The sequence below is a fragment of the Fertoeibacter niger genome (assembly GCF_009380135.2).
GTDB classification, from domain to species: domain Bacteria; phylum Pseudomonadota; class Alphaproteobacteria; order Rhodobacterales; family Rhodobacteraceae; genus Fertoeibacter; species Fertoeibacter niger.
Window position 1 is genome coordinate 113836 of sequence record NZ_WHUT02000005.1, and the last position, 53842, is coordinate 167677.

General features: G+C 66.4%; 61 protein-coding genes and 1 other RNA gene (2 of these 62 running past the window's edge). 36 read left to right on the forward strand and 26 right to left on the reverse strand.

Annotated elements, in window-relative coordinates; all coding sequences use genetic code 11:
• Positions 1-135, forward strand: partial view of an HAD family hydrolase gene (locus GEU84_RS10035; protein ID WP_152826023.1) — the final stretch only. It extends 498 nt beyond the left edge of the window; 135 of the gene's 633 nt are visible here — the last part of the coding sequence; its start codon lies beyond the left edge, outside the window; the stop codon is at positions 133-135.
• 22 nt (positions 136-157) lie between these two features.
• Here GEU84_RS10035 and GEU84_RS10040 read toward each other — a convergent pair whose 3' ends face one another.
• The gene (locus tag GEU84_RS10040; RefSeq protein WP_174539757.1) at positions 158-1528 is read right to left on the reverse strand and encodes an aminopeptidase P family N-terminal domain-containing protein; all 1371 of its coding nucleotides are present in this window, start codon (positions 1526-1528) and stop codon (positions 158-160) included.
• Positions 1529-1638: 110 nt separating this feature from the next.
• Between GEU84_RS10040 and ffs the strand changes: the two genes are divergently transcribed.
• Positions 1639-1736: signal recognition particle sRNA small type (gene ffs / locus GEU84_RS10045), an RNA gene on the forward strand.
• 101 nt (positions 1737-1837) lie between these two features.
• Here the strand turns inward: ffs and recR are convergent.
• The 3 genes from recR to GEU84_RS10060 are packed head-to-tail and all read right to left on the reverse strand — an operon-like array spanning position 1838 to position 4521.
• The gene (recR, locus tag GEU84_RS10050; RefSeq protein WP_152826027.1) at positions 1838-2437 is read right to left on the reverse strand and encodes a recombination mediator RecR; all 600 of its coding nucleotides are present in this window, start codon (positions 2435-2437) and stop codon (positions 1838-1840) included.
• Positions 2437-2781, reverse strand: coding sequence for a YbaB/EbfC family nucleoid-associated protein (locus tag GEU84_RS10055; protein WP_152826029.1), 345 nt, complete (start codon positions 2779-2781; stop codon positions 2437-2439). The genes recR and GEU84_RS10055 overlap by 1 nt, the downstream gene beginning before the upstream one ends.
• Before the next feature lie 12 nt (positions 2782-2793).
• Positions 2794-4521, reverse strand: coding sequence for a DNA polymerase III subunit gamma/tau (locus GEU84_RS10060; RefSeq protein WP_152826031.1), 1728 nt, complete (start codon positions 4519-4521; stop codon positions 2794-2796).
• Positions 4522-4792: 271 nt separating this feature from the next.
• Here GEU84_RS10060 and GEU84_RS10065 point away from each other — a divergent pair, with 271 nt between their 5' ends.
• Positions 4793-5944, forward strand: a complete 1152-nt coding sequence (locus GEU84_RS10065; RefSeq protein WP_152826033.1) for a WD40/YVTN/BNR-like repeat-containing protein — start codon at positions 4793-4795, stop codon at positions 5942-5944.
• Between the two features lie 55 nt (positions 5945-5999).
• Here GEU84_RS10065 and GEU84_RS10070 read toward each other — a convergent pair whose 3' ends face one another.
• On the reverse strand, positions 6000-6749 hold the full coding sequence (locus GEU84_RS10070; RefSeq protein WP_152826035.1) for a DUF1013 domain-containing protein: 750 nt from the start codon (positions 6747-6749) through the stop codon (positions 6000-6002).
• A 158-nt stretch (positions 6750-6907) separates the two neighbouring features.
• On the opposite strand from GEU84_RS10070, the gene GEU84_RS10075 reads away from it, so the two are divergent.
• Entirely contained in the window at positions 6908-7552 is a 645-nt protein-coding gene (locus GEU84_RS10075; protein ID WP_152826037.1) for a ribonuclease T2 family protein, read from the forward strand.
• Positions 7553-7556: 4 nt separating this feature from the next.
• On the opposite strand, the gene GEU84_RS10080 is transcribed toward GEU84_RS10075, so the two are convergent.
• Positions 7557-8558, reverse strand: coding sequence for an NAD(P)H-quinone oxidoreductase (locus GEU84_RS10080; RefSeq protein WP_152826438.1), 1002 nt, complete (start codon positions 8556-8558; stop codon positions 7557-7559).
• Between the two features lie 9 nt (positions 8559-8567).
• The gene (locus GEU84_RS10085; protein WP_152826039.1) at positions 8568-9254 is read right to left on the reverse strand and encodes a COQ9 family protein; all 687 of its coding nucleotides are present in this window, start codon (positions 9252-9254) and stop codon (positions 8568-8570) included.
• Between the two features lie 121 nt (positions 9255-9375).
• Here GEU84_RS10085 and rpsU point away from each other — a divergent pair, with 121 nt between their 5' ends.
• On the forward strand, positions 9376-9582 hold the full coding sequence (rpsU, locus tag GEU84_RS10090; protein ID WP_107325789.1) for a 30S ribosomal protein S21: 207 nt from the start codon (positions 9376-9378) through the stop codon (positions 9580-9582).
• A gap of 143 nt (positions 9583-9725) precedes the next feature.
• On the opposite strand, the gene GEU84_RS10095 is transcribed toward rpsU, so the two are convergent.
• Positions 9726-10184, reverse strand: a complete 459-nt coding sequence (locus GEU84_RS10095) for an Lrp/AsnC family transcriptional regulator (protein WP_152826041.1) — start codon at positions 10182-10184, stop codon at positions 9726-9728.
• Positions 10185-10322: 138 nt separating this feature from the next.
• Here GEU84_RS10095 and ald point away from each other — a divergent pair, with 138 nt between their 5' ends.
• Positions 10323-11441, forward strand: coding sequence for an alanine dehydrogenase (ald, locus tag GEU84_RS10100; RefSeq protein WP_152826043.1), 1119 nt, complete (start codon positions 10323-10325; stop codon positions 11439-11441).
• A 16-nt stretch (positions 11442-11457) separates the two neighbouring features.
• On the opposite strand, the gene GEU84_RS10105 is transcribed toward ald, so the two are convergent.
• On the reverse strand, positions 11458-12291 hold the full coding sequence (locus GEU84_RS10105) for an N-acetylmuramidase domain-containing protein (RefSeq protein WP_152826045.1): 834 nt from the start codon (positions 12289-12291) through the stop codon (positions 11458-11460).
• Positions 12292-12415: 124 nt separating this feature from the next.
• Entirely contained in the window at positions 12416-12853 is a 438-nt protein-coding gene (gene mscL / locus GEU84_RS10110) for a large conductance mechanosensitive channel protein MscL (protein ID WP_152826047.1), read from the reverse strand.
• 145 nt (positions 12854-12998) lie between these two features.
• Between mscL and GEU84_RS10115 the strand changes: the two genes are divergently transcribed.
• Positions 12999-13694 carry a glutathione S-transferase N-terminal domain-containing protein gene (locus GEU84_RS10115; protein ID WP_152826049.1) on the forward strand — a complete coding sequence of 232 codons (696 nt, stop codon included), beginning with the start codon at positions 12999-13001 and terminating at the stop codon, positions 13692-13694.
• 138 nt (positions 13695-13832) lie between these two features.
• Here GEU84_RS10115 and GEU84_RS10120 read toward each other — a convergent pair whose 3' ends face one another.
• On the reverse strand, positions 13833-14780 hold the full coding sequence (locus GEU84_RS10120) for an L-threonylcarbamoyladenylate synthase (RefSeq protein WP_152826051.1): 948 nt from the start codon (positions 14778-14780) through the stop codon (positions 13833-13835).
• 129 nt (positions 14781-14909) lie between these two features.
• Between GEU84_RS10120 and GEU84_RS10125 the strand changes: the two genes are divergently transcribed.
• The 5 genes from GEU84_RS10125 to GEU84_RS10145 all read left to right on the forward strand — a co-directional run bounded on the left by GEU84_RS10125 (position 14910) and on the right by GEU84_RS10145 (position 19030).
• Positions 14910-16610, forward strand: a complete 1701-nt coding sequence (locus GEU84_RS10125) for an acyl-CoA dehydrogenase (protein ID WP_152826053.1) — start codon at positions 14910-14912, stop codon at positions 16608-16610.
• Positions 16607-17638: an MBL fold metallo-hydrolase gene (locus GEU84_RS10130; RefSeq protein ID WP_338144777.1), complete on the forward strand. Its 1032-nt coding sequence runs from the start codon at positions 16607-16609 to the stop codon at positions 17636-17638. The genes GEU84_RS10125 and GEU84_RS10130 overlap by 4 nt, the downstream gene beginning before the upstream one ends.
• Before the next feature lie 11 nt (positions 17639-17649).
• Positions 17650-18144, forward strand: coding sequence for a DUF6173 family protein (locus tag GEU84_RS10135; RefSeq protein WP_152826055.1), 495 nt, complete (start codon positions 17650-17652; stop codon positions 18142-18144).
• Positions 18145-18232: 88 nt separating this feature from the next.
• Complete coding sequence (locus GEU84_RS10140; protein WP_152826058.1) at positions 18233-18388, forward strand: aa3-type cytochrome c oxidase subunit IV; 156 nt, start codon at positions 18233-18235, stop codon at positions 18386-18388.
• A 27-nt stretch (positions 18389-18415) separates the two neighbouring features.
• Positions 18416-19030 carry a hypothetical protein gene (locus GEU84_RS10145; protein WP_152826061.1) on the forward strand — a complete coding sequence of 205 codons (615 nt, stop codon included), beginning with the start codon at positions 18416-18418 and terminating at the stop codon, positions 19028-19030.
• A gap of 5 nt (positions 19031-19035) precedes the next feature.
• Here GEU84_RS10145 and GEU84_RS10150 read toward each other — a convergent pair whose 3' ends face one another.
• Both GEU84_RS10150 and GEU84_RS10155 read right to left on the reverse strand, forming a co-directional pair.
• Positions 19036-19362 (reverse strand): AzlD domain-containing protein, encoded by a 327-nt coding sequence (locus GEU84_RS10150; protein WP_152826062.1) that lies wholly within the window; start codon positions 19360-19362, stop codon positions 19036-19038.
• Positions 19359-20066 carry an AzlC family ABC transporter permease gene (locus GEU84_RS10155; RefSeq protein WP_152826064.1) on the reverse strand — a complete coding sequence of 236 codons (708 nt, stop codon included), beginning with the start codon at positions 20064-20066 and terminating at the stop codon, positions 19359-19361. The genes GEU84_RS10150 and GEU84_RS10155 overlap by 4 nt, the downstream gene beginning before the upstream one ends.
• A gap of 166 nt (positions 20067-20232) precedes the next feature.
• Here GEU84_RS10155 and mobA point away from each other — a divergent pair, with 166 nt between their 5' ends.
• The 3 genes from mobA to GEU84_RS10170 are packed head-to-tail and all read left to right on the forward strand — an operon-like array spanning position 20233 to position 22793.
• Positions 20233-20820, forward strand: coding sequence for a molybdenum cofactor guanylyltransferase MobA (mobA, locus tag GEU84_RS10160; RefSeq protein WP_152826066.1), 588 nt, complete (start codon positions 20233-20235; stop codon positions 20818-20820).
• Between the two features lie 3 nt (positions 20821-20823).
• Complete coding sequence (gene mobB, locus GEU84_RS10165; protein WP_152826068.1) at positions 20824-22212, forward strand: molybdopterin-guanine dinucleotide biosynthesis protein B; 1389 nt, start codon at positions 20824-20826, stop codon at positions 22210-22212.
• Positions 22209-22793 (forward strand): GNAT family N-acetyltransferase, encoded by a 585-nt coding sequence (locus GEU84_RS10170; RefSeq protein ID WP_152826070.1) that lies wholly within the window; start codon positions 22209-22211, stop codon positions 22791-22793. Before mobB ends, GEU84_RS10170 begins: the two co-directional genes overlap by 4 nt.
• Positions 22794-22976: 183 nt before the next feature.
• Here GEU84_RS10170 and GEU84_RS10175 read toward each other — a convergent pair whose 3' ends face one another.
• Positions 22977-23981, reverse strand: coding sequence for a hypothetical protein (locus GEU84_RS10175; protein ID WP_152826072.1), 1005 nt, complete (start codon positions 23979-23981; stop codon positions 22977-22979).
• A gap of 47 nt (positions 23982-24028) precedes the next feature.
• Positions 24029-24499: a transcription elongation factor GreA gene (gene greA / locus GEU84_RS10180; RefSeq protein ID WP_152826074.1), complete on the reverse strand. Its 471-nt coding sequence runs from the start codon at positions 24497-24499 to the stop codon at positions 24029-24031.
• A 274-nt stretch (positions 24500-24773) separates the two neighbouring features.
• Between greA and GEU84_RS10185 the strand changes: the two genes are divergently transcribed.
• From GEU84_RS10185 to GEU84_RS10195, 3 genes are all read left to right on the forward strand, one after another.
• Positions 24774-26429 (forward strand): electron transfer flavoprotein-ubiquinone oxidoreductase, encoded by a 1656-nt coding sequence (locus GEU84_RS10185; protein ID WP_152826075.1) that lies wholly within the window; start codon positions 24774-24776, stop codon positions 26427-26429.
• Between the two features lie 126 nt (positions 26430-26555).
• Positions 26556-28286, forward strand: coding sequence for a tetratricopeptide repeat protein (locus GEU84_RS10190; protein ID WP_152826442.1), 1731 nt, complete (start codon positions 26556-26558; stop codon positions 28284-28286).
• A 10-nt stretch (positions 28287-28296) separates the two neighbouring features.
• Complete coding sequence (locus tag GEU84_RS10195) at positions 28297-29145, forward strand: 4-(cytidine 5'-diphospho)-2-C-methyl-D-erythritol kinase (protein WP_152826077.1); 849 nt, start codon at positions 28297-28299, stop codon at positions 29143-29145.
• Between the two features lie 88 nt (positions 29146-29233).
• On the opposite strand, the gene GEU84_RS10200 is transcribed toward GEU84_RS10195, so the two are convergent.
• Positions 29234-30235, reverse strand: a complete 1002-nt coding sequence (locus tag GEU84_RS10200; RefSeq protein WP_152826080.1) for a polyprenyl synthetase family protein — start codon at positions 30233-30235, stop codon at positions 29234-29236.
• A 55-nt stretch (positions 30236-30290) separates the two neighbouring features.
• Between GEU84_RS10200 and GEU84_RS10205 the strand changes: the two genes are divergently transcribed.
• The 3 genes from GEU84_RS10205 (at position 30291) to GEU84_RS10215 (ending at position 31536) form a co-directional block, all read left to right on the forward strand.
• Positions 30291-30506 carry a putative signal transducing protein gene (locus GEU84_RS10205; RefSeq protein WP_152826081.1) on the forward strand — a complete coding sequence of 72 codons (216 nt, stop codon included), beginning with the start codon at positions 30291-30293 and terminating at the stop codon, positions 30504-30506.
• On the forward strand, positions 30507-31265 hold the full coding sequence (locus tag GEU84_RS10210; RefSeq protein WP_174539758.1) for a methyltransferase: 759 nt from the start codon (positions 30507-30509) through the stop codon (positions 31263-31265). It abuts the gene before it with no gap.
• 103 nt (positions 31266-31368) lie between these two features.
• Complete coding sequence (locus GEU84_RS10215; RefSeq protein WP_152826083.1) at positions 31369-31536, forward strand: YdcH family protein; 168 nt, start codon at positions 31369-31371, stop codon at positions 31534-31536.
• Here GEU84_RS10215 and yddG read toward each other — a convergent pair.
• From yddG to GEU84_RS10235, 4 genes are all read right to left on the reverse strand, one after another.
• Complete coding sequence (gene yddG / locus GEU84_RS10220) at positions 31514-32398, reverse strand: aromatic amino acid exporter YddG (RefSeq protein ID WP_152826085.1); 885 nt, start codon at positions 32396-32398, stop codon at positions 31514-31516. The two genes, GEU84_RS10215 and yddG, sit on opposite strands and share 23 nt — an antisense overlap.
• 140 nt (positions 32399-32538) lie before the next feature.
• Complete coding sequence (gene phbB / locus GEU84_RS10225) at positions 32539-33264, reverse strand: acetoacetyl-CoA reductase (RefSeq protein ID WP_152826087.1); 726 nt, start codon at positions 33262-33264, stop codon at positions 32539-32541.
• A 96-nt stretch (positions 33265-33360) separates the two neighbouring features.
• Positions 33361-34536, reverse strand: a complete 1176-nt coding sequence (locus GEU84_RS10230) for an acetyl-CoA C-acetyltransferase (RefSeq protein ID WP_152826089.1) — start codon at positions 34534-34536, stop codon at positions 33361-33363.
• A gap of 119 nt (positions 34537-34655) precedes the next feature.
• Entirely contained in the window at positions 34656-35495 is an 840-nt protein-coding gene (locus GEU84_RS10235) for an EAL domain-containing protein (RefSeq protein ID WP_152826092.1), read from the reverse strand.
• 128 nt (positions 35496-35623) lie between these two features.
• On the opposite strand from GEU84_RS10235, the gene GEU84_RS10240 reads away from it, so the two are divergent.
• Positions 35624-36217, forward strand: coding sequence for a DNA-3-methyladenine glycosylase I (locus GEU84_RS10240; RefSeq protein ID WP_420899280.1), 594 nt, complete (start codon positions 35624-35626; stop codon positions 36215-36217).
• Here GEU84_RS10240 and GEU84_RS10245 read toward each other — a convergent pair whose 3' ends face one another.
• On the reverse strand, positions 36218-36778 hold the full coding sequence (locus tag GEU84_RS10245) for a TlpA family protein disulfide reductase (RefSeq protein WP_152826094.1): 561 nt from the start codon (positions 36776-36778) through the stop codon (positions 36218-36220). It abuts the gene before it with no gap.
• Positions 36779-36800: 22 nt separating this feature from the next.
• Between GEU84_RS10245 and argH the strand changes: the two genes are divergently transcribed.
• The 6 genes from argH (at position 36801) to GEU84_RS10270 (ending at position 43439) form a co-directional block, all read left to right on the forward strand.
• Positions 36801-38249, forward strand: coding sequence for an argininosuccinate lyase (argH, locus tag GEU84_RS10250; RefSeq protein WP_152826096.1), 1449 nt, complete (start codon positions 36801-36803; stop codon positions 38247-38249).
• A gap of 81 nt (positions 38250-38330) precedes the next feature.
• A complete protein-coding gene (locus GEU84_RS21350; protein ID WP_277604922.1) occupies positions 38331-38456 on the forward strand; it encodes a hypothetical protein in 126 nt (41 codons plus the stop codon).
• Positions 38456-38773, forward strand: a complete 318-nt coding sequence (locus GEU84_RS10255) for a DUF2834 domain-containing protein (protein ID WP_152826099.1) — start codon at positions 38456-38458, stop codon at positions 38771-38773. Before GEU84_RS21350 ends, GEU84_RS10255 begins: the two co-directional genes overlap by 1 nt.
• A 67-nt stretch (positions 38774-38840) precedes the next feature.
• Complete coding sequence (locus tag GEU84_RS10260; RefSeq protein ID WP_152826101.1) at positions 38841-39605, forward strand: class II aldolase/adducin family protein; 765 nt, start codon at positions 38841-38843, stop codon at positions 39603-39605.
• Between the two features lie 73 nt (positions 39606-39678).
• Positions 39679-40944: a diaminopimelate decarboxylase gene (gene lysA / locus GEU84_RS10265; protein ID WP_152826103.1), complete on the forward strand. Its 1266-nt coding sequence runs from the start codon at positions 39679-39681 to the stop codon at positions 40942-40944.
• A gap of 26 nt (positions 40945-40970) precedes the next feature.
• Positions 40971-43439, forward strand: a complete 2469-nt coding sequence (locus GEU84_RS10270; RefSeq protein ID WP_152826105.1) for a TIGR02302 family protein — start codon at positions 40971-40973, stop codon at positions 43437-43439.
• 86 nt (positions 43440-43525) lie between these two features.
• On the opposite strand, the gene GEU84_RS10275 is transcribed toward GEU84_RS10270, so the two are convergent.
• Positions 43526-44317 (reverse strand): zinc-ribbon domain-containing protein, encoded by a 792-nt coding sequence (locus tag GEU84_RS10275; RefSeq protein WP_152826107.1) that lies wholly within the window; start codon positions 44315-44317, stop codon positions 43526-43528.
• 172 nt (positions 44318-44489) lie between these two features.
• On the opposite strand from GEU84_RS10275, the gene GEU84_RS10280 reads away from it, so the two are divergent.
• The 5 genes from GEU84_RS10280 to GEU84_RS10300 are packed head-to-tail and all read left to right on the forward strand — an operon-like array spanning position 44490 to position 47761.
• Positions 44490-45161, forward strand: a complete 672-nt coding sequence (locus GEU84_RS10280) for an ATP-binding cassette domain-containing protein (protein ID WP_174539783.1) — start codon at positions 44490-44492, stop codon at positions 45159-45161.
• The gene (locus GEU84_RS10285) at positions 45158-46057 is read left to right on the forward strand and encodes an FtsX-like permease family protein (protein WP_174539759.1); all 900 of its coding nucleotides are present in this window, start codon (positions 45158-45160) and stop codon (positions 46055-46057) included. The genes GEU84_RS10280 and GEU84_RS10285 overlap by 4 nt, the downstream gene beginning before the upstream one ends.
• Entirely contained in the window at positions 46057-46815 is a 759-nt protein-coding gene (locus GEU84_RS10290; RefSeq protein ID WP_152826109.1) for a lysophospholipid acyltransferase family protein, read from the forward strand. The genes GEU84_RS10285 and GEU84_RS10290 overlap by 1 nt, the downstream gene beginning before the upstream one ends.
• On the forward strand, positions 46805-47152 hold the full coding sequence (locus GEU84_RS10295) for a TfoX/Sxy family protein (RefSeq protein ID WP_152826110.1): 348 nt from the start codon (positions 46805-46807) through the stop codon (positions 47150-47152). Before GEU84_RS10290 ends, GEU84_RS10295 begins: the two co-directional genes overlap by 11 nt.
• 3 nt (positions 47153-47155) lie before the next feature.
• Positions 47156-47761, forward strand: a complete 606-nt coding sequence (locus GEU84_RS10300) for a pyridoxamine 5'-phosphate oxidase family protein (RefSeq protein ID WP_152826112.1) — start codon at positions 47156-47158, stop codon at positions 47759-47761.
• Between the two features lies 1 nt (position 47762).
• Here the strand turns inward: GEU84_RS10300 and GEU84_RS10305 are convergent, their stop codons facing one another.
• The 3 genes from GEU84_RS10305 to GEU84_RS10315 all read right to left on the reverse strand — a co-directional run bounded on the left by GEU84_RS10305 (position 47763) and on the right by GEU84_RS10315 (position 50221).
• Entirely contained in the window at positions 47763-48791 is a 1029-nt protein-coding gene (locus GEU84_RS10305) for a Hint domain-containing protein (RefSeq protein ID WP_152826114.1), read from the reverse strand.
• A 150-nt stretch (positions 48792-48941) separates the two neighbouring features.
• Positions 48942-49265, reverse strand: a complete 324-nt coding sequence (locus GEU84_RS10310) for a DMT family transporter (protein ID WP_152826116.1) — start codon at positions 49263-49265, stop codon at positions 48942-48944.
• Entirely contained in the window at positions 49262-50221 is a 960-nt protein-coding gene (locus GEU84_RS10315; RefSeq protein ID WP_152826118.1) for an acetyl-CoA carboxylase carboxyltransferase subunit alpha, read from the reverse strand. The genes GEU84_RS10310 and GEU84_RS10315 overlap by 4 nt, the downstream gene beginning before the upstream one ends.
• A gap of 109 nt (positions 50222-50330) precedes the next feature.
• On the opposite strand from GEU84_RS10315, the gene GEU84_RS10320 reads away from it, so the two are divergent.
• Positions 50331-51164 (forward strand): AraC family transcriptional regulator, encoded by an 834-nt coding sequence (locus tag GEU84_RS10320; protein ID WP_152826120.1) that lies wholly within the window; start codon positions 50331-50333, stop codon positions 51162-51164.
• Positions 51165-51437: 273 nt separating this feature from the next.
• Here GEU84_RS10320 and GEU84_RS10325 read toward each other — a convergent pair whose 3' ends face one another.
• Positions 51438-52397 (reverse strand): L-malyl-CoA/beta-methylmalyl-CoA lyase, encoded by a 960-nt coding sequence (locus tag GEU84_RS10325; protein WP_152826122.1) that lies wholly within the window; start codon positions 52395-52397, stop codon positions 51438-51440.
• A 216-nt stretch (positions 52398-52613) separates the two neighbouring features.
• Here GEU84_RS10325 and dgcA point away from each other — a divergent pair, with 216 nt between their 5' ends.
• Positions 52614-53576, forward strand: coding sequence for an N-acetyl-D-Glu racemase DgcA (gene dgcA, locus GEU84_RS10330; RefSeq protein WP_152826124.1), 963 nt, complete (start codon positions 52614-52616; stop codon positions 53574-53576).
• A gap of 2 nt (positions 53577-53578) precedes the next feature.
• Positions 53579-53842, forward strand: the beginning of a protein-coding gene (locus GEU84_RS10335; RefSeq protein WP_152826126.1) for a D-amino-acid transaminase. 600 nt of this gene lie beyond the right edge of the window; only the first 264 of its 864 coding nucleotides appear in the window; it begins with the start codon at positions 53579-53581; its stop codon lies beyond the right edge, outside the window.

Consider the following 53842-nt stretch of genomic DNA (forward strand, 5'->3'; position numbering starts at 1 on the left):
ACCGAAGCCGCCCGTGCCGCCGGCATGGTGGTGGTGCAGGTGCCCGACGTGGGCCATGTGGGCGGGCAACACGCCAGCTATCTGGCACGCGACCTGCTGGCGGGTGCGCGGGCGGCGGGGTTGCGGTTGGCCTGACCGGCGACGTGCCAGCGCCGGTTTACAGCGCGATCACCCGGCGCGGGGCCAGCAGGAACGGGGCGACGATGCCGCAGGTGTCGGCCAGAGGCAGCAGGCTGTCGGGCACATCCAGCCCGATCACATCGCGCATGAACCCGGCCCGGGCTGCACAGCGCGCCGCCACCGCCGGGAACCGCGCCACAAGATCAGCCCGCAATTCAGCATCGGCGATGGCATAACCATCTTCCATCCGGGTCGATCCATAAACGGGGTGCGCCGGGATCACATCGCATTGCATCGCCATGCCCGTCCGTAGCGGCAGGTCAGACCCCGGATAGATCGGCGAGGACACCCATTCATCCAGCCCGATCAGATGCCCGGGGTTCAGCGTGACGTTGAAGCCGTCCAGCGGCAGCCGTTCGCGCATCCGCGCCCAGACCGCACCGCCCGCCACACCGGGCCGCATCAGGCCGAACCAGTCCGACAGCGCCGCCACATAGGGGCCCGCAAACGCCCCCAGATAATCGCGCGCGGCGGCGGGCAGGTCGGCCTCGGTTTCCGCCAGCCAGCCCGCACGGCAGATGTTCGCGCCCCAGTGGCAGATGTTGAAGGAAATGGCATTGCCCCGCCGCAGCACCTCACCCGTCGGGCCCGACAACCCCTGTTCGGCACGCGCGCCGGTGGCAAAGGTGGGATGGCAGCCCAGCGGCAGCCCGCCCACCTGCGCCGCGCGATAGGCATCAAAATCGACCATCCCGTCACGAAACGCAAAGACCATGCGCCGCAGCGCCGTGGCCGCCATGTGGTTGGCAAATTCCAGCCGGGCAATCTCATCGGCATCGACGGTGCAGCGCAGCCCGTGGCCGGGGTGCATCAGCAGGTCTGTGGCGTTTTCCACCCGGCTTGCGATGCGGCGCAGCGGATCGGCCAGAAAGGCGGGAATATCCACCGCCTCATCCGCCGCAACCTCTTCTGGGCCAAACATCTTCCACCCCACGGCCCCCATCGCGCAGCCCGCTGGCACCGCCCCGGTCAGCCAGTCGCCCAGCCGCCGCCCCTCGCGCGGTTGCGAGGGCAGCGACAGGGTGGCGCAATGGCCCACCGCAATGTCACCCGCCGCCACCAGCGGCGAGACGCCAGTGTAGGGCAGGCATTCATTGCCCGCCAGCAGCAGCGCGGCGGCGGGGGTGACGATCAGCACCGCCTCTTCGAAGCGCGGGTCAAAGCCGGTGATCCAGTGCAGGTTGGCCGCATGTTCCCGGTCGCCATAAACCACCAGACAGTCCAGCCCACGCCCAGCCATCGCCGCCCGCAACGCCGCCATCCGGCCCCGCATCGCGGCCAGATCAGGCTGCGCGGGCACCGCGGGCGTGCCGAAATCCGGCCAGTCAATCTCGATCAGTCGCGCCATGAACACCCCCCGCGTTTGCCGCAGGTTAGGCGATGACACCCCGCAGGGCCAAGACATTCCGCAGAACAGCCCCGCTTGCGAATCCCCGCCACCGCCCCTATATGACAGGGTGAGAGGTTGGCGCGGGCAGGTGCCTCGCCAACCCGGTCAGGTCCGGAAGGAAGCAGCCGTAACGAGCCCCACTTGGGTCGTTGTCAGCCTCTCACCCCAATTCCCCGGTCATGCCAGCACATTCAGCGCCCTTGGCGTTTCAGACCGATATGGGTAAGATAGGCTTGCGGCCCGGCATTCTCACCCCCGCAATCGCCCTCAAAACCGCCGCCGTGCCCGCAGGGCCGCGCCGATGGTGCCGTCATCCAGATAATCCAGTTCGCCGCCCACCGGCACGCCCTGCGCCAGCGAGGTGATGGCAACGCCCGCGCCTTCCAGCACCTCGGCGATGTAATGCGCTGTGGTCTGGCCATCGACCGTGGCGTTCAGCGCAAGGATCACCTCGCTGATGCCTTCGTCAGCCACGCGTTCCACCAGCAGCGGAATGCGCAGCTCCGCCGGGCCCACGGCATCCAGCGCAGAAAGCGTGCCGCCCAGCACGTGATAGCGGCCCTTGAACGCGCCGCCACGCTCCATCGCCCACAGGTCGGCCACATTTTCCACCACGCAGACCTCGCCCGTTGCGCGGCGCTCATCCCGGCAGATCGCGCACAGATCGGCGTCACCGATGTTGCCGCAACGCAGGCAATCGCGGGCAGTCAGTGCCACTTCGGCCATGACCTGCGCCAAGGGGGCCATCACCGCGCCGCGCTTTTTCAGCATCAGCAGCACCGCGCGGCGGGCCGAACGGGGGCCAAGCCCCGGCAGCCGCGCCATCAGGTCGATCAGCTGTTCGATGCGCTGCGGGGCGTCGGCCATCAGAACGGCAGCTTCATGCCCGGCGGCAGGCCCAGCCCCTCGGTCAGCTTGCCCATTTCCTGCTGGTGGCGGGCGGCGGCCTTGGTCTGCGCATCGCGGATCGCGGCCAGGATCAGGTCTTCGACCACCTCTTTTTCTGACGCGACAAGGATCGACGGATCAATATCAAGTCCGGTCAATTCGCCCGTCGCCATGGCCCGCGCCTTCACCAGCCCTGCCCCGGATTCGCCCACCACGACGATATTGGCCATGTCCTGCTGCACCTGGGCCATCTTTTCCTGCAACCCCTGCGCGGCCTTCATCATCTTGGCCATGTCGCCAAGCCCGCCCAAACCTTTCAGCATCGTGTTCCTTTCTCAATCATCCTCGAAGGGATCCCATTCATCATCCACCTCGGGCAGCGCCTCGATGGCGGCGGCGGCCGATGGCGTGCGGATTTCGGTGATTTTCGCGCCGGGAAAGGCGGCCAGCACCGCCTGCACCAGCGGGTTTTCCATTGCCCCGGCCTTGGCCGCGTGATCCGCCGCACCGCGGGTTTCCGCCAGCGTGGCCGCGCCGCCTGTCGAGACGATGGACACGCCCCATGCTGTGCCTGTCCAGCCCTGAAGCCGCTGTTTCAGGCGGGCGGCCAGGTCTTTCGGGGCGTCGGGTGTCGGCTGAAACTCGATCCGGCCGGGGGAATAGCGGGCAAGGCGCAGGCAGTTTTCCACCTCGACCAGCAGGGTCATGTCGCGCCTGTCGCGGATCAGCCCGATCACGCTGTCGAAACTGGCATAGCTGGTCAGCGCGCCCTCGGCCAACGCCAGCGCGGTGGCCCCGCCCCCCGTGACCGGGCCGCGCGCCATGGCAGGCGGGGCCTGCAAGCGCGTGGCCGGGGCCGATGTCATGCCGCCGCCGCCGGCCGGTGCCCCGCCCGTGGGCGCGGGCAGCGATTGCAGCTTGCGGATAAGGGTTTCGGGGTCGGGCAGGTCGGCCACATGGGTCAGCCGGATCACGGCCATTTCGGCGGCCATCATCGCATTGGGTGCAAGCGCCACTTCTTCCAGCGATTTCAAAAGCATCTGCCACATGCGCGTCAGCACCCGCATGGGCAGGCGCGCGGCCATCAACAGCCCGCGTTCGCGTTCATCCGGCGGGGTCGTGGGGTCTTCCGCCGCCTCGGGGGTGATCTTGATGACGGAAATCCAATGGGTGATTTCGGCCAGATCGCGCAGCACGGCCATCGGGTCGACGCCATCGGCATATTGGCCCGAGAGTTCCCCCAGCGCCCCGGCCGCATCGCCCTTCATGATCAGGTCAAAGAGGTCAAGCACCCGGCCACGGTCGGCCAGCCCCAGCATGGCGCGCACCTGTTCGGCGGTGGTTTCGCCCGCGCCGTTGGAAATCGCCTGATCCAAGAGGCTGGTCGCATCGCGGGCCGACCCTTCGGCGGCGCGGGTGATCATGGCCAGCGCGCCGTCGGTGATCTGGGCACCCTCGCCCGTGGCGATCTTGCGCAACAGGGCCAGCATGACCTCTGGCTCGATCCGTTTCAGGTCGAACCGCTGGCAGCGTGACAGCACAGTCACCGGCACCTTGCGGATCTCGGTGGTGGCAAAGATGAATTTCACATGGGCGGGCGGTTCTTCCAGCGTCTTGAGCAGCGCGTTGAACGCGTTGGTCGAGAGCATGTGAACTTCGTCGATGATGTAGATCTTGTAGCGGGCCGAGGCCGCGCGATAGTGAACGGAATCAATGATTTCGCGGATGTCGCCCACCCCGGTGCGACTGGCCGCGTCCATTTCCATCACATCCACATGCCGGCCTTCCGCGATGGCGCGGCAGGGGTCGCACTGGCCGCAAGGGTCGGTCGTGGGGCCGCCGGTGCCATCCGGGCCGATGCAGTTCAGCCCCTTGGCGATGATGCGCGCCGTGGTGGTCTTGCCGGTGCCGCGGATGCCGGTCATCACGAAGGCATGGGCGATGCGATCCGCCGCGAAGGCGTTTTTCAGGGTGCGCACCATCGCCTCTTGCCCCACCAGATCGGCGAAGGTTTCGGGCCGGTATTTGCGGGCCAGAACGCGGTAGGCTTGGTGGTCTGACATGGGGCCTCATGCGCGTGCCGGGATTCGTGCGGTGCCAAGAGTAGGCCGGGCGCGCGGCCGCGTCCACCCGTGCGGACCGCCAGACAGGGCTTTGAAAGCCCTGCACAGGGCATGCACGGGCGATGCACGGGCCATGCAGATGATCCGTGGCCCCCGCGCTGGCCGGAAAGACCTTGCCCCGACCGCGCGCGACCGGCGCAGGCGGCCTGCGTGATGCTGTGCGCTAGCGGGTTTTCATGGTAATCTGCGAAAAAACATGTGGAGGGACGCCATGCCATCACTGAGCCTTTTGCTGGGCACGACCAAGGGTGCCTTTATCGTTTCGGGCGGAGCGGACCGGCTGGGCTGGGCGGTCAGCGGGCCGTTCTGCGATGGCTGGCCGATCAACCATGTGATCGGCGATCCGGCCAGCGGCATGCTGTGGGCCGGGGGTGGGGGTGACTGGCACGGGGCGGGGGTCTGGCGGTCGGCGGATGGCGGCGCGACATGGCAGGTGACGCGGCTGAGCCCCGGCAAGATGGATGAATGGGCGGCCAATGACCCGGGCTTTGCCGCGATGATCGGCTGGACGGCGGAAGCCCTGCCCTTTGCCGACATATCGCAGGTCTGGTCCTTGGCGCTGGTGGAGGGCACGCTTTACGCGGGCACCAAACCGGCGGGGCTGCTGGCCAGCCGGGACGGCGGCCAAACCTGGGAAAGGGTCGAGGGGCTGACCAACCACCCGTCGGCCCCCAACTGGGATGGCGGGGCGGCGGGGCTGGTGCTGCATACGATCGTGGCCGATCCGGCGAATGCGCAGAAGATCTGGGTAGGGATTTCGGCGGCCGGCGTCTTTGCCACCGAGGATGGCGGCGCGACATGGGAACGCCGCAACCGCCTGTCGAATGCCGAGGCCTGCGCCGGGCATGACCACCCCGCCGGGCCGCGTGACGGCGAGACCGGGCATTGCGTGCACAACATGATGCGCGCACCGGGGCCGGAGGATGTGCTTTATCAGCAGAACCACCACGGGGTCTGGCGGTCGGCGGATGGCGGGCGCAGTTGGGATGACATCACGCCGGGCCTGCCCTCGACCTTCGGCTTTCCGATAAGGGTGCATCCGCGCGACCCGCAGCGGCTGTGGGTGCTGCCGCTGAATGGTGACAGCGTGGGCCGCTTTCCGCCCGATGCGGCGGCGGCGGTGTGGCGGTCCAGCGATGGCGGGGCGAGTTGGGAGGCGATGCGCAACGGGCTGCCGCAGGTGGGCTGTTTCTTTACCGTGCTGCGGCAGGCCATGGCGGGCGACGCGCGCGATCCGGCGGGGGTGTATTTCGGCACCAACAGCGGGTCGGTGTTCGGCAGTTTCGATGAGGGCGAGGAATGGCACGAGATCGCCCGGCATCTGCCGACGGTGCTGGCGGTCGAGGTGGTGGACCGGGGGTAGGCGCCAATGAAAAGGCCCCGGTTTCCCGGGGCCTGCGAATGCCTGCGCGGTGCGCTCAGCGGCGCACATCATCCTCGTCGTCTTCGTCCTCGTCGTCATCGCCATGCGGCAGGTTGAAGAACGAATCCGCATCCGAGAAATCGGCGGGTTTCTCTTCCTCTTCCTTGCGGGTGAACTGTTCCAGCCCCGAGGGCACGCGCGCCTCGTCGGACATGCCCAGCGATTGCTCGGTGCTGACCAGCTTGCGGCGCTCGTCATCCGACATCACGCCACCCTCGGCGGCTTTCTTGCGCACGGCGGCCTGCACGGCGGCGTCAAGCTCGGTCTGTTTGCACAGGCCCAAAGCCACCGGGTCGATGGGCGTGATCGAGCCGATGTTCCAGTGGGTGCGCGAGCGGATCGATTCGATGGTGGGTTTCGTGGTGCCCACCAGTTTGCCCACCTGACCGTCCGACAGTTCGGGGTGGAATTTCACCAGCCACAGGATCGCGGCGGGCCGGTCCTGGCGTTTTGACAGGGGCGTATAGCGCGGGCCACGGCGCTTTTCCTCGCCCACGGCGGCGGCGTTGAACTTCAGCTTCAGCTTGTAAAGCGGGTCTTTCTGGCCCTTCTCGATCTCGGCCATGTCCAGCTGGTTGTTGGCCACCGGGTCGAACCCCTTTACCCCGGTCGCCACGTCGCCATCGGCGATGCCCTGCACCTCCAGCTCGTGCATGCCGCAGAACTCGGCCACCTGGCGGAAGGTCAGGGTGGTGTTGTCGACCAGCCAGACGGCGGTGGCCTTGGACATCAGGGGTTTGTTCATCGCAAGATCCTCTACGTTTCCGATCCCGAGAGCCATGGCAGGCGGGGCTTTACAAATCTCTCCCGCGCCGGGAAAACGGCTGCGGGCAGGCCCGCGTGGTTTCGTTTTCGGGAAGTTCAGGCGGATATAGTCGGATTTCAGGCGGAGGAAAAGCGAAAATGCGTTGGGTGATGGTGTGGCTGGCATTGGCCGGGGCGGGCCTTTCGGGGGTGGCGCGGGCCGAGGGCGAACGGGCGGGCGATTTCGATTACTACGTGATGGCGCTGAGCTGGTCGGCCAACTGGTGCGCGCTGGAGGGTGATGCGCGGCGCGATGCGCAATGCGCGCCGGGCCGGGGGTTCGATTTCGTGCTGCACGGGCTTTGGCCGCAGTATGAGGATGGCTGGCCAAGCTATTGCCGCACGGGGGAACGCGACCCAAGCCGGGCGGAATCCGAGGCGATGGCCGATGTGATGGGCGGGTCGGGCGCTGCCTGGTATCAGTGGAAGAAGCACGGGCGCTGCGCCGGTCTGTCCGCGCGCGCCTATTACGCGCTGATGCGTGACGCGGTGGCGCGGGTTGCGGTGCCCGAGGTGTTCACCCGCCTGCGGCAGGATGTGCGCCTGCCTGCATCTGTGGTGGAAGAGGCGTTTCTGGAAGCGAACCCGGGCCTTGCCGCCGATGGTGTGGCCGTCACCTGCCGCGACGGGCATGTGCAGGAGGTGCGGGTATGTCTGACCAAAGACCTGACCCCCCGCGCCTGTGGGGCCGATGTGGCGCGGGAGTGCCGCTTGCGCGATGCGGTGATGGAGGCGGTGCGCTAAGGCGCTATTCCACCTTCAGCACGATCTTGCCGATATGACCCGAGCTTTCCATCCGGGTGTGCGCGCCCGCTGCATCCTCCAGCGGAAATTCGGAATCCATCACCGGGCGCAGCGCGCCACGGGCGATCATCGGCCAGACATGGGTTTCCAGTTCCGCCGCATAGCGGGCCTTGGCCAGATCGGATTGCGGGCGCAGGGTGGAGCCGGTGATGGTCAGCCGGCGCATCATCACCTCGGCAAAGTTCAGTTCCACCTTTGGCCCGGTCAGAAAGGCGATCTGCACAAGGCGGCCGTCATCGGCCAGCGCGCGCACGTTGCGCGGCAGGTATGAACCGCCCACCATGTCAAGGATCAGCTGCGCCCCGCCCTCGGCCCGCAGCACATCGACGAAATCCTCGGTGCGGTAGTTGATGGCGCGTTCCGCCCCCAATGCGAGGCAGGCCAGGCATTTTTCATCGGACCCTGCGGTGGTGAACACCCGTGCGCCCAAGGCTTTGGCTATCTGGATCGCCGTGGTGCCGATGCCGGATGATCCGCCATGCACCAAGAACCGCTCACCCGCCCCAAGGCCCCCGCGCAGCACCATGTTGGACCAGACGGTGAAGCAGGTTTCCGGCAGGCAGGCGGCCTCGCGCAGGCTCATGCCTTCGGGCACCGGCAGGGCATGGGCGGCGTTTGTCGCCACATATTCGGCATAGCCGCCCCCCGGCAGCAAGGCGCAGACCGCATCACCGATGGCCCAGCGGGTGACGCCGGGGCCAACCTCGGCCACATGGCCCGCGCATTCAAGCCCCGGCAGCGGCGAGGCACCGGGCGGCGGCGCATAGGCCCCGGCGCGTTGCAGCGCGTCAGGGCGGTTCACCCCGGCCCAGGCCACGCGGATCACGATCTGGCCATGGCCCGGCACCGGGACGGGCATGGTGCAGGGCACCAGAACCTCCGGTCCGCCGGGGGCGCTGATGACAATGGCGCGCATCGTGTGGGGCAGGCTGGTCAGGTCTATCATCGCGCTCACTTATTTGCGGAACATGCCGGGCAGGTCATCGGGCATGGTCGGCATCTTCACCTTGGCGAACAGGTTCAGCGGCCCGTCCATCACCGCCTTGACCATGGCATTGTCGCGCAGCGATGCCTTCATCTTTTCGATCTGCATCACATCGGCGATGCGGCGGTCAAGAAAATCCCATGTGGCGTGATGGCCGGGGCTGTCATCGCCCAGCCAGTAAAGCACGGTGGCGGCATAGACGCCCGACAAGGTGGCGCGTTTGGTATACCAGTTGATGTCGGCCGAGGTGTCGCCCAGCGCCTGCCAGATGGCATCGGCGGTGCCCCAGATGGCACGGGCACCGTCGGGCGCGTGATGCGGCAGGGCGAACAGGGTGGTGCCGCGGCGCACAGCCTCTTTTTCAGCCGCCTCCAGCCGGAAGCGGATCAGCGCCGCCACCCGTTCGGAATAGCGCAGCGCGGCCAGATCGGCCGTGGCGGCATGCGCCGTCATCAGGGCATCGCCGCGCGCGTGATAGGCCAGCGCCAGATCCACCGCCCCACGCGGGTAAAGCGCCTGCGCCAGCGCCGGTGCCACGCCCGAATCACTGACCGCCGCGCGCAGGGTGGCTGCAGACCAGCCGTCAAACGGCACATGCGGCAGTGCCGCGTCCAGAATCGCGTCTTTCGCCCGTTCCATCGTCATATCCGCTTCCATTGCAGTCACCTTTCATCACGGGGGCTCAGGATGCCATGGTGGACAAGCCTGTGACAGTTTGATATAGGCCGCCAGCCTGCACAATCGTGCAACTTTAACCTAGGAAGGTGGTGACAACCACATGCAGGTCAGCGTCCGCGACAACAACGTCGAGCAAGCCCTTCGGGCCCTCAAGAAAAAGCTCCAGCGCGAAGGCGTGTTCCGCGAAATGAAGCTCAAGCAGCATTTCGAGAAACCCTCCGTCAAGCGCGCCCGTGAGCAAGCCGAAGCCGTGCGCCGTGCGCGCAAGCTCGCGCGCAAGAAGGCCCAACGCGAAGGCGGTCTCTAAGACGTTTGCGTAAGCTGTGGCAGGGAAACCTGCCATCCGAAGGGCCCCCGCACGCGAGTGTCGGGGGTTTTTCTTTGACAGCCAGAATTTTCGCAGAAAATTCGTCCTGATCGCATGACAAATTTTCTGCGAAAATTTTGCGCCTAAACCGGCACCGCCGTGGTCTTGAACACCGTGCGCAGCGCGAAGCTGGAATGCATCTGCGCCACACCGGGCAGGCGGGCCAGATATTGCCGGTGGATGCGGGCGAAATCCTCGGTGTCCTGCGCGACAACCTTCAGCAGGTAATCCGCCGTGCCCGCCATCAGGTGACATTCCAGAATGTCGGGCACCCGGGCGACCTCGCGTTCAAAGGCCTCCAGCACCTCATCGGCCTGGCCGGACAGTGTGATTTCCACGAAAACCGTGGTGGGCCGCCCCAGACGGCGGGCGTTCAGCAGGGCGACATAGCCAGCGATGAAGCCCTCTTCCTCCAGCCGTTGCACGCGGCGGTGGCAGGCCGAGGGTGACAGGTTCACCCGTTCCGACAGTTCCTGATTGGTGATGCGGCCTTCCTTTTGCAGAACGGTCAGTATGCGGCGGTCTGTCGCGTCAAGGTCCATGGTTGCGGTGGTTTCTTTCGCAGGATCGGGGTTCAGGTGAAGAAGCTACCACAGCACCCACGCCGCGCCACCCCAGAAATCAAAACTCCACCAGCCAAACTGCGGCACACTGAAGGCCACAACGTCTGGGAGGACATCATGAAAATCGGTTGCCCGAAAGAGATCAAGCCGCAGGAATTCCGCGTGGGCCTGACGCCGCATGCCGCTCGCGAGGCGGTGGCGCATGGGCATACGGTGCTGGTGGAGACGGGGGCGGGCACAGGCTCCGGTTTCACCGATGCCGATTACATCGCCGCGGGGGCGCAGATCATCGGCACGGCGGAAGAGCTGTTCGCCAGCGCCGACATGATCGTGAAGGTGAAGGAGCCTCAGGCGGTGGAGCGTGCCAGACTGCGCGAAGGCCAAGTGCTGTTCACCTATCTGCATCTGGCCCCCGACCCCGACCAGACCCGCGACTTGCTGGCCAGCGGAGTCACCGCGATTGCCTATGAAACCGTGACCGATGACCGGGGCGGCCTGCCGCTGCTGGCGCCCATGTCCGAGGTGGCGGGCCGGCTGGCCCCGCAGGTGGGGGCCTGGACGCTGCAAAAGGCCAATGGCGGGCGCGGCGTATTGCTGGGCGGCGTGCCGGGCGTGGGGCCTGCGCGCGTGGTGGTGATCGGCGGCGGGGTGGTGGGCACCCATGCAGGCAAGATCGCGGCAGGCATGGGGGCCGATGTGACGGTGCTTGACCGGTCCTTGCCCCGGCTGCGCTATCTGGATGATGTGTTCGGCCGCGATTTCAAATCGGTCTATGCCAGCGCGGGCAATACGGCCGAACTGGTGGCCGAGGCTGATCTGGTGATCGGGGCGGTGCTGATCCCGGGGGCAGCCGCCCCGAAACTGGTCAGCCGCGCGCAACTGGCCACGATGAAGCCCGGCGCGGCCATTGTCGATGTGGCGATCGACCAGGGCGGCTGTTTCGAGACCAGCCGTGCCACAACACATCAGGATCCGATCTATGCGGTGGACGGCATCATGCATTACTGCGTGGCCAACATGCCGGGTGCGGTGGCCCGCACCTCGACCCTGGCACTGGGCAATGCCACCCTGCCCTTCCTGCTGGCACTGGCCGACAAGGGCTGGAAACAGGCCTGTGCCGATGACCCGCACCTGCTGGCGGGTCTGAACACCCATGCCGGCCACCTGACCTATGATGCGGTGGGCAAGGCCCTGGGCATCGACGTGCTGGCCCCGAAACTGGCGCTGCAACGCTGACGCAACTGCGGGCCCGTCAATGCGGATCTGCCGACAAAACCTCCAGCCGGCCAATGGTCTGCGCCGTGGCGACACCGGTGGCCGGCAGGCCGTGATCGGCCTGAAACAGGGATACCTGCCGTTTTGTGGCCGGGCCGAAATCGCCGTCCACCATCAGGCTGTAGCCCAGACCGCGCAACAGGCGCTGCAACCGGGCCACCGGCTCGCCCCGTGCGCCCACACGCAGCTCCACCGGGTTCGTCTCGGCGGGCGCCGCCGCACCGCCCGCGAATTTCTTGTAGGCCCTGGCCATTTTCGGCGCATAATCCGCGACATTCGCCGGACCGTTGTAAATGCGGGCAAAGGCAGGCCAGTCGCGGGCGTTGAGTTCGTCGCGCAGCCCGCGCTTGGTGATGAAGGCCAGCATCACTTCCACCTGCCCGGTCACACCCTGCATCGTGCGTTCCGCCATGGCCTTGGGCGTGCCATAGCCCAGCCACTCGCCATTCTCGCCCAGCACCTGCCCCACGCCCCAGGAGCAGGCCGCATAGGCCGCCTGTTCATTGATCCCCGCAGCGCGTTCCAGCAGTTTGTAGCGCGCGGTCTGCGTGTTGGGATAGGGAATCGCACCCCAGGATTTGCTGGCCAGCCCCTGCTTCACCGCCTCGGCGCGCTCGGCGCTGGTCAGCCCGTCCCAGCGGTAGAAGACATGGTATTCATAAAGGATCAGCGGCATCTTCTTGCCGCCGATGTCCGTGAAGGCTGATCCGCCGCTTTCCACCTCGGCCACCGCCAGCAGCGCGGCCACCTCGATATCGTTTGCTTCGGCAATGGTGGTGATTTCGTCAATAACGTCCTGATCAAAGGCCATGATCCGCCCCGGTTGAATGAAAGTTTTAAAATACAGCTAAAAATAGCATGATTCTGTCATTCGGTAAAGCCGGAGCCGGGGTCGTGTGTCACGACCCCGACACTGCGTCTGCGTGGTTGCGGGGTCAGGCCCGCGCGGCCAGCAGATCGCGGATCTGCGCCAGCAGTTCTTCCTGCGTCGGGCCTGCGGTTGCGGCCGCCACGGCCTCTTCGGCCTTTTCCTTACGCACGACCGAGGCTTTCATCCGGTTCACCGCCTTGACCAGCAGGAACACCACCCAGGCGATGATCAGGAAATTGATGCAGGCGGTGATGAAGGCGCCATAGGCAAAGACCGGCGCCCCCGCCTCTTTCGCGGCGGCAAGGCTGGCAAACTCGCCCTCGCCCAGATTGACGAACAGGTTCGAGAAATCGACCCCGCCGGTGATCAGCCCGATGATCGGGTTGATAAGATCGGCCACCAGCGAGTTCACGATGGCGGTAAAAGCCGCCCCGATGATGATACCGACCGCAAGGTCAACCACGTTTCCCTTGGCAATGAAGGCTTTGAATTCGTTCAGCATAGTCTGGTCCCTCTGTCACCGCGGCGGTTTCGCCTGCGGGTTGCTGCATCTGCGCACATTAACACCTTTACTATGTCACAGATGATGACGCGTTTTCATGGGGAATTTGTGCTTATGTGCTGCAAAGCGTCAACAGGAGCTGCCGATGACCACGCTCGCCGATTTTCCGATCACCGCCCGCTGGGCCCCGCGCAACCCCGGCGCGATCCAGCTCTATTCGCTGCCCACGCCGAACGGGGTGAAAGTGTCCATCGCGCTGGAGGAAATGGGGCTGGCCTATGACGCGCATCTGGTCAGCTTTGCAACCAATGACCAGATGAGCCCGGAATTCCTGAGCCTGAACCCCAACAACAAGATCCCGGCGATGATTGATCCGCAGGGGCCGGGCGGGGCACCGCTGGCGCTGTTCGAATCGGGGGCGATGCTGATCTATCTGGCGGAAAAGTCAGGGCAATTGCTGCCCGATGCCAACCGCTACGAGGTGCTGCAATGGCTGATGTTCCAGATGGGCGGCGTGGGGCCGATGTTCGGGCAACTGGGGTTCTTCCACACCTTTGCCGGGAAGGAGATCGAGGATCCGCGCCCCAAGGAACGTTACCGTGCCGAGGTGGAACGCATCCTGAAGGTGCTGGACAAGGCGCTGACGGGGCGTGACTGGATCGCGGGCGACTATTCGATCGCCGACATTGCCATCGGCCCCTGGCTGAACACATTGCGCGGTTTCTACAAGGCGGGCGACATCACCGGGCTGGACGCGCTGGCCAATGTGACGGGCTATCTTGACCGTTTTCTGGCGCGCCCCGCCGTGCAGCGCGGGCTGGTGCAGCCGCCACGCGACTGATGCACGACGCATGCACAACGCATGCACGGGCCGGGGGTATGGATCGGCACCCCCCGGCCTAGGCCCCGAACAACGGATTTCCGGCATTTTCTGTCTCTAAATATCCCCGCCGGAGGCCTCCGCCGCCTGCAACGCGCGTCACGGCCGGGGAGCTGCCGCGCGGCGCAGCCGGTCGTTGATGGCACGGCCAAGGCCAGTCTCGGGCACCGGGGCCACGGCGATGCCACCATCCCCCGCAAGTTCATCCGCCGCACGCAGCAGATGGAACAGGTTCGCTGCCGCCTCGACCAGATCACCGGCGGGTGACAGGTTCAGGCCCGTGGGGCCGGGCCCGAAACCCAGCCAGACCTCACCCGGCCCGGCTGCGCCTGCCTGCAGGCGGACCGGCGCGCGCGGCGCGTAATGCGAGGCAAGCTGCCCGGGTGCCGAGGGTTTGGCGGCATCGCCACCTGTGGCCAGCGGGCCGCCAAGGGCCGCCTCCAGCGCCTCGGCAGGCAGGCCGCCGGGGCGCAGCAGGCGGGCCTCGCCCGCCAGACCCAGAATGGTTGATTCCACCCCCACCGCGCAGGGCCCGCCATCCAGCACCGCCGCAATCCGCCCGGCCAGACCGTCCGTCACATGCCCGGCGCGGGTGGGGCTGATGCGGCCCGACGGGTTGGCGGACGGGGCCGCCAGCGGCCCGCCGAAGGCGCGCAGCAGGTCGCGCGCCACGGGATGCGCGGGCACGCGCAGCGCCACCGTATCCAGCCCCGCCGTCACCAAGGGCGACAGGCCCGCATCGGCGCGCAGGGGCAGCACCAGTGTCAGCGGGCCGGGCCAGAAGGCGGCGGCCAGCGCCTCGGCCCGCGCGTCGAACACGGCAAGGCTGCGCGCGGCGGCCAGATCGGGCAGATGCACGATCAGCGGGTTGAAGCGGGGCCGGCCCTTGGCATCGAAAATCCGCGCCACGGCCATGTCAGACCTCGCATCGCCGCCAAGGCCGTAAACCGTCTCGGTCGGAAAGGCCACCAGCGCGCCATCCCGCAGCAGGGCGGCGGCGCGGGCGATGCCTTCGGGCGTGGCGGGCAGGGCTAAGGTCGTGGTCATGTGGCGTGACGCAGCGTTGATCTTGATGAGAGAGGTTCTTAGGCTAGGCTTTGTGCCACATACGTCTGTGCCGGGTCTTTGCCAAGGTCGCATGCCAGCCGACCGCCGCGGCCCGAAGGGAGAGAACCGATGCCTTACCGCGCCCCGCTTGCCGATTTCCGGTTTCTGTTCGACCACGTGGTCGGGTTGGCGCAGGTCACCGCGACCGACATGTTCGCCGAGGCCACGCCCGAAACGGTCGAGGCGATACTGACCGAGGCGGCGAAGCTGAGCGAAAACGTGCTGTCCCCCTTGCAGCGCAATGGCGACAAGCACCCGGCGCGGCTGGAAAACGGGGTGGTGCGCACCTCGCCCGGTTTTGCCGACGGCTACCGCGCGATTGCCGATGGCGGCTGGATCGGCATGGCGGCCCCGGCGGAACACGGCGGCATGGGCCTGCCGATGGCGGTGACGACGGCGGTGAATGACATGATGGCCTCGGCCTGCCTTGCGCTGCAACTGAACCCCTTGATGACGCAGGGCCAGATCGAGGCGTTGGACCATCACGCCTCGGATGCGCTGAAGGCGCTGTATATCCCGCGGCTGATCTCGGGCGAATGGTGCGGCACGATGAACCTGACCGAACCGCAGGCGGGCAGCGATGTGGGGGCCTTGCGCACTCGGGCCGAGGATTTGGGCGACGGCACCTATGCGGTGACGGGGCAGAAGATCTACATCAGCTGGGCCGACAATGATTTCAGCGCCAATGTGTGCCATCTGGTGCTGGCGCGGCTGCCGGACGGGGCGGCGGGCACCAAGGGCATCAGCCTGTTCATGGTGCCGAAATTCCTGCCCGATGCCGATGGCAACCCGGGGCGGCGCAACAGCCTGAACGTGGTCAGCCTTGAGCACAAGCTGGGCCTGCATGGCAGCCCCACCGCCGTGATGCAGTATGACGGCGCGGTGGGCTGGCTGGTGGGCGAACCGCACCGGGGTATGGCCGCGATGTTCACCATGATGAACAACGCGCGGCTGGGCGTGGGGGTGCAGGGCATCGGCGTGGCCGAGGGCGCCTATCAGCATGCGCTGGCCTATGCGATGGAACGGCGGCAGGGGGCCACGCCCGGTGGCAACGGCACGATCATCGACCATGCCGATGTGCGCCGCATGCTGGGGGTGATGAAGGCCGAGGTGTTTTCGGCCCGTGCCATCGCGCTGGCCTGTGCGGTGGCCATCGACATGGCCCGCGCCACGGGCAGCGCCGAATGGCAGGCGCGCGCGGCGCTGCTGACGCCGATTGCCAAGGCTTACGGCACCGAGATGGGCATCGAGGTGGCCAGCATGGGCGTGCAGGTGCATGGCGGCATGGGGTTCATCGAGGAAACCGGGGCGGCGCAATATCTGCGCGACGTGCGGGTGACGGCGATCTACGAGGGCACCAACGGCATTCAGGCGATGGATCTGGTGGGCCGCAAGATGATGGATGGCGGCGAGGCCGCGTTCCGCCTGATGGAAGAAGTGCAGGCGCAGGCCGAGTCGGCGCGCGGGCGCTTCCCCAACATGGCCACGGCGGTGTGGAACGCAGCAGAATCATTGCGCGAGGCGACCGAGTGGCTGGTGGCGCAGGACATGAACGACCGCTTTGCCGGGGCCGTGCCCTATCTGCGGGCCTTTGCGCGGGTGCTGGGCGCGCATATGCACCTGACCGCCGCGCTGGCGGATGAAGGGCGGGCCAAGCTGGCGCGGATCGCCATCAAACGGTTGCTGCCGGAACATGCGGCCCTGCTGGTGCAGTTGCGCGAAGGGGCGGCGGGGCTTTATGACCTGACGGCGGAAGATCTGGCGGCGTGAACGCGCCTGCGATCCGCACGCCCTTTGCCACCCCGCCCGCCGAGGGGCAGGCGGTGGAGGTGGCCGAGGGGGTGCTGTGGCTGCGCCTGCCGCTGCCCATGGCGCTGGATCATGTGAACATATTCGCGCTGGATGATGGCGATGGCTGGACGGTGATCGACACCGGCTTTGCCAGCAAGCGCAGCCGCGCGATCTGGGAGGGGCTGCTGGCCGGGCCACTGGCAGGCCGCCCGGTGCGGCGCGTGCTGGTGACGCATCACCACCCTGACCATATCGGGCTTGCGGGCTGGTTTCAGGAACGGGGGGCGGAACTGATCACCACGCGCACGGCCTGGCTCTATGCCCGGATGCTGGTGCTGGACGAACAGGCGCTGCCGGTGCCGGAATCTTTGGCCTTCTGGCGCAGCGCGGGGATGGATGCCGCGATTCTGGCCAAACGCGCGGCGGAGCGCCCGTTCAACTTTGCCGATATGGTGGCCTCGTTGCCGCTGGGGTTCACCCGCATCGCCGAGGGTGACGTGCTGACGCTGGGCGGGCGGCGCTGGCTGGTGCGGTGCGGCGATGGCCACGCGCCCGAACATGCGACGCTGTGGAGCATGGATGACGATCTGGTGTTGGGGGGCGACCAGTTGCTGCCCTCGATCTCTGCCAATATCGGGGTCTATCCGACCGAACCGGGGGCCGACCCCCTGGGCGAATGGCTGGCGTCCTGCCGCCGTTTCCAGAGCTGTGCTGCGGATGGGCAGTTGATCCTGCCGGGGCATAAGCTGCCCTTCACCGGGTTGCCGCTGCGGCTGGTGCAGATGATCGAGAATCACGAGGGCGCGCTGGCCCGGCTGCTGGACCATCTGGCCACGCCCCGCCGCGCGGCGGAATGTTTCACGCCGCTGTTCCGGCGCGAGATCACCGGCGATGCCTATGGTCTGGCGCTGGTCGAGGCGGTGGCGCATCTTAACCACCTGTTGCACGGCGGCGCGGTTGACCGGACGATGGGGGCCGATGGCGCATGGCTGTGGCAGCGGCGCTGAAAGGGGGCGGCATGGAACGGCCGATAATGACAGTGGCCGAGGCGCAGGAGGCATCTGCCCTGCCCTGCGCCCGCGCGGTGCATCTGGACCCGGGCACCCCGGCGTCACCCGAACAGCAGGCCTTGCCGGCGGCTGTGGCGAAAAAGCCGGTGGCGCAGAAGGGGCCTGCGGAATGGGCCTATGAACGCCTGATCCTGTATATCCGCAGCTTCGAGGAACAGCTTGACGCCACGCAAGAGGTGGCGATGGGCTTTACCGGCAGCGCGGCGGGCGTGCTGCGCATCGAGGGGATCGGCTATTTCGACCCCGATCTGGTGACATTCTACGGGCGTGACGAGTCCGGCGTGAAAACCCAGCTTATCCAGCATGTGACGCAACTGAACGTGATCCTGCGCGCCGTGCCCAAGGCTGTGACGGATGACGCGCCGCGCCGCATCGGGTTTCGGCTGGCGGCCGATCTGGGCGGGGAGCCCGCGCCTCAGGCACCCGCGCCACAACCAGCGTGACACTTGGCCGCCCCCACGCCAACCCCGTGACAGCGCGGCATGAATCGGCTAGAGGGGCAGCAACCGTTTTGCAGAAAGGATGCAGTCTATGGCCGACCATGGCAAAGATCACGCCGAACACGTTCATGGCAGCATGGATACCAGCGTGCAGGAAAAGACCTTTGCGGGCTTCATCCGCCTGAGCACCTGGGGCGCAGGGATTTCCATCGGTGTCCTGATCTTCATGGCGCTTGTGAATTCCTGACCTCTGACCGGAACCCGAAGGGCTGACATGCGTAACCTGATCCTCTGTCTTGTTGCGCTTTTTGCGCTGGCCGCCTGTGGCGGTGCCGAACCCAAATGGGCCAGCGATGCCGATGTGGCCCGCGCCGCCTATGTGCACGACGGCCCCGCCGCGATCACCCTGTTCACCGTGACCAACGCGCGCAGCGGGGCCGGCGCACATTCGGGGCTGCTGATCAACGGCGCGCAGCGGATCATGTTCGACCCGGCGGGTTCGTGGCAGCACCCGGCCTTGCCCGAACGCAACGACGTGCATTTCGGCATGACGCCGAAGATGGTCACGTTCTACATCGACTATCACGCGCGTGAGACGTTTGACGTGCAAGAGCAGACCGTGCTGGTGTCGCCGCAGGTGGCCGCATTGGTGGCGCAGCGGGCCATGGCCTATGGCGCGGTGCCCAAGGCGCAATGCTCGCGCTCGATCTCGGCGATATTGGCCGGGGTGCCGGGGTTCGAATCCATCGGTTCCACCTGGTATCCGAAGATGCTGATGGCGGATTTCTCCCGGGTTCCCGGTGTGACCACCCGCACCATCACCGATGACGATGCCGATGAAAACCATGGCGTGCTGCTGGTGCAGGCGGGCGATCCGCGGCTGGAATAGCCGCTTCAGCCCAGCGCGAACTGCACCGCGTAAAGCACCACCGCCCCGCCGAAAATCGCGCCCAGCATATTGCGGGTGGTGACGCCGATCAGCAGCGTGGCCAATGCCGCTGCCATCCGTGCGGGGTCTGTGGTGCCGCCGGTCGCGGCAGGCCACAGCACCAGCGGGGCCACCAGCCCCGGCATCACCGCCACTGACGTGTAGCGCAGCAGGCGCAGCGCCCAGGGCGGCAGCGCACGCCCGCCGATCAGCCCCAGAAACGAGAACCGCAGCAGGAACGTGCCAAGGCCGATGGCCGCGATGGTGGCCCAGATCATCAGCGGGTCGGTCATGCCCGCACCCCCCGCTCCAGCCAGATTTCGGTCAGCGCGCCGGTGGCCATGGCCCCCGCCGCCGCCAGCAAAAGCCCAGTGTTGTAAGGCAGACCGGCCAACCCCAGCGCCAGCGCGACAGACACAACCGCCGCCGCGATATGCGCAGGCGAGCGCAGCAGCGGCGCCACGATGGCGATGAAGGTCAGCGGCACGGCGAAATCAATCGACAGCGCCGGGGGAATGGCGGTGCCAAGTTGCGCGCCCAGCGCCGTGCTCAGATACCACACAGGGCACACCGGCAGGACAGAGCCGAAGAAAAACGCGGCCTTTTCGCCGGGGCGTTGCGCCGGGCGGCGGTCATAGTCCACCGCCGCCACGGCAAAGGTCTGGTCGGTCAGCACATAGGCGATGGTGGCGCGCAGCCAGCCGGGGGCCGTGCCCAGATGCGGCGTCAGCGCCGCCGAATACATCGCCATGCGCAGGTTCACCGCCAGCGCCGTGGCGATGATGACCAGCACCGGCGCGTTGTCGGCCATCATCTGCACGGCGGCGAATTGCGCGGCTCCCGCCACGACCAGCACCGAAAAGCCGATGGTCTGCGGCAGGGTCAGCCCGGATTCGGTGGCAATGACGCCGAACAGGATGCCGAAAGGCAGCATGACGATGGCAAAGGGGGCAGAGGCGCGGAAACCGCGCAGGGCGGCGGTGCGGCGGGGGGACATGCGGCGTCTCCTTGGGGAGGGCGGGCTTTACGGGTCGCGGTGATAGGATTAGAGCGGGACAGGGCAAAGGGGAATCCGGTTATCCACAGGAATCGCGCGTGGCGGCGGAAATTCTATTGGCGGGCCGGGGTTTTGCCGCCCGGGGTGCAATCGGGGCGGTGCGGGCATGCGGATTTTCGGGCTGATACTGGCAGGCGGCGGTGCGCGGCGCATGGGCGGGGCCGACAAGGCGCTGCTGCGGCTGGGCGATGCGCCACTGGTGACGCTTTGCGCCGAACGGCTGGGGCCGCAGGTGGAACAGCTGGCGATCAGTGCCAATGGCGATGCGGGGCGGTTCGGCTTTACCGGGCTGCCGGTGCTGGCCGATGCACCCGCCGCTGCGGCGCAGGGGCCGCTGGCCGGTGTGCTGGCGGGGCTGGACTGGGCGGCGGGCCTTGGTGCCACGGCGCTGGCCACGGTGGCGGTGGACACGCCGCATTTCCCCTGCGATCTGGTGGCCCGGCTGTGCCTTGCGGCCGAAAGCGCACCTTCGGGGCTGGCGCTAGCCGAAACGGCGGACCGCGCGCACCCGACCTGCGCGCTGTGGCCGGTGGGCCTGCGCGACGACCTGCGCGGCTGGCTGGCGGGGGGCGAGGGGCGGATGATGGGTTTTGCCGCGCGGCACCAGCCCGTCCTTGCCCGGTTTCCCGATGCGGCGGCGTTTATGAACATCAACACCCCCGCCGATCTGGCCGCCGCCGGGCAGGCGGGCTGAGCCATGCAGGTCTACGGCATCATCGGCTGGAAAAACGCGGGCAAGACCGGGCTGATGGAGCGTCTGGTGGCCGAGATCACCCGGCGCGGGTTTACCGTTTCAACCGTGAAACATGTGCATCACGATGTCGATCTGGATCAGCCCGGCAAGGATACCTACCGCCACCGCGCAGCGGGTGCGGCAGAGGTGGTGCTGGCTTCGGCCCACCGCTTTGCCCTGATGCGCGAACACCGGGGGGCCGAGCCTGATCTGGCAGAGGTGCTGGCGCGGCTGGCCCCGGTGGATCTGGTGCTGGTCGAGGGCTACAAGCGCGACAGCCACCGCAAGATCGAGGTGTTCCGGGCGGAGACGGGCCATACGCTGATCCAGCCCGGCGACCCGTTGGTGCGTGCGGTGGCGACGGATGCTGCGCTGCCGCCCCTGCCCGTGCCGGTGCTGGATCTGAACGATGCGGTGGCGGTGGCGCGGTTCATTCTGGCCGATTGCGGGCTGGCAAAGCGCGCGCCGGGGGCTTTCGATACGGTGGTGGTGGTGGATTGGTCAGCCTCGACCACGCCATCGCCCGGCAGACCTTCGGCGGATGCCATATGGATCGGCTGCGCCCGGGCAGATGGCGAAACCGCCAGCTACCACCGCACCCGCGCTGACGCCGAACGCCACCTGACCGAACTGCTGGCCACCGAGGCTGCGGCGGGCCGCCGCGTGCTGGCGGGTTTCGATTTTCCTTTGGGGTATCCTGAGGGTGCCGCGCAGGCCATCACCGGGCAGGTTGCCGACCCACAGCAGCCAAGGGCCTTTGCCCTGTGGGACTGGTTGGCGGAACGGGTGCAGGACGGGCCGGCGAATGCCAACAACCGCTTTGCGCTGGCCGAGGCGATCAACGCGCGTTTCGCCGCCCCCGGGCCATTCTGGGGCCGCCCGGCAGGTCTGGCCCTGCCACATCTGCCTGACAGGAAAACCGCCGATTACCCCGCCCTTGGCCTGACGGAACGCCGCCGGGTGGAAACGGTCATCCCGCGGGCCAGCCCGGTCTGGAAACTCTACACCACCGGCTCGGTGGGGTCGCAGGCGCTGATGGGCCTGCCGATGCTGGCCCGGCTGCGGCAGCGGTTCGGCCCGCGTGTCTGGCCGTTCGAAGCCCCGGAAGGCCCGCTGGTGCTGGCCGAAATCTACCCCTCGCTGATCGACCCTGCGGTGGCGCGCGCCGTGGCACAGGGCATGATCAAGGACGCGGCACAGGTGCGCCTGCTGGCCTGTGCCCTGCTGCGGCTGTCGCAACGTGGCACCCTGCCCCGGCTGTTGGCCGCTGTGCCCGACTGGCCCGGGCGCAGCGATGAGGGCTGGATACTGGGCGCTGGCCACGCGGCGCTGCTGCTGGAGGCGCTGGCATGAGCCTGCGGCTGGTTCTGGGCCTGCCGCCGCAGCACCGCCGGGCTGCGGCGCAGCTTTACTGGCAGGCCTTCGGTGGCAAGCTGAACCAAGTGATGGGGCCGGAACCCCGCGCGCTGGCCTATCTGATGCGGGTGATCCGCCCCGACCATGCCATTGTGGCGCTGGAGGGCGACCGGCTGCTGGGGCTGGCCGGGTTCAAGACCTGGCAAGGGGCGTTTGCAGGTGGCGGGTTTGACGACTTGCGTGCGGTTTATGGCCTGCCGGGTGCCCTGTGGCGCAGCGCGCTGCTGTGGTGCCTGCAACGCGAGATCGACAACACCCATCTGCTGCTGGACGGCATTTGCGTGGACCGCAGCGCGCGCAGCACCGGCATCGGTACGGCGCTGCTGGCCGCAATCTGCGCCGAGGCCCGGCAGCGCGGCTATCCGGGGGTGCGGCTGGATGTGATCGACACCAACTGGCGGGCAAGGGCGCTTTATGAACGCAACGGCTTTGTCGTGACCGGCACACAGCGGCTGGGCCCGCTGCGCCATGTCTTCGGATTTGCCGCGGCCACAACGATGGTGCGGCAACTGGGCTGACGCTGCGCTTTCATCCTGGCGGAAACATCCCCGCCGGAGGCCTGCAACGGCTGATCGCTGAGGCCTCCGGCGGGGATACTTAGAGACAGAAAATAGTGCAGGTGAACCTGCGGCAGCGGCAGAATGACCCGTGGCAACGCCGCAAGAGCGGGCTCGATGCCCCCGGGGGCGGCTCGGCCCCGCTCAGTCAAACGTGCCCGTCACCCGGCCGAACAGCATGAAGGCCCGTGCCGTGCGGGTGTCGGCCAGTTCGGCCAGGTCGGCGTCGCTGGCGTTTTTCTCGAAGGCCGCGAAAGTGCGGTCGAAGGTGCGCAGGAAATGGTGGGCAGCATCGCGGAACACCGGGTCTTCGCGCATCCGCCCGGCGGTCAGCGCCAGCGAGGAACGGTCGCGCACGCCACCCAGTGCCGCCACGCCGCGGCCCCGCTCGCCTGCCGCGAACTTGCGCCAGATCTCGGGGCGGGCGCGATCGGGTTTCAGGTCATCCATATAGATGCCCTCCTGGCTGAGCAGGGTCAGCACATCCTGCGCGGCGCGGATCAGCTTGGCCATGTTGCGGTCTTCCAGCGCCAGACGCAGGGCGCGGAAACCGGCCTTGTCATCGGGGCTTTCGGGAAAATGCAGCGCGCGGATGAAATCGGCCACCGACAGCGGCGCGCGGGCATCCTCGGCGGGGGTGCCCAGCGCCAGCGCGGGCTGGTCATCGCCCGGGGCGGGCGGCGCGGGCAGCGCCAGCACGGTCTTGCGGTCGGCCGAGGCCACCGACAGCGCCGGGTCGCGGCGTGAGGTGAAGGTGGCCAGCACGGTTTCGGTGTTGCGCTGTGCGGCGGCGATTTCATCCAGCTTCTGCTCGACCGAGGGGCGCGCGCCCTGCGCCTGCTGGCTGGCAACAATGGCGTTGCGCATCGCCTCGACCGCCGCATGCAGCCGGGCCGTCTCGTGCCGCAGGCTGCGGATGGCGCGCAGGCTGGCCAGTGCCACGCCGATCAGCGCCAGCGGCAACACCAGAACCAGCAGCGTCGCCAGCAGGCCCTGCCCGGCCAGCACGGTGCCGCCAAGGGCAAAGGCCAGCACAGCCGCCACCCAGACAAGGCCAAGGGCCAGGCCAAGCACTTCGGCCAAGCCAAAGCCGGCCTCTGCGGGCCCGGAAAGCCCCGGCTCAAAAGGTTTGTGCTGCGGGTCTGCCATGGCAAACTCCCGTTCTTTCTGCGCGGCGATGCTGTGCCGCGCGCTCGTCAGATGTAGCGGATGCTGAGCACTTCATAGCTGCGCTGGCCGCCCGGTGTTTTCACATCGACCGAGTCGCCTTCGTCCTTGCCGATCAGGGCGCGCGCCAGCGGCGAGCGGATGTTCAACAGGCCGTTTTCGATATCGGCCTCGGCCTCGCCCACGATCTGATAGGTTTTTTCCTCGCCGGTGTCTTCGTCCACCAGCGCCACGGTCGCGCCGAACTTGATGGCTCCCGACAGTTTGGCGGGGTCGATCACCTCGGCCAGCGACAGCATCGCCTCAAGTTCCTTGATGCGGCCTTCGATGAAGCTCTGCTTTTCGCGGGCGGCGTGATATTCGGCGTTTTCCGACAGGTCGCCATGTTCGCGCGCCTCGGCGATCGCACGGATCACCGCGGGGCGTTCAATGGATTTCAGAACCTTCAGTTCTTCGTCCAGCGCGGTATGGCCCGCGCGCGTCATCGGTATCTTTTCCATCGTGGTCCACCCGCAAAAGACAAAGCCACGGCCCGGGCGGGCAGTGACCTTGCGCGTCGTTCATTTCCGCACCCTGAACCGACTGGCGCGGAAATTGCAAGCGGAATGCCAAGGGCGCCAGGCACGGCGCATCCGGCCGGGTAACATCCTTGCGGCGATGCCGCATTGCGGCGGCGTGATGTTGCGTCACGGTTGACCTTGCCCTGCCCTTGCGGCAAACCCCTTGCCAGACAAAAGCCCGGGTTCCTTTGCCCAAGCCGCCGGAAGGACCGTCATGACCGAAGAGATCAGCCGCGAATCGATGGAATTTGACGTTGTGATCGTGGGCGCGGGGCCTGCGGGCCTGTCGGCGGCCATCCGCCTGAAACAGCTGGACGCCGATCTGAACGTTGTGGTGCTGGAAAAGGGATCCGAGGTTGGCGCGCATATCCTTTCCGGTGCCGTGCTGGATACCGTGGGTCTGGATGCGCTGATACCGGACTGGAAGGAACGGGGTGCGCCGATCACGACCGAGGTTGTCGAGGACAACTTCTTTCTGCTGGGGCCTGCGGGCAAGCTGCGCATCCCGAATTTCCCGATGCCGCCCTTGATGGACAACCACGGCAATTACATCGTGTCGATGGGCAATGTCTGCCGCTGGATGGCCGAACAGGCCGAGGCGCTGGGGGTGGAGATTTTCCCGGGCATGGCGGCGTCGCAGCTGGTTTACGGCGATGCGGGCGAAGTGAAGGGCGTCATCGCGGGCGAATTCGGGCGCGAGGCCGACGGGTCGATGGGTGCCAACTACGAGCCCGGGATGGAACTGCTGGGCAAATATGTGTTCCTGTCGGAAGGCGTGCGCGGGTCTTTGGCCAAAGAGGTGATGGCGCGCTATGACCTGTCGAAAGGCCATTGCCCGCAGAAATTCGGCCTTGGCATGAAGGAAATCTGGGAGATTGACCCCGCCAAGCACCGCCTTGGGACGGTGACGCATACGATGGGCTGGCCGCTGGGGTCGAACGCAGGCGGTGGAAGCTTCATCTATCACCTTGAAAACAATCAGGTCTATGTGGGTTTCGTGGTGCACCTGAACTACGAAAACCCGCACCTTTACCCGTATATGGAGTTTCAGCGGTTCAAGCATCACCCGATGGTGGCCGATCTGCTGAAGGGCGGCAAGCGCGTGGCTTATGGCGCGCGGGCGATTTCCGAGGGTGGCTGGCAGTCGATCCCCAAGATGGTGTTTCCGGGTGGTGCGCTGCTGGGCTGTTCGGCGGGGCTGGTGAACGTGCCGCGCATCAAGGGCAACCACAACGCGATGCTGTCGGGCAAGGCGGCTGCCGAGGCGGCGTTCGAGGCCATCAAGACAGGGCGGCAGGGCGATGAGCTGACAGCCTATGAGGATGACGTGCGCAGCGGGCCGATTGCGGCTGACCTGAAAAAAGTGCGCAACGTCAAACCCTTGTGGTCGAAATACGGGCTTGTCGCATCCTTGATGGGCGGCGGCATCGACATGTGGACGAACAGCCTGTTCGGCCTGTCGCTGTTCGGCACGCTGAAACATGGCAAGTCGGATGCGGCGGCGACCGGGCTGGCCAAGGATTTCGCACCGATCACCTATCCGAAACCCGATGGCGTGCTGTCATTCGACCGGCTGACCAATGTGGCCTTCAGCTTTACCAACCACGAGGAAAGCCAGCCCGCGCATCTGACGCTGCGCGATGCGTCGGTGCCGATCGCGGTGAACCTGCCGAAATATGCCGAGCCTGCGCAACGCTATTGCCCGGCGGGGGTGTATGAGGTGGTGGTGGAAGACGGCAAGGATCCGCGCTTCGTGATCAACTTCCAGAACTGCGTGCATTGCAAGACTTGCGACATCAAGGATCCGTCACAGAACATCGTCTGGAAAACGCCGCAGGGCGGCGACGGGCCGAATTACCCCAATATGTGACCATTCCGGCGGCATTCACGCGGCACGCGGGCGCACCTTTGCGTGAACGGGGGCAGTATGATTGTCATACCCGCCGGGCGCGACTAGGTTGGTGGAAACGCAGTGGGAGGCGCTGATCCGATGCCGATGCCGAAAACCGTGACCCAACCCGTGCTGGCGCTGCTGCTGGCGGCGGCGCTGGTGCTGCCGCAGCGCGCGGCGGCTGATCCCGATGCCGGGGCCTATCTGGCGGGACGGATCGCGGGGGCTGGCAGCGATTACCGCGCGGCAGGCATGTGGTTCACCCGTGCGCTGCTGTCTGACCCGGGCAACCTGGGGCTGATGGAATCGGCCATCATCTCGCGCATCGCCCTGGGCGAGATCGAACCGGCTGCGGCGATTGCGGCGGAGCTGGCAGGTGCTGGCGGCGAAAGCCAGCCGGCTATCATCGCGCTGCTGGCCGATCAGGCCAAGCGCGGCGATTTTGCGGGGCTGCTGGAAGATGGCGCGGCGGGGCGCGGTATCGGGCTGCTGATCGACGGGCTAGTGGCGGCCTGGGCCGAACTGGGCACCGGGCGGATGTCAGAGGCGCTGTCGGGGTTTGACACTTTGGCCGCGACCGACGGGATGGAGGCGTTCGGCCTTTACCACAAGGCGCTGGCGCTGGCCTCGGTGGGCGATTTCGAAGGAGCGGATGCGATCCTGTCGGGGCGCGAGGGTGGGGCGTTGCGCGTGATGCGGCGCGGCACTGTGGCGCATGCGCAGATCCTCAGCCAGCTGGAGCGGAACGATCAGGCGATTGCCGTGCTGGATCAAGCCTTTGGCAATCAGCAGGATCCGGGGATAGACGCGTTGCGCGCCCGTCTGCGGGCGGGCGAGACGCTGCCTTATGACGTGGCGGTCAACGCAACCGATGGTCTGGCCGAGGTGTTCTTTACGCTGGCCACCGCGCTGAACGGCGAGGCGGAGGATGGCTATACCCTGCTTTACGCCCGCGTGGCGGCCCATTTGCGCCCCGACCATACCGAGGCGCTGCTGCTGTCTGCGGGGCTGTTGTCGGCGCAGGGCCAGCATGATCTGGCGGCGGAAACCTATGCCGCGATCCCGCCCGCCGACCCGGCCTTTCATGTGGCCGAGATCGGCCGGGCCGAAGCGCTGCGCGCCAGCGGCAAGACCGAAGCCGCGCTGGAGGTGCTGCAAGCCCTGACCCGCAGCCATGGCGATCTGATGACGGTGCATCTGGCGCTGGGCGACATGCTGCGCCGCGAGGAACGCTATGCCGAGGCGGCGGCGGCCTATGATCTGGCGATTGCCCGCATCGGCACGCCGCAACGGCAGCACTGGTCGGTGTTCTACAGCCGGGGCATCGCACATGAGCGGCAAAAGCAATGGCCCGAGGCCGAGGCCGATTTCCGCCGCGCGCTGGAGCTGGAGCCCGACCAGCCGCAGGTGCTGAACTATCTGGGCTACAGTTTCGTTGAAAAGGGCGAGAATCTGGACGAGGCTTTGGCGATGATCGAGCGCGCCGTGGCCGCCCGCCCCGATGCCGGATACATTCAGGACAGTCTGGCCTGGGCCTATTTCCAGTTGGGCCGCTATGCGGATTCGGTAGCGCCGATGGAACGGGCTTCGGTGCTGGAACCGGTTGATCCGGTTGTGACCGACCATCTGGGCGATGTTTACTGGGCCGTGGGGCGGCGGCTGGAGGCGCAGTTCCAGTGGCGGCGCGCATTGTCGTTCGAGCCGACCGAGGCCGAAGCCACCCGCATCCGCAAGAAGCTGGATGTCGGGCTGGATGCGGTGCGAGCCGAGGAAGGGCTGGAGCCCGTGGCCGTGGACGTGACCGAAGACGACGCGACCGAAGACAATGGCGGCTGAGTGACGGCTTATGCCTGATCCCGGCCCTGTTGCGGTCTTTGCCCCCGCCAAGATCAACCTGACGCTGCATGTCACAGGGCAGCGGGCGGATGGGTATCACCTGCTCGACAGTCTGGTGGTGTTTGCCGATGTGGGCGACTGGGTGCATCTGGCCCCGGCAGACCGGCTGACGCTGGCGATCACCGGGCCACAGGCGGCGGCCCTGCCCGTCAGCGATGACAATCTGGTGCTGCGGGCGGCGCGGCTGATGGGGGCGGGCGGGTCTTTCACGCTGGAAAAGCGGCTGCCGGTGGCGTCGGGCATCGGTGGCGGGTCGGCGGATGCGGCGGCGGCAGTGCGCGCCTGTGCGGCGGCCCGGGGCTGCGCCCTGCCCGCCGCGGCGGATGTGCTGGCGCTGGGGGCCGATGTGCCGGTGTGCCTTGCGGGCCGCCCGGTGCGGATGACCGGCGTGGGCGAGGGGCTGGAGCCGCTGGCCCATCCCTTGCCTGCAGGCTGGCTGGTGCTGGCCAACCCCGGGGTGGCGGTACCCACGCCTGCGGTGTTCCGCGCATTGGCGCGGCGTGACAACGCGCCGATGCCCGGTGTTCTGCCGCAGTTCGGCACGCTGGCGGCGCTGGCCGGTTTCCTGAACGCGCAGCGCAATGATCTGGAACCCCCTGCCATACAGATTGCCCCGGTGATTGACGGTTGCAAGGCGGCGTTGGCCGCGCAACCCGGTTGCCTGATCGCGCGGATGTCAGGGTCGGGGGCTACTTGCTTTGGCTTGTTCGCGGATGAACGCGCCGCCTTGGCCGCCGAGACGGCGTTGCAGGCGGCCCAACCGGGCTGGTGGGTGGCGGCAGGTGCGCTGCGACCATGAACGGCTGCTCATCTGCCCTGACGGGCCATCTGCGCGGGGTGTTGGACGAGTGTCCGGCCGGGGCCGATTGCCGCCTCTGCCCCGAAAATCAGGAAATCCGCGCCACCACATAGCCCGCCAGATCATCCAGCATGGCGCGCAAGGGATGGTCGGGCAGCAGCGTGATGGCGGCACGGGCGCGGGCGGCCCATGCCAGCGCCTCGTCCCGTGCCGCTGCCATCGTGCCGTGCCGCGCCATGATCGCCTGCGCGCGGGCCAGATCACCCTCGCGCTGGTCGCCCTGTTCGATCACCCGTTCCCAGAAGGCGCGCTCTTCTGCATCGGCCAGCGCCACCGCCTTGATCACCGGCAAGGTCAGCTTGCGTTCGCGGAAATCATCGCCGGTGTTCTTGCCGATGCTGGCATCCGACCCGCCGTAATCCAGCAGATCATCGACAATCTGAAAGGCGATGCCCAAGGCGTCGCCAAAGTCGCGCAGCGCGTCGATATGCCCCACGGGCGCATCGGCGATAACCCCGCCCACCTCACACGCTGCCGCAAACAATGCCGCCGTCTTGCCGCGCACCACCTGCAGATAGACTGCCTCGGTGGTCGCCAGATCCTGCGCCGCCGTCAGTTGCAGCACCTCGCCCTCGGCAATCGTGGCCGATGCGTTGGCCAGGATGCCCAGCACCTCGATCCGGCCCGTTTCCACCATCAGCTGAAAGCTGCGCGCGAACAGATAATCGCCCACCAACACCGATGATTTGTTGTCCCACAACAGGTTGGCCGTGGGCCGCCCCCGCCTGCGCTCGCTTTCATCCACCACATCGTCATGCAGCAGCGTGGCGGTGTGGATGAATTCGACCGTAGCCGCCAGATGCACATGGAACGGGCCGCCATAGCCGCACAGCCGCGCCGCTGCCAGCGTCAGCATGGGGCGCAGACGCTTGCCCCCCGCCTCCACCAGATGCGCCGTCACCTCGGGGATACGCGGCGCATGTTCCGACGCCATCCGGTCACGGATCAGCAGGTTCACCGCCACCATGTCATCGGCCAGCCAGTCGGCCAGCCGGTCATGCGGCTTTTGCGAAAGCGCGTCCAAGCCCATCACACCCCTGTCAGAATGCTCGACAAACGCCCTGTTTGCCGACTATGTCCCCAGCATGAAAGAGCTTCTGCGCACCTCCGACCCGACGGTCATCGCGTTTGCCACAGCGCTCCTCCAAGGCGAGGATATAGAGGCCTTTGCGGTGGACGTCCACATGAGCATCCTCGAAGGTGGCATCGGGCTGTTTCCCCGCCGCCTGATGGTGCGGGATGCCGATCTGTTCCGCGCGCGGATCGTGCTGACTGACAATGACATTGCCACGGGGCTTTAGGTGTTTGGCCCGGATGAGTTGACGGATGACGGGTTTCTGGACGGGCGGCTGCGGATCTGGCAACCGCGCGCAGGCTACCGCGCCGCGACCGACCCGGTGCTGCTGGCCGCCGCCGTGCCCGCGCGGGCACGGCAATCGGTGCTGGAACTGGGCTGCGGCGCCGGGGTGGCCAGCCTCTGTCTCGGCCTTCGCGTCTCAGGGCTGGCGCAGGCGGGGCTGGAACTGCAACCCGCCTATGCCGCACTGGCGCGGATGAATGCCGCGCGCAATGCGCTGGCGCTGGAGGTGGTGGAGGGCGATCTGGCCGCGATGCCCGCCGATCTGCGACGCCCCTTCGATCATGTGATGCTGAACCCGCCCTATTTCACCGCCGGGGGGGGCACGGCGGCGGCCGATGCCGGGCGCGAGACGGCGCAGCGCGAGGCGACACCGCTGGCCGTCTGGGTCGATGCCGCCATCCGCCGGCTGCACCCCGGCGGGCATATGACGCTGATCATCGGGGCCGACCGTCTGCCCGATGTGCTGGCCGGTTGTGCGCCGCGTCTAGGGTCGCTGGCAGTGCTGCCGCTGGCGTCGCGGGCCGGGCGGGCGGCGGGGCGGGTGATCGTGCAAGGGCGCAAGGGCGGGCGCGCGGCCTTCCGGCTGCTGGCGCCCTTCGTGCTGCATGATGGCAATTCCCATGACGGTGATCGGGACAGCTATTCATCCGCCGCCGCCCAAATTCTGCGCGATGGCGGCAGCTTCCCGTCAGGGTTGTAGCGCATTTTCGGCATTGGCCCGCCGGGCCTGCCCGAGAATGCGTGACACGACTCGGGTTCTGTGATGCAATCGTTACATTCGGTATCATCACAGGAGGATAAGAATGACGATTGCTTCGCACCTGCAGGAACTGCGCCGCAAGCATGAAGTGCTTTCCGAGACTGTCGAGAAGGCACAGCGGCGCCCCGCCACGGATGCCACGAAGATCGCCGAGATGAAGAAACAGAAACTGAGGCTGAAGGAAGAGATCAACCGCCTGATGCAGGCGTGACCCTTCGGGCGCTGGCGAAAGCCGCCAGCGCCGCCCCCCCCGCGATCAGCGCCGCCGCGATCAGCAGCGTGCCCCGCGCCTCGGCTATGCCCGCCAGCACCAGCGCCAAGGTTGACAGCAGCGGTGCGGCATAGGACGCAACCCCAAGCAACTGGATGTTGCCGCGCTTCATCCCGATATCCCAGGTGAAAAACGCCAGGCCCACCGGGCCAAGGCCCAGGCCGATCACCGCAAGCCAGCCCGCCGCGCCGATGGGCCAGACCGTGCTTTCCAGCGCCAGATGCGCCAGTGCCGAAAGCAGCGCTGTTGCAATGCAGAACACGGCCACCGTCTCGGTCGGCACGGCACCCAGCCGCCGCGACAGCACGGAATACACCGCCCATGTCACCGCGCAGAGGAATGCCAGCGCCAGCCCCGGCAGCGTGTCGGCGGCAAAAGCCGCCGGGCCGCGCAGCACGATCAAGGCCGCGCCGGCAAAGGCCAGCAGCGCGCCGATGATATGCAAGGGCCGCAAACGCTCGCCCGGCAGCAGGCCAGACAACAGCACGATGAACAGCGGCCACAGATAGGCGATCAGCCCGGCTTCGGCAGGCGGCGCCATGCGCAGCGCGCTGAAATAAAGAAAGTGATAGCCAAAAAGCCCCGCCGTGCCAAAGGCATAGACCCGCAGCGGCACCGCGCGCAGCACGCCGAACCCCGCCCCACGCCAGACCCAGATCAGCCCCAGCGCCCCGCCAATGCCAAAACACAGCGCGTTCAGCAGAAACGGCGGCACCGGGGCTGTGCCCACCGTCAGCAGCGCCAGCAGCGCCCACATCAGCACGGCGGTAAACCCGATGGCCGTGGCCCGGTGTTGCGACATCGGCGTGTCCCTTGCCAGATTGCTTCGACGGAATGTGCAGGGACTTCCAGAATCCTTGCGGCTTTCGACGGGGTGTAGCCCGGCGCGCATCAAAGAAAAAGGCCCGCAAAACGCGGGCCTTTCCAGTCATGTGGCCGCAATCAGACCACGAACTGCCCGCCGTTGGCACTCAGCGTCGATCCGGTGATGAACCCCGCATCGTCCGAGGCCAGGAACACCACGCAGCGCGCGATTTCTTCCGGCTCGCCCAGACGGCCGACCGGAATTTGCGGAATGATGCGTTCGTTCAGCACTTTTTCATCAATCGCGCGCACCATTTCCGTGCCGATATAACCTGGGCAAATCGCGTTCACGGTGATTCCCGCCCGCGCGCCCTCGGCCGCCAGCGCCTTGGTGAACCCCAGATCGCCCGACTTTGCCGCCGAATAATTCGCCTGCCCCGCCTGCCCCTTTTGCCCGTTGATCGAGGAGATGTTGATCACCCGCCCGAATTTCCGGTCACGCAGGCCCGACCACAGCGGATGTGTCATGTTGAACAGACCCGTCAGGTTGGTGTCGATCACGTCTTTCCACATGGTCGGCGTCATCTTGTGGAACATGGCGTCGCGGGTGATGCCCGCGTTGTTCACCAGAATGGCGACCGGGCCCAGATCGGCCTCGACCTGTTTGATCCCGGCGACGCAGGCGTCATAATCGGCGACCGACCATTTGTAGGTGGGAATGCCTGTCTCGGCGGTAAACTTGGCCGCAGCCTCTTCATTGCCCGCATAGTTCGCGGCTACGGTATAGCCCGCGTCCTTCAAGGCAATGGAAATGGCCGCGCCGATGCCACGCGACCCCCCGGTGACCAATGCAACTTTTGACATGATTCCTCCTCCGTCAGGCGTTTCTTGAAATAGTGTTATCCAAATGAAAAAGCGGGCGCAATAATATTGCGCCCGCTTTCTGCAACAGCGAAATGATCAGGCGCGTTCCAGACACATGGCCACGCCCATGCCGCCGCCGATGCACAGGGTGGCAAGGCCCTTTTTCGCATCGCGCCGGGCCATTTCGAACAGCAATGTGTTCAGGATGCGCGCGCCCGAGGCGCCGATCGGGTGGCCGATGGCAATCGCGCCGCCGTTCACGTTCACGATTTCGGGGTTCCAGCCCATGTCCTTGTTGACGGCGCAGGCCTGCGCGGCAAAAGCCTCGTTCGCCTCGACCAGATCCAGATCGGCGGCGTTCCAGCCCGCCTTTTGCAGCGCCTTGCGGCTGGCGTGGATCGGGCCCACACCCATGATCGACGGATCGAGCCCCGCGGTGGCATAGGAGGCGATGCGCGCCAGCACCGGCAGGCCACGCTTGGCCGCCTCGTCCGCCGTCATCAGCAGCACGGCCGCCGCGCCATCGTTCAGGCCGGAGGCGTTGCCCGCCGTCACCGAGCCGTCCTTGGTAAAGGCCGGGCGCAGTTTTGCCATCGCGTCCAGCGTGGCACCGTGGCGGATGTATTCATCGGCATCCACCGTCACATCACCCTTGCGGGTCTTGATGATGAAGGGGATGATTTCATCGGCGAATTTGCCCGCCTTCTGCGCGGCTTCGGCCTTGTTCTGGCTGGCCACGGCGAAGGCATCCTGCTCATCGCGGCTGATCTGCCACTGGTTTGCCACGTTTTCGGCGGTCTGGCCCATGTGATAGCCGTTGAACGCATCCCACAGCCCGTCGCGGATCATGCTGTCGATGAAGTTCAGATCGCCCATCTTCTGCCCGGCGCGCAGATGCGCGACATGGGGGGAAAGCGACATGTTTTCCTGCCCGCCCGCGATGATCATCGCGGCATCGCCCAGCTGGATGTGCTGTGCGCCCAGCGCCACGGCCCGCAGGCCCGAGCCGCAGACCTGGTTGAGGCTCCATGCGCTGGCCTCTTTCGCGAGGCCCGCCTTGATATGCGCCTGACGGGCCGGGTTCTGGCCCTGCCCGGCGGTCAGCACCTGGCCCAGGATGGTTTCCTCGACCTCGGCCTTGTCAACACCGGCGCGGGCCACGACAGCCTCGATCACCGCAGCGCCAAGATCATGGGCGGGGGTGGCCGCGAAGGCCCCGTTGAAGCTGCCAACGGCTGTGCGTGCCGCCGAGACGATAACAACATTGGTCATGGCTTTGGTCCCTCTCCCTGTGGCCTGTGGCGGCAGAGTGGCGTGCCGCCGCTATGCAGCATGGCTAAGCGCCCGGACCGCCGATGGCAAGGTTTTTGCAGCGCGCCGCATGCGGCGGGTCACGCGCTCATCCGCGCCCCCTCTTCTACCCAGACGGGTTTGGTGGTGGGCGCGCCGAACAGATAGCCCTGCATGCAGCCCACGCCGATGCCGCGCAGGTATTCGGCGTCTTCGACTGTTTCCACCGATTCCGCCACGGTGAACATGTCGAAATGCCGCCCGATCGACAGCAGGGCCTGGGTCAGCACCTGGTTGTCGGGGTCGCGATGGATGCCGCGAATGAACTGCCCGTCGATCTTGATGATATCAAAGAAGAAATCCTTGAAATAGCGAAAGGCGGTATAGCCCGCGCCGAAATCGTCCAGCGCAAAGGCAATGCCCTCGGCCTGCAATTCATCCATGAAGGCGATGACCAGTTCGGGCACCAGCATGGCCGAGCTTTCGGTGATTTCCAGTATCAGCCGCTCGCCGATGGTGGGCCCCGCCGCCAGCCCGCGTTTGAGGGTTTTCATCCAGCGGGCATAGCCGATGGACCGGGCCGACATGTTCACCGACAGCCGCAGGGCGGGGTTGCGTGCCAGCGCCCGCAGCCCCATGTCAAGCGCCGCGCAGTCGATCAGCCGACCGAGTTCCTGCCCCTCCACCGCATCAATGAAATCGCGGGCGGGAATCACCCGGCCGGTTTCATCCAGAACGCGAATCAGCGCCTCGTGAAACGCCACTTTGTCGGGGTCGGCCCCGCTGACGACCGGCTGATAGGCCAGCCGCAGTCGCCCGGCCTGCAAGGCCGCCTGCACCATGGCCATGGTCTGCCGGTCATTTTCCGAAATGGCATAGGCCAGCGGATTGGCCCCAGCCCCCAGAAGCCCCGCTCTGGGCCTGCCCCCCTTCACTGCCATGCGCCCCCCCCTGTGCCGGACCGAACCCCGGCGCAAAACCATCGACAGATTGCGGCCACAGAGGTAAAGACGGGGTAAACATTCGCATTTTGTTCTAATTTTTCGCAATGCTCGCAAAGGCCCGGCCCATGGAACACCACGATCATCTGCCCGGCATCCGTTGTGCCTGGTGCGGCACTGACCCGCTGTATATCGCCTATCACGACACCGAATGGGGCGTGCCGGAGTGGGACGGGCGGGCGTTGTGGGAAAAGCTGATCCTCGACGGGTTTCAGGCGGGGCTGAGCTGGATCACCATTTTGCGCAAGCGCGACGCGTTTCGTGCGGCATTTCGGGGGTTTGATCCGGCGGTGATCGCAGGTTGGGGCGAGGCGGATGTGCAGCGCCTGCTGGCCGATCCGGGCATCATCCGGCACCGGGGCAAGATCGAGGCGACCATCGGCAATGCCCAGGCCTGGCTGCGCATCGAAGATGCGGGCGGGTTTTCGGACTTTCTGTGGAAACATCTGGACGGGCGGCCCTTGCAGAACCGCTTTGCCACGATGGCCGAGGTGCCGGCGCAAACCCCAGTGGCCGTGGCCATGGCCAAGGATTTGAAATCACAAGGGTTCAAGTTCTGCGGGCCGGTGATCACCTATGCCTTCATGCAGGCCACCGGGCTGGTGAATGACCATATCACCACGTGCATCGCGCATGACCGGGTGGCGGCGATGGGGGCCTGATCAGCCCCCCGCCATCAGCGCACCCAGCACGGCGCGGGCCTCGGGGCTGTCCCATTCGGCGTCGCCGATCAGGCGGCCCACCTCGGCACCTTCGGGGTTCAGAATCACCGTCACGGGCAGGCCCATGATGCCCATGTTGCGCGCCAGTTCCGACGTGGGGTCGCGCAGCGCGGGCAGATGTGTGACCCCGGCCGAGGCAAAGAATTTCTCGATGGCGGGCACGGCGTTGCGGCCCGTGGCCACTGTCACCACGGCCAGCGCATCACCGCCCAGTTCGGCCTCCAGCCGGTCGAGGCCCGGCATTTCCTTGCGGCAGGGCGGGCACCATGTGGCCCAGAAGTTCAGCACCACCCATTTGCCCTTGTAATCTGACAGGCTGCGCGGGCTGTCGTCCAGCCCCAGCAGCTCCACCTCGGGCAGCTCCCGCGCCTCGGCGTGAAAGCCAAGCTTGCGCATGTCGCCGTCGCGGGCCGCATCGGCCGCCGCAAGGGTCTGGGCCGCTACGCCGTTTGCACCGAACATCAAGGCCGTATAAAGCACGGCACCAACCAGACGCAGCATTTCACCCTCCGAAGGTTTCCCCATGACCGCAGACCCGAACACCCCGACTGCCGCCGCCAACGCCATGTGGGGCGGGCGTTTCGCCGCCGGGCCGGATGCGATCATGCAGGCGATCAACGCATCCATCGGCTTTGACAAGCGACTATATGCACAGGACATTGCAGGCTCACGCGCCCATGCCGCCATGCTGGCAGCCACAGGCATCCTGAGCGATACAGATGCAAAGGCCATCGGGGAAGGCCTGCTCACGGTGTTGTCAGAGATTGAAACCGGCGTGTTCCCGTTCCGGGTCGATCTGGAAGACATCCACATGAACGTCGAAGCGCGGCTGAAAGAGGTGATCGGCGCACCGGCGGGCCGCCTGCACACAGCGCGGTCGCGCAACGATCAGGTGGCGGTGGATTTCCGTTTGTGGGTGCGCGACCAGTGCGATGCGGCGATTTCGGGCATTCAGGCGCTGATTTCGGCCTTTCTGGCGCAGGCAGAGGCCGGGGCCGATTGGGTGATGCCGGGCTTTACCCATCTGCAAACCGCGCAGCCGGTGACATGGGGCCACCACATGATGGCCTATGTAGAGATGCTGGGCCGCGATCTGTCACGTTTCCGCGATGCCCGCGCACGGATGAACGAATGCCCGCTGGGGGCTGCGGCCTTGGCGGGAACGTCGTTTCCGATTGACCGTTTCATGACGGCAGCGGCGCTGGGGTTCGACCGGCCCACGGCCAACAGCCTTGATTCGGTCAGCGACCGCGATTTCGCTTTGGAGTTCCTGTCGGCCTCGTCGATCTGCGCGCTGCATCTGTCGCGCTTTGCCGAAGAGCTGGTGATCTGGTCCTCGGCGCAGTTCCGGTTCGTGGTGCTGTCGGACAGATGGACCACGGGTTCGTCGATCATGCCGCAGAAGAAAAACCCCGATGCGGCGGAACTGCTGCGCGCCAAGATGGGCCGGATTCTGGGGGCCACGGTGGCGCTGTTCACGGTGATGAAGGGCCTGCCGCTGACCTATTCCAAGGACATGCAGGAAGACAAGGAACAGGTGTTCGACGCCGCCGACACGCTGATGCTGGGGCTTGCCGCAATGACCGGCATGGTGGGTGACATGACGGCGAACCGTGCCAGCATCGCGGCGGCGGCGGCATCGGGCTTTTCCACCGCCACCGATCTGGCCGACTGGCTGGTGCGCGAACTGGGCCTGCCGTTCCGCGATGCGCATCATATCACGGGCACTCTGGTGGCAATGGCCGAACAACAGGGGTGCGACCTGCCCGACCTGACGCTGGAACAGATGCAATCGGTGCATGACGGCATTCGTCACGATGTTTTCGCCGTGTTGGGTGTAGAGAATTCCGTGCGCAGCCGCACCTCTTACGGTGGCACCGCTCCGGACCAGGTGCGCGCGCAAATCCGCCGCTGGAAGGACATTCTTGATGCGCCGCGCGATCTGTCTGCTACTGCTGCTGTCAGCATGTGAGCTTTACCCTACCTCTGGTGCCGAGCCCGTTGTGACCGGGCTGGGCCGTGAGGAAACCTCTGTCAGACCATGGAAAAACCGATGATCCGCATTCTTGCCCTGCTGAGCCTTGCCACCCTCGCCGCCTGCGGCGCTGACGGCGCCCCCACCGCCCCCGGCGTATCTGTCACTGGCGAGGCGCGCATGGGCGTGACGACCAAACTCTGATGTCGCCGCTGCGCATCACCTATCTGGCGCTGGCCGTCTGGGGTGCGGTGCATCCGATGTATTGGTTCCTGCGCCACATGCGGGAAACCGGCACGGGGTTGGGCGGGCTGATCGACGCGTGGTATGTGAACGCATCCACCACCGGGCTGACCTGGGATCTGACGATTGCGGCCATTGCCCTGACGGTCTGGATCATCGCCGAGGTGCGGGTGCGCAAGAACTGGCTGGCGCTGGTGGCCATTCCGGCCACCTTCTGCATTGGCGTGTCATGCGGGTTGCCGCTGTATCTGTTCCTGCGCACGCGGCCTGTGGTCTGACGCCCGATTCCGCTTGCAACTGCGCCTGCGGCTTCCGACACTTTGCCCACACAAAGGGGAGTCGCAGATGGATACCGGCATCCGCCACGGCGAGGGGCACAATCTGGCCTATAGTGAGGAACGCGTTGACATGGCCGCCGCCTTCCGCTGGACGGCGCGGCTGGGAATGAACGAGGCGGTGGCCAACCATTTCTCGCTGGCGGTCAGCGACGATGGCAAGCAGTTCCTGATCAACCCCAACCAGCGGCATTTCGCGCTGCTGCGCGCCAGCGACCTTTTGCTGCTGGATGCCGACGACCCCGATGTTCTGTCGCGCCCCAATGCGCCCGACCCCACCGCCTGGGGGCTGCATGGTTCGATCCATCGGCTTGTGCCCCATGCGCGCTGCGTGATGCATGTGCATTCGATCTTTGCCACCGTGCTGGCCAGCCTGGCCGATTCGCGCCTGCCGCCCATCGACCAGAACACCGCCGCCTTTTTCAACCGCGTGGTGATTGATGAAAATTACGGCGGTCTGGCCTTCGAGGATGAGGGCACCCGCTGCGCCGCCATGCTGACCGACCCCCGGAAAAACGTGATGGTGATGGGCAGCCATGGCGTGCTGGTGATCGGCACATCCGTGGCCGATGCCTGGAACCGGCTGTATTATTTCGAACGGTCGGCCGAAACCTATATCCGCGCGCTGCAAACCGGCATGCCGCTGCGCCGCCTGTCGGATGCGGTGGCCGAAAGCGTGGCGCATGACATGGAAAACTACCCCTCGCAGGCGGAAAGTTTCCTGCGTGACATGAAGGCGATCCTCGACGCCGAAGACCCGTCCTACCGGCAGTAACCCGCCCGCCCCTTTGCCAGTGGGCGGGGCATCTGTTATGCCGCGCAGCGAGGACTGGCAGAGGGCGCGCGTCATGGATCATTTTCTCTACCGTTCCGGCACGTTGCATGCCGAAGGTGTCGCGCTGGAGGATATTGCCGCCTGTGTCGGCACGCCGTTCTACTGCTATTCCACCGCCACGTTGACCCGGCACTATCAACTGTTCACCGAGGCGTTGTCGCCCCTGCCGCATATGGTGTGCTTTGCCATAAAGTCGCTGTCCAACATCGCCGTCTTGAAAACGCTGGGCGATCTGGGCGCGGGGATGGATGTGGTGTCGGGTGGCGAATACCGTCGGGCCAAGGCGGCGGGCGTGCCGGGCGAACGCATCGTGTTTTCCGGCGTGGGCAAGACACGCGAGGAAATGCGGCTGGCGCTGGAAGGCGGCATCCGCCAGTTCAACGTGGAATCCGAGCCCGAATTGCGCGCCTTGTCGGAAGTGGCGGCATCCATGGGTGTGGTGGCCCCCATCACCATCCGGGTGAACCCCGATGTCGATGCCCGCACGCATGAGAAAATCGCCACGGGGAAAAAGGAAAACAAGTTCGGCATCCCGATCGCGCGGGCCAGCGCGGTCTATGCCGAGGCCGCCAGCCTGCCCGGCATCGAGGTGATCGGCATCGACGTGCATATCGGCAGCCAGCTGACCGAGCTGGAGCCGTTCGAGCAGGCCTATCTGAAGGTCGCCGACCTGACCGCGCGCCTGCGGGCAGAAGGCCACAATATCCGCCGCCTTGATCTGGGCGGCGGCCTGGGCATCCCCTATGAACGGTCCAACACCGCCCCGCCGCTGCCGATGGAATATGGCGCGCTGATCAAGCGCACCGTGGGCCATCTGGGCTGCGAGATCGAGATCGAGCCCGGCCGGTTGATCTCCGGTAATGCCGGGGTTTTGGTCAGCAAGGTGATCTATGTGAAAGAAGGCGAAGGCCGCGATTTCCTGATACTGGATGCGGCGATGAACGATCTGGTCCGCCCCTCGATGTATGGCGCGCATCACGACATCCTGCCCGTGACAGAACCCATGGCGGCCACCGAGACCCATGAATATGACGTGGTTGGCCCCGTCTGCGAAACCGGCGACACCTTTGCCAAGGGCCGCCCGATCACGCCGCTGGCCGAGGGCGATCTGGTGGCCTTCCGTTCCGCCGGGGCTTACGGTGCCGTGATGGCATCGGAATACAACACGCGGCCGCTGATCCCCGAAGTTCTGGTCAAGGATGATCACTTCGCCGTCATCCGGGCCCGGCCAACGTTTGACGAAATCCTGAACCGCGATACAATCCCCGAGTGGCTGTAACTGACAGCCTTGGCCGAGCGGGGCGCATGACCCAGAACGAACCCCACAAGGCGCTTGCCCGCCTGACATGGCCGCTGCGGATCACGCTGGCGGGGCTGTGGGCCGAACGGATCACCCGCGGCTTCTGGCCGCTGTGGACCGGGCTGGCCAGCTTTCTGGCGATGCTGGCCTTTGGCGTGCAAGATATGCTGCCGCTGGAGGTCGTCTGGGTCGGGCTGGTGCTGGCGATGGTGGTGTCGCTGGGCGCGCTTTACTATGGCATCCGTGGCTTTCACCGCCCCTCGCAGGCCGAGGCGCTGGCGCGGCTGGATGCCGCCCTGCCGGGCCGCCCGATTGCCGCACTGACCGATACGCAAGCCATCGGGTCATCCGATCCCGCCTCCATCGCCGTATGGGCCGCGCATCAGGACCGCATGGCGCGGCGGGTGGCCGCAGCCAAAGCCGTGCCGCCCGATCTGCGGCTGGCCCGGCGCGACCCCTATGGCGCGCGTTATCTGGCGCTGACGGCGCTGGTGATGGCGCTTGTGTTCGGTTCGATCTGGCGGGTGGCCTCTGTCACCGGCATTGGCCCCGGCGGGGCCGAGGCGATGGCCATCGGCCCGACATGGGAAGGCTGGGCGCAGCCGCCCGCTTATACCGGCAAACCCGCGCTTTACCTCAATGACATCGAACAGCCCTCCATCAGCCTGCCCACGGGCAGCACCATTCAGATCCGCCTTTATGGCGAGGTGGGGCAACTGACCGTCGCCGAAACCGTATCGGCCCGCACCGAGGTGCCGCCGGCATCCGACGCCGCGCAGGTTTTCGCCGTGGTGCAGAATGGCGCAATCCGCATCGACGGCGCGGGCGGGCGTGAATGGCAGATCGTGGCGCTGCCCGATGCCGCCCCCACGATCACCGCGACAGGCGATTTGCAGCGCGAGGCGAACGGCGAAATGCGCCTGCCGTTCAGCGCGAAGGATGACTATGGCATTCTGGCCGGGCAGGCGGTGATCGCGCTTGATCTTCCTTCCGTGGACCGCCGCTTTGGTCTGGCGGCAGAGCCTGAGCCGCGCGAGGCCGTGACGCTGGATCTGCCCTTGCCCATCTCCGGCAGCCGCGCGGAATTTTCTGAGGTGCTGATCGACGATCTGTCGAAACACCCCTTCGCCAACCTGCCGGTCACCATTGCCCTGTCCGCCTCTGACGCCGCAGGGCAATCCGGGGCGGCCGAGACGCTGAACGTTACCCTGCCCGGGCGGCGGTTCTTTGACCCGCTGGCGGCGGCGATCATCGAGGCGCGGCGCGATATGTTGTGGGCGCGCAGCAATGCCGCCCGCACCGCGCAGGTGCTGAAGGCCGTGACCCACCGCCCCGAGGGCCTGTTCCGAAACGAACGCGCCTATCTGCGGCTGCGCGTGCTGCTGCGCGAGCTTGACAGCAGCGCCGCCAGCCTGACCCCCGAGGCGCGCGACATCATGGCTGAACAGCTGTGGGAAATCGCGCTGATGGTGGAAGAGGGCGATCTGGCCTCGGCGCTGGAGGCTTTGCGCCGCGCGCAGGACAGGCTGGATGAGGCGATCCGCAACGGTGCCGACCCGGACGAGATCGAAAACCTCATGCAGGAAATGCGCGAGGCGCTGAACAATTACATGCGCGAACTGGCCGAAGAATCACAGCGCAACCCCGACCAGCAGCTTTCCGAAAACATGGAAGGCATGGAAATGTCGGGCGACCAGTTGCAAGAGATGCTCGACAAGCTTCAGCAGCTGATGGAGGAAGGCCGCATGGCCGAGGCCGCCGAGCTGATGGAAATGATGCGGCAGCTGATGGAAAACATGCAGGTGACGCAGGGCGAAGGCCAGGGTCAGGGCCAGGGCGGCCCCGGCCAGCAGGCGATGCGCGACCTGCAGGAAACGCTGCGCGACCAGCAGGGCCTGTCGGATGATGCGTTCAACGACTTGCAGCAAGGCCAGCCGGGGCAGGGCCAGCCCGGCGAGGGTGAGGGTGAAGGCCAGAGCCTTGCCCAGCGCCAGCAGGAACTGCGCGACCGGCTGAACGGGCTGAACGACGGCGATCTGCCCGGGCAGGGGTCTGAACGCGGCGAGGCCGGGCGTCAGCAGCTTGACCGGGCAGGCCGCGCCATGGAGGATGCCGAACGCGCGCTGCGCGAGGGCGATCTTTCCGGCGCGCTAGACCGTCAGGCCGAGGCGATGGAGGCGCTGCGCGAAGGCATGCGCGATCTGGGCGAGGCCTTGGCCGAGGAACAGCAGCAGCAGGATGGCACCGCACAGGGCGAGGCTTTTGGCCGCGCCGACCCGAATAGCCAGCGCGACCCCTTGGGGCGTGAACCGGGCGAGGCCGGGCGTATCGGATCGGACCGCAACATGTTGCAGGGCGAGGATGTGTATCGCCGGGCCGAGGAACTGCTGGACGAGATCCGCCGCCGTTCCGGCGATCAGGCCCGCCCCGAAGGCGAACGCGATTATCTGCGCCGGTTGCTGGATCTGTTCTGACACGCGGCGCCGAAGACCCTCAGCCTGTCAAAAGGCCCTCAGCCTGTCAAAGCTATCCACTGCGCGCATCGAAACCCGGGCGGCCCTCAGTCGCCCGCGCCGTTCAGCGCCTCGATCGCGCTTTGCATCTGCTGGTCCAGCCACAGCCGCGCCTGATCGACCGAGGCGACATAGGCGGCCAGGGTGCCGGCGCTGCCGGGGATCTGTTCGGCGATGCGCGGGGCCATCACATAGGCCAGCACCATCGCCACGGCGATCACCATCATCAGCACGAAACCGCTGCGGAATGCGGCGCGGCTGGGCGGCGGCGGCACGGGTGTGCCCTCGGGGCGCGGCTCGTTGCTGGCGCGCAGGGTGGAATTGATTTCCTCGATATCCGGCAGCAGGTCGCGCCGGGTCGCGGGCTTGGCCGGTGCCGGTTCGGGCTCGGCACCTTTCAACTGTTCAACGCGGCGGCGCGCGGCTGCGGCGGCCCCCGAAGGCTCCTCCAGCCCCAGATCGGCCTGCGTTTCCACCGGGCGGGGGGCCTCGCTGCGGCGCTGCGCCGCCTCGCGCTCGGCCTCTTCGCGCAGCACGGCCACCAGGCTTTCATCCATGCTGCGGCGTGGCGTCGCCTCGGGTGCAAGCGGTGCTGGTTCGGCGGGCGCTGGCGGAACGGGCGCGGGGATGGGCGCGGGGGCCGGGGCGGGTTCCGGAAGCTCCGCTGCGGCGTCGCTGCCAAAAACCTCATCCTCGGCCAGCAAGGCAAGTTCGGCCTCGGGAGACATCTGAAACCAGGCGTGACCGCAATTGGAACATTGCACATCGCGCCCGCTTTCCGGTATCGCGTTGTCGTCCACCTCATATTGCGCGTCGCAATTCGGGCAAATCAGCCGCATTCGTCGTATTCCCCGCCCGTCCCCGGCTTGTCTGGCCCATGTTGTAGCAACGAAACCACTGTTATCCAAGCCTTTGTGCGGCACAAGGCCGGTTGCCGGATTGAAACCGCCGCGTGGCTGGGCAAGAGTGCAACAAATCATGCGCGCAGCCGCGCAGAACTGGAGAACCCCGGTGATCGCCTTTGACAACGTCGCCTACAGCTATGGCGGGGGGGAACTTCTGTCTGACATCACGCTGCGGCTGGCGCCGGGGTCGTTCCATTTCCTGACCGGGCCGTCGGGCGCGGGGAAATCGACATTCCTGAAGCTGTGCTATGCCGAACTGCTGCCAACCGCCGGCCGCGTCACGATATTCGACCGCGAGGTGCGCAGCATCGGGCGCGATGACGTGGCCCGGATGCGCCGCCGCATAGGCGTGGTGCATCAGGATTGCCAGTTTCTTGACCATCTGCCGCTGGCCACCAACGTCACCCTGCCGTTGACCGTCTCGGGCCGTGACAGCCCGGCGCAGGATCTGACAGACCTGCTGGGCTGGGTGGGCCTTGCGCATCTGGCCGATGCGCTGCCCCCGTCGCTGTCGGGGGGTGAACGCCAGCGGGCAGCGGTGGCGCGGGCGGTGATCATGGGGCCAGATGTCATTCTGGCCGATGAACCGACCGGCAACCTTGATTGGGAACTGTCGCTGCGGCTGCTGACGCTGCTGGTGGAACTGAACCGCATGGGCAAGACCATCGTGATCGCCACGCATGACATGAACCTGATCCGGAATGCAAAACAGCAGGTGGCGGCGCGCGTTCTGCGCATCAAGAACCGCCATATCCAGCTTGCGGGGGCCGACCTGTGATCCGCGATCTGCTGGCTGACCTGACGACGCATGACCGGCAGGCCGACCGGGTGGTGCCGCCCACCGGGCACACCGCCTGGCTGACCGCCTTCACTGCCGGGGCGATGACCTTTCTGGCGGTGTTCGCGCTGGCGCTGTCACTGGCCGCGGGCCGGCTGGCCGACCGCTGGTCCGAGGCGCTGGCCCGCACATCCACTGTCCGCATTTCCGCCCCGCCCGATCAGGCGGCGGCGCAGACGCAGGCGGTGCTTGACCTGCTGGCAACCACGCCCGGCATCGCCTCGGCCCGCGCGCTGACCGATGAGGAACAGCGCGCGCTGCTGGAGCCGTGGTTTGGCCCCGACCTGCCGGTTGATGCGTTGCCCATCCCCCGGCTGGTGGAACTGGTCGAGGAAGGCGAAGGCTACGACGGCGAGGGCCTGCGCCAGCGGCTGAGCGCCGAGGCACCGGGTGCCGTGCTGGATGACCACACCCGCTGGCGGCAACCCTTGGCGGTGGCGGCGGGGCGGCTGCGGCTGCTGGGGCTGGCCTCGATCGTGCTCATCCTCGCCACCATGGCCGCGATGATCACGCTGGCCGCCAATGCCAGCCTTGCCGCCAATGCGCAGGTGATCCGCGTGTTGCGGCTGGTGGGCGCGCGCGACAGCTATATCGCCCGCGCCTTCGTGCGCCGCTTTACCCTGCGCGCGCTGACCGGGGCGGCGGCGGGTGCCGTGGCGGGCATGCTGGGCATTGCCTTTCTGCCATCCGCTGACGCGGCGGGCGGGTTTCTGACCGGCCTCGCGTTTCAGGGTGCGGGCTGGCTGTGGCCGCTGCTGCTGCCGCCTCTGGCCGGGGTGGTGGCCTTTACCGCCACCCGCATCGCCGCTTTGCGCAAGCTGAAGGATCTGCCCTGATGCGCCACGCCCTGCAATGGCTGCTGTCGCTGGTCTTCGTGATCCAGATGTATGTGGCGATGATCGGCCTTGCCGCCGTGTTCACCCCTGTGGCGCTGATCTGGCGCGGGGCCTCGTTCTTCTGGATGCAGACCTTCTGCCGCTGGACGCGGTTTTCCGCGCGCTGGATCATCGGCCTGCGCACCGAGGTGCGCGGCGAGATTCCCACCGGCGCGGTGCTGGTCGCCTCCAAACACCAGTCGTTCCTTGACAGTATCATGCTGTTTTCCGTGCTGACCGGCCCGCGTTTCATCATGAAGAAACAGCTGGCCTGGATCCCGGTGATGGGCTGGCATGCCTTGCGCATCGGCTGCGTGCCGGTGGATCGTGGCAAGCGCGGGGCCGCCATCAAGATGATGCTGGCCAGGGTGGAACAGGGCACGCAGGCCCCCGGGCAATTGATCATCTATCCGCAGGGCACCCGCACGGCACCGGGGGCTGTGATGCCCTACAAGATGGGCACGGCGGCGCTGTATCAGGAACTGGGGCAGGATTGCGTGCCGGTGGCCACCAATGTCGGCCTGTTCTGGCCCCGCCATGGCATCCTGCGCAAACCCGGGCTTGCGGTGGTGGAGTTTCTTCCGCGCATCGCGCCGGGCCTGCCCAACGGGGCCTTCATGGCGCAATTGGAAAGCGGGATCGAGGCGGCATCCGACCGGCTGATGCGCGAGGCCGGGTTTCAGACACCATCGGATCACGCGGGCCGGAATGGCCAGTGACCCGGGCACTGTCGCCCATGTCTGCGACCAGATGCAGGGTGCGGGCCAGATCACTTGGCGCAAGATGTTCGGCGAATATGCCGTTTATTGCGATGGCAAGGTGGTGGCGCTGATCTGCGGCAACCAGACCTTTCTGAAAGCCACGCCCACCACACAGGCCCTGCTGCCCGATGCCGGGCTTGCCCCGCCCTATCCCGGGGCCAAACCGCATCTGCTGCTGGATGACGTGCTGGAGGATACGGCCCTTCTGACCCGCGCCGTAGCGGCACTTGCCGCAGAACTGCCAATGCCGAAACCGAAGAAACCCCGCGCCAGCAAGGCAAAACCCAAAGGGTGACAGATGGATTACCTCAGCAGCCTTGACGCCCTGCATGCGCTTTATGGCACGCCGTCCGAACCCGCCCGGGTCAAGGTCACGCCGTGCCTTACCCCGTCTTACGCCGCCTATCTGGAACGCAGCCGGTTCTGCATCCTGTCCACCGTGGGCCCCGAAGGCACCGATGGCAGCCCGCGCGGCGACGAGGGGCCGGTTGTTGCCATCCTTGACGCAGGCACCCTGGCCCTGCCCGACTGGAAGGGCAACGAACGCATCGATTCATTGCGCAACATCGTCACCGACGGGCGGGTCAGCCTGATCTTTTTGATACCGGGGTCAAACACCGCCATCCGCGTCAACGGCACCGCCCGGCTGACGGCGGATGACGCCCTGCGCACCCGATTTGCCCGCAAGGATCTGTTGCCGCGCACCGTGATCGTCATTACCATCGCCGAGGTGTATTCCCAATGCGCCCGCGCCCTGCTGCGTTCGCAATTGTGGACCGGCGGCGACCAGTCGGCGGGCCTGCCCACAGTGGGCGACATGCTGCGCGATGCCACCGAAGGCCGGTTTGACGGCGCGGCCTATGATGCCAACTGGAAGGCGCGGGCTGCCACATCCATGTGGTAGATCAGGCCACCAGCCGCGCCTCGCGCCCGCGCAGAACCCGGCGGGCGGTGCGCGGAAAGGCATGGCGCAGGCTGGCCAGATCGGGAAACAGCGCGAACAATTCGTCGCGCGCCGCCCGGTCCAGCCCGCCCAGCGACAGCGCCGAGGGAAAGAAGCTTTCGGTCAGCGCGCCATCCGACCGCACGATCTGGTGCCCATCCAGCAGGAAATGCACGTAGGTGACGGGGCTCAGCCCATCCGCCACCCGCACCGTGCCGCCGTTCACCAGCGCATGCGCCGGGATCAGCACCTCGGGCTGGCCGAAATACAGTTCCGTCCGCCAGTCGCCCATGCAGATGCGGTGCTGCGGCGAAACCATCATCCGCCGTTCCGGCAGTTCACGGCCCAAAGACCCTGGGGCAAAGACCACGGGGCGCAGCCGTGCGTCGGCCTGCTGTTCGGCCACCGACACCTCACGCAGCCCGATCCAGCGCAGGGGCTGCAACCCGGCATCCTGTGTCCAGATCAGATCACCGACCGTCAGGCTTTCCACCGCGCGGGGGCCATCTGCCGTATCAATCAGCGTTCCGGCGGTAAAACAGACCAGCATCGAAATGTCATCGACAATTGCGCCAAGGCTGTCATTCGCGCCGAGTTCGGTAAAGCGCACGGTATAGGTGCCCGCTTCCGGAAAGCTGACCGGCAACGCCTGCGTCACCCAGCCAGTCGAAGATGGAAAATACTCTTGCGTGGCAATCACGTTGCCATCGCTGTCCAGAATGTCGACGCGAAAGCCCTCTCCCTGACCGGGCGCCGAGGCCGAGCGCAGCGCGGTGCGAAACGTCAGCGCCGTGGTCTGCGCGCCCGCGATGCTGATGGTTTGCTGCATCACCGTGATCTGGGCATTCGTGCCGTCTAGCTCGGCCACGCGGTTGGGCGAGTTGCCGGGCACATAGGCGCCCTCGGTAAAGTTTGTTTCCAGATCGGTGCCGGTCCAGCCGTCGCTGCCAGCATCAAAGCTGCCATTCTGGATGATGTTGTTCTGCGGCATTGTGGCCCCACCGTTTTCTGCTGCGGGACCGGAAGTAATTCGCGTAAATGTGGATTTTCTGACCCCGGCAGGGCATATTCACGACGGTTTCAGGCGGGATACCACAATCGTGCCGCAAAACCCGGCCCCGCTCGCGGCTTTCTGCGGCGTTCAGGCCATCTTCAGCGCGATGATCCCGGAAACAATCAGCAGGATTCCCGCCACACGCAGCAGCGACACCGGCTCGCCGAACAGGAACACCGCCAGAATGGCCGTGCCCACCGTGCCGATCCCCACCCATACCGCATAGGCCGTGCCCACTGGCAGCGATTTCATGCCCTGGCTCAACAGGTAGAAACTGCCCACCGCGCCGATCAACGTCAGCACCGTGGGCACCAGGCGGGTGAAACCGTCGGAGTATTTCAGCCCCAGCGCCCAGCCGGTTTCCAGCAGCCCGGCCAGCAGCACCAGAACCCAAGGGTTTACCGCGCTCATGCCGCCAGGCCCTTTGACCCCATGTCCAGGAATTTCTGCCGCCGGTCGCGGATCAGCGCCTCGGGCTTTTTGCCCGACAGGTCTTTCAGCATGGTTTCCAGCGCCTTGCCCACGGCGTCGATGGTTTCTTTTCGCCCGCGTTGCGCGCCACCCATCGGCTCGCGGATGATCCGGTCGATCACGCCCAGCTTTTGCAGATCCTGCGCGGTCAGGCGCAGGGCCTCGGCCGCTTCGCGCATCTTGTCGGCGTCTTTCCACAGGATAGAGGCGCAGCCTTCGGGGCTGATGACCGAGTAGACCGAATGCTCCAGCATGGCGATGCGGTTGGCCGTGGCAAAGGCCACCGCCCCGCCCGACCCGCCTTCGCCGATCACGATCGCAATCAGCGGCACGCCGATTTCCAGGCACTTCTGGGTGCTGCGGGCAATCGCCTCGGCCTGGCCGCGTTCTTCGGCCCCTTTGCCCGGATAGGCGCCGGGCGTATCCACCAATGTCACCACCGGCAGGCGGAACCGGTGCGCCATATCCATCAGCCTTATGGCCTTGCGATAGCCCTCGGGCCGCGCCATGCCAAAGTTGCGCTCGATGCGGGTCTTGGTGTCATGGCCCTTTTCATGGCCGATCACCATCACCGGCTGGTCGTTGAACCGCGCAAGCCCGCCCATCACCGCATGGTCATCGGCAAAGTTCCGGTCGCCCGCCAGCGGCGTGTATTCGATGAACAGCGCGTCGATGTAATCCTTGCAATGCGGGCGGTCGGGATGGCGGGCCACCTGGCATTTGCGCCATGGCGTCAGATCCTTGTAAAGATCGCGCAGCAGCGTTTCCGCCTTTTTGTCCAGCGCCACCGCCTCTTTCTCGACATCCATCTCCTTGTTCGCCCGCGCCATCGCGCGCAGCTCCTCGGCCTTGCCTTCGATTTCGGCAAGCGGCTTTTCGAATTCGAGATAGTTCATGCGGGCACTCCCTGACGGACGCCCCGTTATATGACGTGGCGGGGGGCCGATTGCAACTCGGCAAGATTTGCAAAGCCGGGCCGGGGCACAAGACGGGCAGGAGGACAGCATGGGCCAAGGGTATGAAAAACGGATGCTGCGGGTGGTGGATCATATCCACGACCACCCGACGGGCGATCTCAGCCTGGATGCGCTGGCGGATGTGGCCGCACTCAGCCGCTTTCATTTCCACCGCATCTACCGTGCCATGACCGGCGAGACTGCGGCCCAGACGGTGCGGCGCATGCGCCTGCACCGCGCCGCCGTGGCACTGGTGCAGGGCAAGGCACCGCTGGCCCGGATCGCGCGCGACGTGGGCTATCCCAATGCCACCAGTTTCACCCGCGCCTTCACCGAGGCCTATGCCATGCCGCCCGCCGCCTTCCGCAAACGGGGCGAATTGCGCCCCTTTCCCCCAACCTTCAGAACCGGAGCCCAGCTGATGTATCCCGTCACCATCCGCCACGAGCCTGCCCGCCACCTTGCGGCCCTGCCCCACACCGGGCCCTACCCCGAGATTGGCCGCGCCTTCGAAAAACTCTTCGCCGCCCTCGCCGCGCGCGACCTGCTGGCGCAGACCGGCTATATGGTCGGGGTCTATTATGATGATCCGTCGGCCACGCCCGCCGCAGACCTGCGCAGCCATGCCGGGGTTGAATTTGCCTCAGCCGCGCCCGAAGCCCCTTTGGAAAGCGTCACGCTGCCCGCGGGCCGTCATGCCGTGCTGACCTTCACCGGCCCCTATGCCGGTCTGCCTGCCGCCTATGACCAGCTTTATGCGCTTTGGCTGCCCGAAAGCGGCGAAATCCCTGCCGACAGCCCACCCTTCGAGATCTACCGCAACTCGCCGATGGACACCCCGCAAGAGGCGCTGATCACCGAAATCTGCCTGCCGCTGCGCTAGGTGCTTTCATCCTGGGCCGGGTATCCGCACGCCCGCCCTGCCACGATGGGCAGGTCGTGTGTGCCGGCACCTGAATTTTCGCAGAAAGTTCGTCACCCTTGGCAGAAGACAGCAACGCCCCGAACCATGGGTCCGGGGCGCGCATCCTCCCCTGTCTGCTGCTTCGGGCCTCCCCTCCGTCCACAGCGCGGGTAACTTTTCAAAGCGCCGCGAGTCGGGGCGTTTGTAACGAATTTGTGCACTCTTTCCGTGCAGTCTGTCAACAAAATCAGGTCACGAGACGGCAATCATTTCGGCTTGCCGCACGATCACCTCGGCCTGCTTGATGCTGGCGATGTCCACCAGGCGGCCCTTGAACACCGTGGCCCCCTCGCCCCGCGCCGATGCCGCTTCCATGGCGGCCAGAATTTCCCGCGCCTCGGCCACCGTCGCCTCCGAAGGGGTAAACACCTCATTCGCCAGCGCCACCTGTTTCGGGTGGATCGCCCATTTCCCCACCATCCCCAGCGTGGCTGACCGCCGCGCCTGCGCGCGATAGCCCTCGTCATCGGAAAAATCACCAAACGGCCCGTCCACCGGCAAGATGCCATGCGTGCGGCAGGCCGCCACGATGGCCGCCTGCGCCCAGTGCCAGGGGTCGGGCCAGTGCCGCACACCCTCACGCAGCATGTAGTAGTTTTCCTGCGTGCCGCCGATGCCGGTGGTCTGCATGCCCATGCTGGCGGCAAAATCCGCCGCCCCCAGGCTCATCGCCTGCAAACGGGGGCTGGCCGCCGCAATTTCCTCGACATGCGAGATGCCTGCCGCCGATTCGATGATCACCTCGAACGCCACCGGCCGCGCCCGGCCCATCGCACGCTCCACCGCCGTTACGAGTGCATCCACCGCATAGACATCGGCGGCGCAGCCCACCTTGGGGATCATCAGCATGTCCAGCCGGTCGCCCGCCTGTTCCAGCAGGTCCACCACATCGCGATACCAGAACGGCGTGTCCAGCCCGTTGATCCGCACGCTCAGCGTCTTGGTGCCCCAGTCCACCGCGCCGATGGCCGCAATGATATTGGCCCGTGCGGCGGGTTTGTCGGCGGGGGCGACCGAATCCTCCAGATCAAGGTTGATCACATCTGCCGCCGAACCCGCCATTTTCGGAAACAGCGCGGGGCGTGACCCGGGGCCGAACAACTGGCAACGATTCGGGCGGGCGGGCGGCGCAGGCTGGATGCGGAAGCTCATGGCGGGGCCTTCAAGCAAGTATGTTTCGATTGGACACAATCTTTCGATATATAATTGCGCAGCCAAGCGCAACCCCGTTTTGCAGCCGCAGCATCCTGCTGCGCCGCCGCAGGCGCCAGCACCAGGGGCCCGCGCTTGACGCTCCACCACCTGCCGCCTATGCCGGTTTGCACTGGCGTGGCCCGCGTCGGCTCCGCCCCCCTGACAGAGCAGCGCATGATCACCGCCACCCCCGACACGTTCCGCCTTGCCGAGGTTTTCACCATCGCACGCGGCAGCCGCACCGAGGCACGGGTGCTGACCATCCGCATCACCCGGGGCGGGGTGACAGGCTGGGGCGAATGCGTGCCCTATGCCCGCTACGGCGAAACGCTGGAGTCGGTAGCGGCGCAGATCGCGGGCCTTGATCCCGGCATCACGCGCGCCGCCCTGCAACAGGCCCTGCCGCCCGGGGCCGCGCGCAACGCGGTGGATTGTGCGCTGTGGGACGTGCAGGCGAAACAGGCGGGCCGCCGCGTCTGGCAACTGGCGGGCCTGCCCGCGCCCCGCCCGCAGATCACCGCCTATACCCTGTCGCTGGACACGCCCGAAAACATGCGCGCTGCGGCGGCAAAACACGCGCATCGCCCGATCCTGAAGATCAAGCTGGGCACGCCCGACGACATGCTGCGGCTGGAGGCGGTGCGCGCGGGTGCCCCCGCTGCCCGCATCATCGTGGATGCCAACGAAGGCTGGACACCGGCGATATATACAGAACTCGCCCAGCATCTGCTGCGCCTTGGCGTGGCGCTGGTGGAACAGCCTCTGCCCGCCGGGGCCGATGGCATGCTGGCCGAAATAGCCCGCCCGCTGCCGGTCTGCGCTGACGAATCCTGCCACGATACCGCCTCGCTGGCCGATCTGGCGGGCAAATACGACATGGTGAACCTGAAGCTGGACAAGACCGGCGGTTTGACCGAGGCCCTGGCGCTGAAATCCGCTGCCCGCGCCGCCGGCTATGGCCTGATGGTCGGCTGCATGGTCGGATCGTCGCTGGCCATGGCCCCTGCCACGCTGCTGGCACAGGGCGCAGACTATACCGACCTTGACGGCCCGCTGCTTCTGGCCGAAGACCGCGACAACCCGTTGGCCTATGATGAGGCCGGCGTTCACCCGCCAACAGCGCAACTCTGGGGATAAACATGACCCGCATCGTCTATGTCAACGGCCACTACCTGCCCGAAGCCGAAGCCACCGTTTCGGTGTTTGACCGTGGCTTTCTGATGGCCGACGGGGTGTATGAAGTCACCTCGGTGCTGGATGGCAAGCTGTTGGATTTCCCGGGCCATGCGCTGCGGCTGGAACGCAGCCTTGCGGAACTGGATATGGCCAGCCCGGTGACGCCCGACGAATTGCTGGCGATCTTCCGCGAACTGGTGGCGCAGAACGGCGTGACCGACGGCATG

Bases quoted from the DNA above. Each gene is read 5' to 3' on its own strand.
- GEU84_RS10040 (WP_174539757.1), bottom strand. From the start codon at position 1,528: ATGGCGCGACTGATCGAGATTGACTGGCCGGATTTCGGCACGCCCGCG.
- recR (WP_152826027.1), bottom strand. From the start codon at position 2,437: ATGGCCGACGCCCCGCAGCGCATCGAACAGCTGATCGACCTGATGGCG.
- GEU84_RS10055 (WP_152826029.1), bottom strand. From the start codon at position 2,781: ATGCTGAAAGGTTTGGGCGGGCTTGGCGACATGGCCAAGATGATGAAG.
- GEU84_RS10060 (WP_152826031.1), bottom strand. From the start codon at position 4,521: ATGTCAGACCACCAAGCCTACCGCGTTCTGGCCCGCAAATACCGGCCC.
- GEU84_RS10065 (WP_152826033.1), top strand. From the start codon at position 4,793: ATGCCATCACTGAGCCTTTTGCTGGGCACGACCAAGGGTGCCTTTATC.
- GEU84_RS10070 (WP_152826035.1), bottom strand. From the start codon at position 6,749: ATGAACAAACCCCTGATGTCCAAGGCCACCGCCGTCTGGCTGGTCGAC.
- GEU84_RS10075 (WP_152826037.1), top strand. From the start codon at position 6,908: ATGCGTTGGGTGATGGTGTGGCTGGCATTGGCCGGGGCGGGCCTTTCG.
- GEU84_RS10080 (WP_152826438.1), bottom strand. From the start codon at position 8,558: ATGATAGACCTGACCAGCCTGCCCCACACGATGCGCGCCATTGTCATC.
- GEU84_RS10085 (WP_152826039.1), bottom strand. From the start codon at position 9,254: ATGGAAGCGGATATGACGATGGAACGGGCGAAAGACGCGATTCTGGAC.
- rpsU (WP_107325789.1), top strand. From the start codon at position 9,376: ATGCAGGTCAGCGTCCGCGACAACAACGTCGAGCAAGCCCTTCGGGCC.
- GEU84_RS10095 (WP_152826041.1), bottom strand. From the start codon at position 10,184: ATGGACCTTGACGCGACAGACCGCCGCATACTGACCGTTCTGCAAAAG.
- ald (WP_152826043.1), top strand. From the start codon at position 10,323: ATGAAAATCGGTTGCCCGAAAGAGATCAAGCCGCAGGAATTCCGCGTG.
- GEU84_RS10105 (WP_152826045.1), bottom strand. From the start codon at position 12,291: ATGGCCTTTGATCAGGACGTTATTGACGAAATCACCACCATTGCCGAA.
- mscL (WP_152826047.1), bottom strand. From the start codon at position 12,853: ATGCTGAACGAATTCAAAGCCTTCATTGCCAAGGGAAACGTGGTTGAC.
- GEU84_RS10115 (WP_152826049.1), top strand. From the start codon at position 12,999: ATGACCACGCTCGCCGATTTTCCGATCACCGCCCGCTGGGCCCCGCGC.
- GEU84_RS10120 (WP_152826051.1), bottom strand. From the start codon at position 14,780: ATGACCACGACCTTAGCCCTGCCCGCCACGCCCGAAGGCATCGCCCGC.
- GEU84_RS10125 (WP_152826053.1), top strand. From the start codon at position 14,910: ATGCCTTACCGCGCCCCGCTTGCCGATTTCCGGTTTCTGTTCGACCAC.
- GEU84_RS10135 (WP_152826055.1), top strand. From the start codon at position 17,650: ATGGAACGGCCGATAATGACAGTGGCCGAGGCGCAGGAGGCATCTGCC.
- GEU84_RS10140 (WP_152826058.1), top strand. From the start codon at position 18,233: ATGGCCGACCATGGCAAAGATCACGCCGAACACGTTCATGGCAGCATG.
- GEU84_RS10145 (WP_152826061.1), top strand. From the start codon at position 18,416: ATGCGTAACCTGATCCTCTGTCTTGTTGCGCTTTTTGCGCTGGCCGCC.
- GEU84_RS10150 (WP_152826062.1), bottom strand. From the start codon at position 19,362: ATGACCGACCCGCTGATGATCTGGGCCACCATCGCGGCCATCGGCCTT.
- GEU84_RS10155 (WP_152826064.1), bottom strand. From the start codon at position 20,066: ATGTCCCCCCGCCGCACCGCCGCCCTGCGCGGTTTCCGCGCCTCTGCC.
- mobA (WP_152826066.1), top strand. From the start codon at position 20,233: ATGCGGATTTTCGGGCTGATACTGGCAGGCGGCGGTGCGCGGCGCATG.
- mobB (WP_152826068.1), top strand. From the start codon at position 20,824: ATGCAGGTCTACGGCATCATCGGCTGGAAAAACGCGGGCAAGACCGGG.
- GEU84_RS10170 (WP_152826070.1), top strand. From the start codon at position 22,209: ATGAGCCTGCGGCTGGTTCTGGGCCTGCCGCCGCAGCACCGCCGGGCT.
- GEU84_RS10175 (WP_152826072.1), bottom strand. From the start codon at position 23,981: ATGGCAGACCCGCAGCACAAACCTTTTGAGCCGGGGCTTTCCGGGCCC.
- greA (WP_152826074.1), bottom strand. From the start codon at position 24,499: ATGGAAAAGATACCGATGACGCGCGCGGGCCATACCGCGCTGGACGAA.
- GEU84_RS10185 (WP_152826075.1), top strand. From the start codon at position 24,774: ATGACCGAAGAGATCAGCCGCGAATCGATGGAATTTGACGTTGTGATC.
- GEU84_RS10190 (WP_152826442.1), top strand. From the start codon at position 26,556: ATGCCGAAAACCGTGACCCAACCCGTGCTGGCGCTGCTGCTGGCGGCG.
- GEU84_RS10195 (WP_152826077.1), top strand. From the start codon at position 28,297: ATGCCTGATCCCGGCCCTGTTGCGGTCTTTGCCCCCGCCAAGATCAAC.
- GEU84_RS10200 (WP_152826080.1), bottom strand. From the start codon at position 30,235: ATGGGCTTGGACGCGCTTTCGCAAAAGCCGCATGACCGGCTGGCCGAC.
- GEU84_RS10205 (WP_152826081.1), top strand. From the start codon at position 30,291: ATGAAAGAGCTTCTGCGCACCTCCGACCCGACGGTCATCGCGTTTGCC.
- GEU84_RS10215 (WP_152826083.1), top strand. From the start codon at position 31,369: ATGACGATTGCTTCGCACCTGCAGGAACTGCGCCGCAAGCATGAAGTG.
- yddG (WP_152826085.1), bottom strand. From the start codon at position 32,398: ATGTCGCAACACCGGGCCACGGCCATCGGGTTTACCGCCGTGCTGATG.
- phbB (WP_152826087.1), bottom strand. From the start codon at position 33,264: ATGTCAAAAGTTGCATTGGTCACCGGGGGGTCGCGTGGCATCGGCGCG.
- GEU84_RS10230 (WP_152826089.1), bottom strand. From the start codon at position 34,536: ATGACCAATGTTGTTATCGTCTCGGCGGCACGCACAGCCGTTGGCAGC.
- GEU84_RS10235 (WP_152826092.1), bottom strand. From the start codon at position 35,495: ATGGCAGTGAAGGGGGGCAGGCCCAGAGCGGGGCTTCTGGGGGCTGGG.
- GEU84_RS10240 (WP_420899280.1), top strand. From the start codon at position 35,624: ATGGAACACCACGATCATCTGCCCGGCATCCGTTGTGCCTGGTGCGGC.
- GEU84_RS10245 (WP_152826094.1), bottom strand. From the start codon at position 36,778: ATGCTGCGTCTGGTTGGTGCCGTGCTTTATACGGCCTTGATGTTCGGT.
- argH (WP_152826096.1), top strand. From the start codon at position 36,801: ATGACCGCAGACCCGAACACCCCGACTGCCGCCGCCAACGCCATGTGG.
- GEU84_RS21350 (WP_277604922.1), top strand. From the start codon at position 38,331: ATGATCCGCATTCTTGCCCTGCTGAGCCTTGCCACCCTCGCCGCCTGC.
- GEU84_RS10255 (WP_152826099.1), top strand. From the start codon at position 38,456: ATGTCGCCGCTGCGCATCACCTATCTGGCGCTGGCCGTCTGGGGTGCG.
- GEU84_RS10260 (WP_152826101.1), top strand. From the start codon at position 38,841: ATGGATACCGGCATCCGCCACGGCGAGGGGCACAATCTGGCCTATAGT.
- lysA (WP_152826103.1), top strand. From the start codon at position 39,679: ATGGATCATTTTCTCTACCGTTCCGGCACGTTGCATGCCGAAGGTGTC.
- GEU84_RS10270 (WP_152826105.1), top strand. From the start codon at position 40,971: ATGACCCAGAACGAACCCCACAAGGCGCTTGCCCGCCTGACATGGCCG.
- GEU84_RS10275 (WP_152826107.1), bottom strand. From the start codon at position 44,317: ATGCGGCTGATTTGCCCGAATTGCGACGCGCAATATGAGGTGGACGAC.
- GEU84_RS10290 (WP_152826109.1), top strand. From the start codon at position 46,057: ATGCGCCACGCCCTGCAATGGCTGCTGTCGCTGGTCTTCGTGATCCAG.
- GEU84_RS10295 (WP_152826110.1), top strand. From the start codon at position 46,805: ATGGCCAGTGACCCGGGCACTGTCGCCCATGTCTGCGACCAGATGCAG.
- GEU84_RS10300 (WP_152826112.1), top strand. From the start codon at position 47,156: ATGGATTACCTCAGCAGCCTTGACGCCCTGCATGCGCTTTATGGCACG.
- GEU84_RS10305 (WP_152826114.1), bottom strand. From the start codon at position 48,791: ATGCCGCAGAACAACATCATCCAGAATGGCAGCTTTGATGCTGGCAGC.
- GEU84_RS10310 (WP_152826116.1), bottom strand. From the start codon at position 49,265: ATGAGCGCGGTAAACCCTTGGGTTCTGGTGCTGCTGGCCGGGCTGCTG.
- GEU84_RS10315 (WP_152826118.1), bottom strand. From the start codon at position 50,221: ATGAACTATCTCGAATTCGAAAAGCCGCTTGCCGAAATCGAAGGCAAG.
- GEU84_RS10320 (WP_152826120.1), top strand. From the start codon at position 50,331: ATGGGCCAAGGGTATGAAAAACGGATGCTGCGGGTGGTGGATCATATC.
- GEU84_RS10325 (WP_152826122.1), bottom strand. From the start codon at position 52,397: ATGAGCTTCCGCATCCAGCCTGCGCCGCCCGCCCGCCCGAATCGTTGC.
- dgcA (WP_152826124.1), top strand. From the start codon at position 52,614: ATGATCACCGCCACCCCCGACACGTTCCGCCTTGCCGAGGTTTTCACC.